Genomic DNA, 57,671 nt, shown 5'->3' on the forward strand with positions numbered 1-57,671 from the left:
GACATGTCCTCCATGCTCGCGTCGTTGCGCGGGCTGTTGGCGCGGAACTGGCCACCGTACAGCGTCAGACCGCTGATTTCGGTGGAGGTCACCTGGCCGCCACGGAAGGTTTGCGGCAGGGAACGGCCGTCGTCGGAGCGCAGGATCGGCAGCACCGGCATCCATTCACCGACCTTCAATTCGGTCTTCGACACCTTGGCCTTGAGGGCCACGCCCAGGCGACCGAAGTCATCGGCGGGGCGACCGTCGTCATGCACCGGCAGCAGTTGCGTACCTGCCGTGCCACGGCCGCCGTCGAGCTTGACTGAGTACGTGCCGAGCACGTCCACGCCAAAACCGACCACGCCCTGGGTGAAACCGGACTTGGCGTCGAGGATGAAGTTCTGGGTCCATTCCTCGGCCTTGCCCTGGGCGCTGTTCGGGTTGGTGAAGTTGCGGTTGATGTAAGCGTTGCGCAAATTGAGGGTGGCCGTAGCGCCATCGACAAAACCGCTATTTTGATCGGCTTGAACAACAGCTGACGAACCCGCGCATAACGCAAGAGTCAGACTGATGAGCGATGGATGTGCAGGCACGCCGCGGAGAGTAACCGGGTAGCGCATGATGTTTCCTCACAATGAATTATTATTGTTTTTTGTTGCGATTTTTAGCTCGTGGCAACGCATGCACAGACAGCCCGAAGAGCTAACTTCCGAGCGACCGAAGAAGTTATTTATCTAGCCCGTTATTGAGCAACTTGATAATTGTCTAATATCGCCGTAAGCAAAACCCGAGCGTGCGCAGACGCGAGCTAAACTCAATGCCTGTATTGGCACGCTCGTGAGGAATTGCATGAGAACAACGACTGAAAGTTAAAACGTACTCGAACGCTCGGCGATCAACCCGCACTCCCCGGCGTTTTGCAACGTGTGTATTCCAATTGATAAAGCGTGGTTTCCGGTCCCGTCGATTGCCCCTCCAACAGCCGTTGCAGCTCGGCCACAAAAGACTCGCCGGCGACGCGAACGTAGTCAGGCGCACAACCTTCGATCATGACGATCCAGGCCGGTATCTGGGTCCCTTCGGCGCGGGCCTTTTTCTCTGCGGTTTCAACCTTGCTCACGGCCTCATCAGCCACACACAAGTGCACGCCTGTAATACCCTGTTTATCCGCCAGGGGAGGCAGCACGCGCTGACGCAGTGCATCTGATACCGATTTATGTTGCCCTTCGACAACATCGAAACGGACCGTTAACAAATACGCGCCCTGCCCCACACCGCTGGAGTAAGTGACTTCGCAAATGGATCGCGCGACATTGCGATAGGATTTCACCGACTGCTGGGTCCACGCCGTCGGCGTGTTGAGACGCGATAAATAATCCTGCCCGCCCAACACCTGCACGGAATCAGCCTCATAGAGGTTGAAATAGGTCGGTCCGGCATCCAAGGCGATGTACCGGCGTCCGCGCAAAAAGCCCGGAATTCCAGCCCGCTCAGGCATGTGCTCACGGTTATGCCACTCATAGAACTCGTCCCGCGCTTCGGGCAAAAGATCATGCCAGATCGCGACTACACCTGTTCCTGCAAAGCTCATAGCGTTTTTCCTTTAGCGATAGTCAGTCAACATTGGGGTGGCGGCCCGCGCCCCATGCAGCCCCCATTTCAGCAACGTAAGGAACCACGGTCTGAAATTGTTCACCCAATCCCTGGCCACCGACACGCATGGTGTCCCCTGCCTTGAGGAATACCGGTGGTTTCTGCCCGAGCCCCACACCTGGCGGCGTACCGGTAATGATGACGTCACCCGGCATTAGCGGCATGAAGCGACTGAGGTACGCGACAATATGGGCAACGCTGAAGATCATCGTGCGGGTATTGCCGGTCTGGAGACGTTTGCCATTCACGTCGAGCCAGAGGTCAAGTGCCTGCGGATCGGCAATTTCGTCACGGGTGACCAGCCAAGGTCCCAGAGGCGCGAAAGAAAAACCGCTTTTGCCCTTGGTCCACTGGCCTTCGTACTCAAGCTGATAAGCCCGCTCGGAAACATCATTGGCCAGGCAATAACCGGCAATATGATCCAATGCCCGCGACTCATCGATCTGCCAGGCAGGGGTACCGATGACAATGGCCAATTCGACTTCCCAATCCAGCTTCTGAGCGCCCGTTGGCAAGATGACCGGGTCATTGGGTCCGCTGATGGATGCGGTGTGTTTATTGAAGACCACCGGTTGGCTCGGGATCGGCGTATTCGTTTCAGCCGCGTGATCGGAGTAGTTCAGACCAATGCAAATCAGGTTCGGTACGCTGCCCACGCACGGACCAAGACGCGTGCCAGGCGCCACCACGGGCAGCTTTTCAACGTCGACCGCGCGCAGCTTTTCAAGCACTGACGGGCTCAGGGCCGACGCATCGATGTCATCGACAATGCCCGAGAGGTCCCGAACGATCCCTTGCGAATCCAAGATTCCCGGCTGTTCCTGCCCCGGTAAACCAAAACGAACTAAGCGCATTTGTTACTCCTCCAGCGTTGAGAAATGGACAGACAATGAGCCTGCTTCGCCGAACTGAACCTGCAGTGGCTGGTTAACGGGCACATCGAGAACACCTGCATAGGACCCTGTGATAATCACCTGCCCTGCTTGCAGCCCTATCCCTTGTGTAGACAGAAAATTGGCCAGCCAGACGATCGGCAACAACGGATCCCCGTCCGGATGGCGGCCCTTGATACTCACGAGCGCCGACGTTGCATCGCTCAGGGTGATAGCCAGTTCAGAGGGCATGCTGGCAGTGTTCGACAGCGTGATTGGCGCCCCCAGTACCAGGCCATGATTGAATAGACCATCCGCGAGCAATTGCTCGAACGGCAGTGTGTGTGGATCGGTATAACGGCAGTCGATCACTTCCAATGCCAAGCGCACGTCGCTGATCGCAGCAGCGATCTGTTCAGCGGTATAAGGCTCGACACGTGCCGGCAAATCATGGGCCAGGACGCACGCCAGTTCGGGCTCGATGCGCGCCTTATCGGCGTCAGCGGCCAGTCGATAACGTTCACCTTCTACGATGCTGTCGCTGTAGATCGGGGCGACGATCCACTTGCCAGCCGGCGGTAACGCGCACTTCCAGCCTCCCACGGTTTTTCCAGCCAACAGGCCCACGTGTTGCTGAATGGCAAAACCTTCTGCGAGGCTGCTTGGCAGGTTCGGGCCAGGCAAGGATGCCAGCCGAACCCCCTCCAGCCGTGCACGGACCAAAGCGGCAGCGGCGACTTCCAGCCCTGCCCCCGACTCGGCCCCTAGAGGAGCGAGTTGGCTCATACGCTCTCCGAATGCACGTTGTTCTGGCGCGGCCAAACCGTACCCAGCTTGTTGGCGGCCTCTTCCAGCAGGGCATGCAATTCTTCATAGCGTTCGGGCTGCATGCGCAATACCGGGCCGGCGATACTCATCGTGCCGACCACAGTGCCGGACGGAACCAGCTTGACCGGTACGGCAATCGCCCAGACACCCGCCTCGGCTTCTTCAATGACCAAGCCATACCCGCGCTTTCGGGTCAGTGCCAGCTCGGCCAACAAGCCTTCGATGCTGTTGATCGCTTTCGGCCCCTGCCCAATCCCGGCATCAGCTTTCCCCAGCCCGCTGCGCAACGCATGCTCAATGGCCAGCTCATCAGACATCGTTGCCAGCCAGGCTTTGCCATTGGCGGTTGCATAGAGATTGATCGGTTTATCCATGGCCGGCGAATACATAAGCCCCGGCGCGGCGCCTTGGGCCGAAGACAACCAGGACAAGGTGCCCTCGTTGACCACCGTCAACCGCACCAACTCATGACATTGAACAGCCACTTGCTCGATGATCGGCTGGACCAATTCAGGCAAGCCAATGCCATGTAAATAGCGCTGCCCCAGCAGTGCCAGCTTCAGCGTCAAGCGGTACTGCGACGTGGCTTCATCCTGCTCCGCCCACCCTTGCTCGACTAACTGAGCAAGCACTCGATGAGCAGGCCCCTTCTCCAGGCCCAGCTCGGCTGCGATATCGGACATCCGCATCCAGCGAGCCTCACGGGCCAGCAGTTCAATCGCCTCCAGGCAACGGTCAACAGCACCTTTAACGACTCTCATATTTTTCTCGACTTATCTTTGACAATGAGGTGGATTCGAGCAACATTGTTCGTACTGGAACCGTGTTCCAATAGTATGCAGGCGCCCCCGGATAAGTCAAACCCGCTTATCCATAGACAAGCGCCTGTGCATGTTCAATCTTTGCGGAAGAACGCCCAATGCCTCTCATCACCCTGCTTTACCTACAGCAATCCGCGGGCAGCAAGATTGTGCATCATGGCTCGCAAGCCGAAAGTCCAGGGCGCAGCTTCATGGCTGTAGGTGACGGTGTTGCGCAGTGTGCCCAGCAACGGACTGCCGATGCTGACCTCATCACCCTGCTTATGAGTGAAGCCGCTTCCTGGCTCCTCACGGTCCTGGGTAGGTGCAAACAATGTCCCGAGAAAAAGCATGAAGCCATCCGGGTACTGGTGATCACCGCCGACCGTCTGGGCCACGAGATCCAACGGGTCACGGCTGATCAGGGCCATGGAACTGCTGCCTTCAAGCGTAAAGCCGTCGTCGCCCTGGACGTGCAAATCCACGACGCAATTGCGCACGTCATCGAGCGTAAACGCTTCATCGAACAGACGAATAAACGGGCCGATCGCACAGGACGCATTGTTGTCCTTGGCCTTGCTCAACAGCAGTGCGCTGCGGCCTTCGAAATCACGCAAATTGACGTCGTTGCCCAGGGTAACGCCATGCACTTGGCCTCGACTGTTCACCGCCAGCACGATTTCCGGTTCCGGGTTGTTCCATTCAGACTTGCGATGAATGCCGATTTCGCTGCCACTGCCCACCGCTGCCAGAACCGGTGCCTTCGTGAAAATCTCCGCATCCGGGCCGATACCGACCTCCAGGTATTGCGACCACATACCCTGCTTGATCAGCACCGCTTTAAGACGCATCGCTTCTGGCGAACCCGGTTTGATTGCCCGCAAGTTGTCGCCTATTGCTTCGTGCACCAAGCGGCGAACACTTTCGGCTTTGGCAGCATCGCCTCGGGCCTGCTCCTCGATGACCCGCTCAATCATGCTGGACGCGAACGTCACCCCGGCCGCCTTGATGACTTGCAGATCCGCCGGAGGCAGCAGCGATGCCTTGCCGGGATCGGCATGGCTGCCGGTGTTCCCAAGCAACGCCTCGACAGTCCCGATGTACCTGCCTGGCGCCTGACGAACCGCCAACAACGGCGAGGGGTGTTCCAGCAGTTCGCTGATTGTCGAAAAGGTTTCAGCAAGATCGAACACACCTTCATCGCGCAGCACCACCGGCGAGGGGCCGGCAATCGCACCCGGGATCCAGGCACGGCCGATCAGCGTTCCGGCCAGGCCATCCACTGGCAGTGTGTTTTCGCGCGTCAGTTTCAAATTCGCCATGGAGCTTCCAGATCAGTCGGCCATCAGAGCCGTAAAACTAATGGACTGCCCCCGTAAATCCCAATGAAAGAAACTCACTCATCAATGCTGTTTCGTTATCGACAGACAAGGCCTTATCCGATGGAAAACGATCTAATTACTTTTGGCAGTGTCAGCCGATGGCTGAAGATCAAACATTTGGTACTGGTTAATAGCTTGGCCAAGACCCGCAACATGCACGTAACCGCAGAGCACATGAATGTTACGCAGCCGGCCATCAGTAAATTGCTGCGTGACCTGGAAGTTCTCCTTGGTTTTCCGCTGTTTGAGCGTCAAACGCGCAGTCTGGTTCTTACCGAACTAGGGGAATTCGTAGCCCGTTATGCGCGTATTACCTTGGAAGACACAGAGTCGTTCGTCGACCAAGTCAATAAACTGCGCAAAGGCGGGCATGGTCATTTAAAAGTCGGCACTATTTTCGCCGCCACATCCGTGGTGCTGCCTGAAGCCATTGCCAGCATAAAACGGGAGCGCCCCCTCCTTTCTATCGAGGTGATCGAACAAACCAGTAACCATCTGCTGGAGATGCTCGAACAAAAGAAACTCGATTTGATCATCGCGCGCTTCACGGATGAGGATTGTCAGCCTTTCGAATTCACATCGCTGGGACCTGAACCCTTTTGCCTTGTCGCGAACAGCACACATCCTCTGTGCGGGCTTGAGGAGGTCCCCACTGAGGCACTCAGCGAATGGCCATGGGTCATGTACCCCTTCAATACGCCGATCCGACAACGCATGGAACGCGCTTTCAGGACGTTCAAGATCGCCCCGCCGACCAACACGGTGGAGACCATTTCGATGCAGACCTTCCTGCAGTTGCTTCAGTCCGGGCCAATGCTCGCCATGCTCCCCGAGTCCATGGTCCAGTCACAGCTACAAAACGGGCAGCTTCAAATCCTCAACACGCCCTTCAAAGTTGAATCCCAGGATTACGGAGTTATCACTCGCAAGGATGAGCCCCTGTCAGAGCCGACACGGACGTTTATTGCGACCTTGCTGGCGTTCGCCAAACAGCGGCAAACGGCTACAGAGAAGAGAGACCGCAGCCATTTCAAAAAAAGTCGATGAGGCAAAGTTATCGAGCAATCGAAAGCTCTCATTAGGCAGCCATTTCCATGAATCCTATAGTGCCGGCACAAAAGTGCGGCGCTATTAGCGACCGCCCACCACCCAGCAGCCCGTGAGGATGCGATGGAACTGATCACGAAAACCGGCGCAGCAGCTGTGCTGCGCTTGAACCCGCTGGACGATGTGCTGATTGCACGCCGACCGCTACTCGCTGGCGAAGTCCTCGATCAAGAAGGCGTGACTGTCCGGCAAGCGATTGTCCCAGGCCATAAAGTTGCCTCCCGCCGTATCGAAGCCGGTCAACCGGTGAGGCGCTATGGGCAAATCATTGGTTTTGCTGTTGTCGACATAGAAGCAGGCGAGCATATCCATGTGCACAACCTGGCGATGGGGGAATTCACTCGAGATTATGCTTTCAGCGTCGATGCGAAGCCCAACGTCAAGCCGAGTGAAGCCCCGTCGTTCATGGGTATCGTACGCCCGGATGGACGCGTCGCGACACGCAACTACATCGGCATTCTTACATCAGTGAATTGCTCTGCCACAGTCGCCCGGGCCATCGCCGACCATTTTCGTCGGGACATCAATCCCGCCGCACTGCAAGCGTTTCCAAACGTCGACGGTGTTGTCGCTCTCACGCATTCCGCCGGCTGCGCCGTTGATCCCGCAGGCGACGGCTTGAGCATGTTGCGCCGGACATTGGCCGGCTATGCGACCCACGCCAACTTTGCGGCCGTGCTGGTGATCGGGTTGGGCTGCGAGACGAACCAAATCGACTCATTACTCACAACGCAAGGACTCACCCGTAGCAATACCCTACGCACGTTCAACATCCAGGACAGTGGCGGTACATCCAAGGCCATCGCCAGTGGCATTGACCACGTGAAGCAATTGCTTGGCGAGGCCAATCAGATTCAGCGCGAACCGGTCAGCGCTCGCCATTTGACCGTCGGGCTTCAGTGCGGCGGCTCGGATGGCTACTCCGGCATTACTGCCAACCCAGCGCTGGGCAACGCGGTGGATCGCCTGGTCGCCTGCGGCGGTACCGCGATTCTCTCCGAAACCCCGGAAATTTACGGTGCCGAACATTTGCTGACACGACGGGCTGTGAGCCGTGAAGTCGGCGAAAAACTCATCGCTCGCATTCATTGGTGGGAACGGTACTGCGAGCGTATGGGAGCCGAACTGAACAATAACCCCTCTGCCGGCAACAAGGCAGGTGGCTTGACCACCATCCTGGAAAAATCACTGGGCGCGGTGGCAAAGGCGGGTTCGAGCAACCTGATGGATGTCTACGAATACGCCCAGGCCGTTACGGCCAACGGGCTGGTTTTCATGGACACCCCTGGCTATGACCCGGTCTCGGCAACCGGTCAGGTCGCCGGTGGTGCGAACCTGATTGCGTTTACCACCGGTCGTGGATCGGCCTATGGCTGTGCCCCTGCCCCATCAATCAAGCTGGCGACCAATAGCGCCTTATGGGCGCGTCAGCGAGAAGACATGGACATCAACTGCGGCGAAATAGCCGAAGACACGTTGACCATCGAGGCATGCGGTGCAGCGATCTTTGAAACCATGCTGCGCATTGCCTCGGGCGAACGCAGCATGAGCGAACAACACGGATACGGACAAAACGAGTTCGTGCCTTGGCAGATCGGCGCCGTCACCTGATTTTCAGTCCTGGGGACGCCTTGCCCTTCTATCACATGCACATTCAACCTGGAGACAACCATGTCCCTCATCACCGGCCAGAACTTTATCGGCGGTCAGCGTAGCGCCGCCGGCACCATCATCGTCAAGAGCGTGGATGCCAGCACAGGGGAAACCTTACCCTATGCGTTCCACCAGGCGACTGCGCAAGAAGTCGAGAACGCGGCTCATGCAGCCCACCATGCTTTTTCCAGCTACCGCACCCTGAGCGCGAGCAAACGGGCTGAATTTCTCGATGCCATTGCGCAAGAGCTAGAGGCTTTGGACGATGAGTTCATTGCGTTGGTTTGCCGTGAAACAGCACTGCCTGTCGCCCGCATCCAGGGCGAACGCGCACGTACCAGCGGTCAAATGCGCTTGTTTGCAAACGTGTTGCGGCGTGGTGACTTCTATGGGGCCCGCATCGACCAGGCACTACCCCTTCGCAAGCCGTTGCCACGTCCTGACCTTCGCCAGTACCGCACCGCAATCGGTCCGGTCGCTGTGTTTGGGGCAAGTAATTTCCCGTTGGCTTTCTCCACGGCCGGCGGCGATACCGCCTCCGCGCTCGCGGCGGGTTGTCCGGTGGTATTCAAAGCCCACAGCGGCCATATGGCCACTGCAGAACAAGTCGCCAACGCGATCATCCGCGCGGCCGAACGCAGCGGCATGCCCGCCGGTGTCTTCAACATGATTTATGGCAGTGGCGTAGGCGAAGCCCTGGTAAAACACCCGCTCATCAAGGGCGTTGGCTTTACCGGCTCGCTCAAGGGTGGTCGAGCGTTGTGCGATATGGCCGCCGCTCGCCCCGAGCCCATTCCAGTCTTCGCTGAGATGTCGAGCATCAACCCGGTCGTGATCCTGCCTCAAGCGCTCGCGCTTCGAGGCGACAGTATCGCTCACGATCTTGTCGCCTCGGTGGTTCAAGGTTGTGGGCAGTTTTGCACCAATCCCGGACTGGTGGTTGGCATTCGTTCGGATGCTTTCACTGCTTTTCAGGACCGAGTGGCAGCGTTGATCAACGACCAACCGCCACAGACAATGCTCAATGCGGGCACCCTGCGCAGCTACGCGGCTGGCTTGCAGAACCTGCACGCGCACCCCGGCATCGCGCACCTGGCTGGCAGCAACCAGCAGGGTCACCAGGCCCAGCCACAGCTGTTCAAGGCTGACGTTGCGTTGCTGCTTAACGGCGACAAGGTTCTTCAAGAAGAAATCTTCGGCCCCACGTCCATCTTCATCGAGGTCGCTGACCAGGTCCAACTCAACTCGGCAATCAATGCCCTTCACGGACAATTGACTGCAACCTTGATCGGCGAGCCAGAAGACCTTGCGCAGTTCATGGAGTTGACGGCTTTGCTGGAGATGAAGGTTGGCCGCATCCTCATCAATGGCTACCCAACAGGTGTCGAGGTCTGCGATTCAATGGTGCACGGTGGCCCTTATCCTGCCACTTCCGATAGCCGCGGCACCTCGGTCGGCACCTTGGCCATCGACCGCTTCCTGAGGCCCGTCTGCTTCCAGAACTACCCCGACGCGTTGCTTCCCGATGCGCTCAAGAACGCGAATCCGTTGAACATTTCGAGGCTCGTCGACGGCTGTCTTTCAAGAGATCGCTTGTAGTTCACCCTCCTAGCAACCATTCGTTCTATTGCATGGGCGGGCTCCAGCGTGCCCGCTCGGCGTGGCGACGCACCCCGCAGATAACCAGCGCCATGCCTTGATCGACCAAAGGAACTCCCTTGACAAGGCGGCGATTCTGGTAACAGAATTACTGATGGAACGACGTTACAATAACAACAATCGAGAATCCGGAGACATGTCATGAGCCAAAGCATTCAAGGCGATCCACACTCCAAGCGTCAGTCTAAAAAGGCCGCAGCGAGCGGCTGGATAGGCTCAGCGCTGGAGTACTACGACTTTTTTATCTATGCCACTGCGGCAGCGCTACTTTTCCCACAGCTGTTCTTCCCGTCAGACAACCCGACGGTTGGGATCATCATTTCGCTGGCCAGCTTCGGCGTTGGTTATATCGCCCGGCCACTAGGCGCTGTAGTCCTGGGGCACATGGGCGACCGCCATGGACGCAAGACGGTGCTCGTCTACTGCATGTTCCTGATGGGCGCGTCGACGATGTGCATCGGTCTGCTTCCTACCTATGCACAGATTGGTATCTGGGCACCTGCCCTATTGATACTGTTGCGCCTGATTCAAGGTTTTGCGGTCGCGGGTGAAATGTCTTGCGCCAGTTCCATGATCCTGGAACATGCGCCTGATGGGCGTCGCGGTTACTTCGCAAGTTTTACCCTTCAAGGCGTCCAAGCCGGGCAACTGCTAGCCGCTGCGGTTTTCCTGCCTCTTGCCCAGTTCATGCCAGCCGATCAGTTTGCTTCTTGGGGCTGGCGGATTCCATTCCTGCTCAGCGCAGGGGTGCTCGTCATGGGGTGGATCATCCGTCGTCAGGTTCATGAGGCTCCGATCTTCACTGAGGCGCAGACACAGACCAAACCCCGCAAGCTACCTGTGATCGAAGTGCTCACGCAGAGTTGGGGCGATCTGCTACGTGTCATCTGCATGGCGCTCTCTGCGGTACTTGCAATCGTCGCCTCTGTATTCGGTGCGACCTATGCCGTGCAACCCGCCTATGGCATTGGATTTCCTTCCGGCTTATTCATGTGGATACCGGTGCTAGGCAATATATGCGCAGTTATCCTTATCCCCTTCGTCGGTAAGCTCTCCGATAGAATTGGCCGCAAGCCTCCGGTGATCGTTGGCGTTCTGTGCGGCGGTATATTGTCATTTGGCTACCTCTATGCGATCAGCATTCACAATATGTGGCTTTCGCTGGTTCTATCGCTGCTCATGTGGGGTGTGGCTTACCAAGGCTTTAATGGTGTGTTCCCAAGTTTGTTCCCGGAACTGTTCCGTACACGGGTACGAGTTACCGGCATGGCCATTGGACAGAACATAGGCGTGGCATGCACAGCGTTTCTGCCGGCCCTTTTTGTATCCGTAGCGCCTCCCGGTAGCGACAATATCCCTCTGAAAATTGGGGCACTGACTTTTGGTATCTGTGTAATCTCCGCTATCGCCGCTATTACTACCCGGGAAACCTTCCGGATTCGTCTGAAAGACCTCGGTGACCCCAATGCTGTCCCGATGTCAAAGGAGGAATACGAAGAGGTGCGGGAAAAATCCAATACCAAGTTGAACGCCAAAGCCTCCGATCAAGCGTTCAAAAAAGCAGAGCCAGTGATGCGCTCCTGACGGCCGCCCTTTCACCACCGCCATGCTGCTCAATTTTTTGCACAGGATTTCGAGCAGCACGGCAGTGATACGCACGCCCGTCAGGGGTGGATTCCGATATCTACATACCGGCAACTGGCGTGCAATAGCCAATACAAGTAGGTTGACATGCATCCACGCATCACAGGCACCACGCGAATATATGGATTGATAGGCGATCCACTCAAGAGCGCCAGGTCTCCAATGCTGTTGAATAAGCTGTTTGCCGAAGCACAGGCTGACGCCGTCTGCATTCCTTTGGAAATCGGTGCGGGGGGTCTGGCTGAGTTTGTCAAAGGCGTGCGAGCCGTGCGCAACCTCGCTGGACTTCTGGTCACCATGCCGCACAAGCAGAGCATGCTGGACATCGTGGATGAGCTCCACCCTACTGCGCGCCAGATCGGCGCAATCAACGTCGTTCGTTGTGACAATGACGGGCGCTGGGTGGGCGCTGTGTTCGACGGACTTGGCTGCGTAGCTGGCATGCAGCGCCACGGAGTTTCCCTGGAGGGAAAATCTGTTCTGCTTATAGGCGCTGGCGGCTCGGGACGGGCAATCGCGTTTGCCGTTGCCGCTGCTGGCGCACGATCACTGGTCATTGCAGACCTGGATCCGCACCGCGCCTCGGACCTTGCGCACCGCGTTGCCAAAGAGGGTCCGTGTGCTGTGTATGCAGGCCCGGCAGCCCCCGCAGGTCACGACATCGTTATCAATGCTACCCCGCTCGGCATGAACCCTGATGATCCAATGCCTATAGACGCAACGCGACTGGCCCCAGCGACGGTGGTGGTCGATATCATCACCAGGTCAGAGCCGACTGCCTTGCTGCTCGAGGCGCAATCGCGCGGCTGTCAAACCCTCAATGGCGAGCCTATGCACGTAGGTCAAGCCCTGCTGGCATTGAGTTTTCTAGGTTTCGAAGATATCGAGCGTCGCTACTCGACCGGATTATAAGAGGTCCCGTACAACCTGCCCCGGCTCCCCTCTTCATAACCCGAACCGAAACGCTTAACAGCGTGGCTCGCGCGCTGTTATGTTCGGGCTTGATCGCACCCGAGGGCACCGGCAAGTTCGTCAAACATACTTATTTATAAGGAATGAGTGCTTGAAAGTCGTTCTTCTTGAAGTAAGCCACTGGCACACTCCGCTCTACCTTGATGCCCTTGAGCGCCTGCCTGATGTGAGCGTCACGGCGGTATCCGACGCCACCGGGTCCCGTGGTCCCGCCCTCGCCCAGCGCTTCGGAGCGCGACGCTACGATCACTGGAAAACCCTGCTCGATAACGAAGAGGCTGATTTCGCCTTCGCCTTTGGCCCGCACGACGAGTTGTATGCCATGGGCAAGGCACTGGTCGAGCGCAACATTCCGTTCGCGATGGAGAAGCCCTGCGGACTTACCCAGCATGAAGTACTGGACCTGCACCAACGCGCCGAAGCTGCCGGCGTGTTCGCGGCGGTGCCGTTGGTTTGGAGGCACAGTGAATTACTGAACCGCGTCAAGCATGCGGCGTTGCAGCGTGGTGCCAGATGGAGAACCCTGTCGTTTCGATTCAACGCCGGCCCGCCCGGACGCTACTTGACGAACAGTTGCTCCTGGATGCTTGACCCGAAACGCTCGGGTGGTGGATGCACGATCAACCTTGCCCCTCATTTCGTCGATCTGGCGCAGCAAATGTCCGGAGAGCGCATATGCAGCGTGTCCGCCGTCATGCATCGCGACCCGCAGCTGACCGCCGTAGAGATCGCCTCAATGATGACCCTGGTGACCGAGAGCGGCTGCATCTGCACCATCGAAACTGGCTACAATTACCCGGCTAACACACCCGAGCAACGGGAGTACTCGTTTTCATTGTCAACCGATCAGTTCTACGTGCGCTCGACCCCGGATGGCTTGCGGCTGATCGACACGGTTGGAGAGGCAAGTGACCTGACCATGAGCCTGAACTCTGACGTGTATTACGATAACTTCGTAACCGATGTCCTCACCCCTGGCCGTGACACAGCCTATACCGGTGCCGGACTTGCAACCATGCACCACGTCATGCGCATCATCGAGGCGGCCTATGAGTCAGACCGCCTCGGCGGCACTCCCATCACCCTCTAGCCCCCCTGACACGACGTTGGATGGCCATTGCTGGGCCCGGTGGCCACCCTGAGCGTCGCCGGTCCCATCGCGACGCGATGAGTAATCCGATCCTATCGACTATGTAGAAGAGTTCCTCATCATTCTCCTCTGATTGATCTGGAACTCCCTCTGGATATTTCTTTCACGACCTTGGTTCTATTTGCTACGTCAGAGGCGATTCCAATGATCAGGCCCGGGGCGGACATGATCTACCCCTATCTGATTCGATCAGTAGTGGTGCCCGCGGGGGGCTGCGCTAGAACACAAAGCTATGCCCTAACTCCACTTCCATCCAACCCAAGAACCGCCTGACCCTGGGGAAACTGGAGTGAGCCTTGGGGAACACCAAATGGTGGGCGGCGACCGCAGAGCTCAAGGCTTCGGGGGCGACTTCAACCAGCGAACCGTTGGCGAGGTATTTTTGCGCCAGCAGCGTGCTTTCAAGGGCGAAGCCCAAGCCGTGGCTAGCGGCTTCCAGGCTCATGTAGGACCGGTCAAAACTCAAGGCGTAGGGCTTTTCGGGGCGCGCCAGACCATGCTGGGCGAACCACTCAGGCCACTTGAGCAAGGTTGCTTCGGAAAGGATCAGCTCTTGCGCCAGAAGATCTGCTGCGTTTTTTACCGCGCAGCGCGCGATCAGCTTGGGCGAGGCCAGCACAGCGAAACTTTCGTTACGCACGGTGCGCACTTCATAGCTGGGCCAATTAGGCCGGCCGTGACGAATATCGACATCGATCTTGTCCTGACTGAAGTGCAGCGATTCATAAGAACAGGACAAATTGATCTGGATGTCCGGATTGCTCAAGCGAAACGACTCCAACCGCGGCATCAACCAGAGTAAGCCAAAGCTGGGGGAGGAATGCAGCCGCAGGCAATCCATGCTGACGTCACTCGCTGCCCGCTCGGTGGCGACCTCAAGGCTCTGCAACAGACCGGAAATGTCCTTCAAGTACTGCTCACCCACTGGCGTCAGGGTCACCCCACGCGCTGCCCGCACAAACAACTGTCGACCAATCATCACCTCTAGCTTGGCCAATTGGTGGCTGATCGCTGACGGCGTGAGGTCGAGCACTTCGGCGGCTCTTGCCAGGTTGCCAAAACGGGCAGTCTGCTCGAAGGCTTGAATGGCTCTCAGCGGTGGCAGATGGGATGAAGGGAGATCGTCCTGGCGCATCGGTATTCAGCCTATTGTTTTTGGGTCGCGAGCGGATCGTGCCATTCAAGCATTTGCGGTCCGCATTGACGAGTGCTGAATTTTATTCATGTAGCAGTGACGTTTGCGTTATTGCTCGGCCTGTCGACGGGGACCACTCTGAGCCATCGATCGTTGAATCGAACCATAAAAACAATCAGAGGTATCCCTCATGCTTCTTCAAGGCAAAGTCGCGATTATTACTGGCGCCGCATCCGCACGCGGCATCGGCCGCGCAACCGCGCTCACCTTCGCCCAACACGGCGCCCGCGTTGTAATCCTGGATCTCGACGAATCCGCCGCCCGTGACGCCGCAGCCACCCTCGGCGAAGGCCACCTGGGCCTGGCTGCCAACGTCGCCGATGAGACACAAGTCCAGGCTGCGGTCGCCAAGGTGGTGGAGCACTACGGCCGTATCGACATACTCGTCAACAATGCCGGCATCACCCAGCCCATCAAGACCCTGGATATTCGCCCGAGCGATTACGACAAGGTCCTGGATGTCAGCCTGCGCGGCACGCTGTTGATGTCCCAGGCAGTGATTCCGGTGATGCGCGCTCAGGCTTCGGGCAGCATCGTCTGTATGTCATCCGTATCGGCCCAGCGCGGCGGTGGTATTTTCGGCGGCCCGCACTACAGCGCCGCCAAGGCCGGCGTGCTCGGACTGGGCAAGGCCATGGCACGCGAATTTGGCGCGGACAACATTCGCGTCAACTCCATTACGCCAGGCCTGATCCATACCGACATCACCGGGGGCCTGATGCAGGATGAACGCCGCCACGCAATCATCGAAAGCATCCCGCTGGGTCGGCTTGGCGCAGCGCAGGATGTTGCCAATGCGGCACTGTTTCTCGCCAGCGACTTGTCCTCTTACCTCACCGGCATCACGTTGGATGTAAACGGCGGCATGTTGATCCACTGACCACAGGTGTCAGCCCCCGCAGTTCATTAAGTTCAGGATCGAGGATACGCCGGGCTTCAAGCGCGGCGTTCTATAAAAACAAGAGATCAGACCCTCATGATGACCACCATGACGCTCGACACTGTATCCACAGTGCGCGCAAGCGCGTATCACAAAACTGCCTGGCGACTGATGCCTTTCCTGATGTTGTGCTACCTGTGCGCCTATCTGGACCGGGTAAATGTCGGGTTTGCAAAGCTGCAGATGATGAACGACCTGTCCCTGAGCGAAACCGTCTACGGGCTCGGCGCGGGCGTGTTCTTTCTTGGCTATTTCCTCTGCGAAGTGCCGAGCAACCTCATTCTCCACAAGGTCGGTGCCCGTCGCTGGATCGCGCGCATCATGATTTCGTGGGGCATTATCTCCGCCCTCTTCGCCTTCGTGGAAACGGCTTGGCAGTTCTATGCGCTGCGCTTCCTGCTCGGCATCGCCGAAGCCGGTCTCGCACCGGGCCTGCTGCTCTACCTCACCTACTGGTTCCCCTCCTACCGCCGCGCCAAAATGACCGTGCTGTGGTTCATCGCCATCCCGCTCTCCGGCATGATCGGCGGGCCGCTCTCAGGCTATATCATGACCCAGTTCGCCGGCGTGCATGGCTGGGCGGGCTGGCAGTGGATGTTCGTGATCGAAGCCATTCCGACCGTCATCGTTGGCCTGATGGTGCTGGCCTACCTCAAGGACGGCGTGCACCAGGCGACCTGGCTCACCGATGAAGAAAAAGCGCTGGTCAGCAAAGAACTGGCCGAGGACAACAGCCGCAAAGTCACCCATGCATCGGTCGGCGCATTCCTGCGCGACCGCCGCCTGTGGATTCTCGCCTGCATCTACTTTTGCGTGGTCATGGGCCAATACGCGATCACCTTCTGGCTGCCGACACTTATCCGTAATGCCGGTGTTGCCGATCCGATGCTCATCGGCTTGCTCACCAGCCTCCCCTACCTGTGCGCCATCGTCGCGATGGTGCTGATGGGGCGCAGCGGCGACAAGCACCAGGAGCGCCGCTGGCATCTGGTGGCGCCGATGATTGCCGGTGCGCTGGGCCTCACGTTGGCGGCGGTGTTCGGAGCCAACCTGACGTTGTCGGTGTTGTGCCTCTGCCTTGCAGCAGCAGGGGTGCTGTCGGCGTCGTCACTGTTCTGGATGCTGCCGACCACCTTGCTCGGTGGTGTCTCCGCCGCTGCCGGGATCGCTGGAATCAACAGCTTTGCCAATCTGGCGGGTTTCTGCTCGCCCTACCTGATTGGTTGGATCACTACCACGACCGGTTCGAGCGCCATCGGCATGTACCTGATTACCGGTGTGCTGTGCATCGGTGCCTGTTTGGTGCTGCGTATTCCTGCCGCTTCGGTCAATCGTTGAGTTAACGGAGAATTTCCATGACTTCCACCTTATCGCGCGCGTCCTCCATCACACTGGTGCAGCGCGCCCATAACATTCGCCGCCATGCCTTGCGCATGGGCCAAGTCCAGGGCCAGGGCTATGTGGGCCAGGCGCTGGGCGCGGCAGACTTGCTGGCCGTGTCGTACTTCCACGCCTTGAACTACAAGCCCGAAGACCCTGAGTGGGAACAGCGTGATCGCTTCTACCTCTCCATCGGTCACTACGCGATTGCGCTGTATGCCGCGCTGATCGAGGCGCAAATCATTCCACTGGATGAGCTTGAAACCTACGGTTCGGATGACAGCCGCCTGCCCATGTCCGGCATGGCCGCCTATACCCCCGGCATGGAGATCACCGGCGGTTCGCTAGGCCAGGGACTGGGTATAGCAGTGGGTGCCTGCCTGGGTTTGAAGCGCAAACAGTCCACCTCATTCGTCTACAACCTGCTGTCGGACGGCGAGCTGAATGAGGGATCCACCTGGGAAGCGGTCATGTCCGCTTCGCACTGGAAACTCGACAACCTGATCGCCATCGTCGACGTGAATAACCAGCAAGCCGACGGACATTCCAGTGAAGTGCTGGCATTTGAACCCATCGTTGACCGATGGCAAGCCTTTGGCTGGTTCACCCAGCGGGTAGACGGCAATGACCTGGACGCCTTGGTCAAGGCGTTCGACGCTGCCCGCAGCCATCCTGGCGCACAACCGCGCGTCATCATCTGCGATACCAGGATGGGCAAAGGCGTGCCGTTCCTGGAAAACCGCGAAAAGACTCACTTCATCCGCGTCGACGAGCATGAATGGGATGTGGCCTTGAACAACCTGGAAGAAGGCAAAACAGTATGAGCAACGCAACCAACATGACGGCTCAGGCGCCTGTAGCGCCGAAGAAAAAGCTGACCACCTCGGCGATGATTGCCTCGATTGCCGCTGAAGGCCAGGCCACAAAACCAGCGCCATTCGGTCACGCACTGGCCGCACTCGCGGACCAGCGCCAGGACATCGTGGGTTTATCGGCTGACTTGTCCAAATACACCGACCTGCACATTTTTGCGAAGGCGCACCCAGAGCGCTTCTACCAGATGGGCATGGCTGAGCAGCTGTTGATGAGCGCGGCAGCCGGCATGGCTCGGGAGGGGTTCGTGCCCTTCGCCACCACTTACGCGGTGTTTGCGTCGCGCCGGGCCTATGACTTCATCTGCATGGCGATTGCTGAGGAAAACCTCAACGTTAAAATCGTCTGCGGTCTGCCGGGCCTGACCACCGGATACGGCCCCAGCCACCAGGCAACGGATGATCTGGCGATCTTCCGCGCCATGCCCAACCTGATGATCGTCGACCCTTGCGATGCCCTGGAAATCGAACAAGTCGTGCCCGCCATAGCCGCGCACCAAGGGCCAGTCTACATGCGGTTACTGCGCGGCAACGTACCGCTGGTGCTCGACGAATATGGCTATGAATTCGAGATCGGCAAAGCCAAGACCCTGCGCACGGGCAATGAGGTTTTAATCATTTCCACCGGTTTGATGACCATGCGCGCCCTGGAAGCCGCCAAGGAACTTCAGGCTGACGGCGTGGATGTCGCGGTGCTTCACGTTCCCACCATCAAACCTTTGGATGAGCAGACTATTCTGGCGGAAGCCAGAAAGCCGGGACGACTGGTAGTGACTGCCGAGAATCACTCCATCATCGGCGGATTGGGCGAAGCGGTGGCGACCGTGCTGTTGCGCAATGGCGTTACGCCGACGTTCCGGCAAATAGCGTTGCCGGACGCGTTTCTCGATGCTGGTGCGCTTCCGACGTTGCACGATCGCTATGGTATTTCCACCCAGGCTGTGTGCGCACAGATCAAGGGTTGGTTATAGGGTTTAAACCTGCAAGGGACTGAGTGAGTCCCTTGGTAGGAGGGCCTCCTCCGTTCACTGAAAATATTCCCTGAGAGTCTCTAAGCGTCTTCTGGCAGGCTGTTCATCTGATCATCCTGCCTTTCCTTAGCCCATATTGATGTGATAGCTCCGACCGGACTCTCTGCGAGTCGCTAGACCGATATGAGACTTTCAGCGCAACGGTGAACATGCAGCCGATGAGCGTCTGCTCCTCCGATCTTCAACGGCAACCGCCGACCGCATGACCACGGTGTAACCGAGCTACGTTCTGATCGATGCGGTCTTGGATCGTGCGCAAGGTGTCTCGAGTAATAACCTGTGGGTATAGATTCTCGGCAATGCTTGCAAACTGGCTCGCCACATCACAAATGCCGTCAATCATTCTGCCTGCGACGTCCGGGGGCACCTCGGCTTCCTCGGCAAGCCGAAGCATTTGCGTGCGGGAAATCGACAGGGCTTCCCCCATCACATCCATCTGGTGATATCCACTTGGCCCCTCGCAGAAGGTCACGTCGTAAGCCGGCGACAGTCTCCACTGACCGTCTTGCGACATGATGTAGGCAAAGTTCTTGGGATGATCGTCTCTGTTGTTGAACGCAACATTGAAGACGGCACGTTCGAAGGCCACCGCCATCTCTCGCACGTCGTTGGTACACATCTGTGTTGCCCGCAAAAAATTGACGTAGTCCAACACCCCCGGAGATTGGTAATTTGCCCCCGTAAAGGCCGCGAGGCTTTGCATGGGTACGCGCAGACCATCCCGGCGGTCAAATCGCTTACTGGCAAACGCTGCCAACCCGTCAGGCAGACTGAAATACTGCGTGTCAGGGGTTTCGATACCGCACATGCGCAGGCACTCGGCGTAGACCATTTCGATTGCGCAAACCTCGGCTTGTTCTTCTTTGGCCGGGAACTTGATCAACCAGGCTTCAAAACCCGGCGTGACGGCAGTGGTAAACCGGCCAGTTTCGGGATCGCGATAGACGAGGGCCTTAGGCCTTGCACCTTGAGGCGAGCCGCCCACCAACAGCAACGTCTGCAGGAACTCGCCACCGTCTCCATGGAGCACTTCCCGCACTTCGGCGGCAAGCTGCTCCAGCGGGATGTGGACATCAGATTCCTGCCCTTCGGGTGCCACGGGCTCAAACGTCATGGCCCCCATTGCATTGCTACCGATGTAGGCCAGCCGTTCCAGTGAGCCGATGCGCGCCGTGGTGAGCCCGCGGCGCCTGAACATACGGTCCATCAGCAACATGCCCCACCCATCCGGCAAGGAGTCGTAAACAGGCCCTGGCAGGTACAGTTGGTGGTCCGGAAAATCTCGGCGCAAGTGAGCCCCCTCCAACGGCAGCGTGTAGGAGGACAGTTCCAAGCCCCTTTGCCTGGCTTCATTGCTGTACTCGAACACGATCAGCGGGCGACCGGTCAGGGCAGTCGTGGAGACCAGCGTGCCCCATTGCCATCGCTCACCCCATCCCTCGTAGAAGACGTTGACCTGCTCAAGCATTGCCGGACTTCCTCTTTGTACGCAGACGATTGGCGCTGTTTTCGTAGCGCCGAATATCCTCGATGCTGTCCAGCTTTGGCAGGAACAGGCCTTCCAGTTCCTTGGTTCGGCCAAGAGCCATCGCCACCCGAACGACGTTCTCGAATCCGACATTGCGCCCGGCTTCAAGGTTGGACACTGTATTTGTGCCGATGCCGGCACGCCCGGCCAAGTCGGCTTGTGTCATATCCCGCGCCAAGCGCTCTGTGCGCAAGCGATCGCAGAGGCGCTTGACGACCTCGCTCGGCTTGCTGAAGCTTAAATCCAACATAACGTGTACCAAGCCCATTCTGTGCCAGTTAGTGCACAAAATTATAGAATTAACGCTCAGCCCCATCAAGCGACTTAATTCCCTAAAACTGTGTCTTATTGCTTAATTTCTGGTCTTAGGCACAATTTAATGGATTTATCTCATTGAAAGGTGTCAGTTACCCGGATCGTTATTCTTCTTGGGCCCCATCTTCTCCGTCAGCTTCTCGATCAGGTAGGCGTTGACTTTATCCTTGCTCTCAGCTGCTGCCTCAAGAGCTTTGGCGGTTGGCATCTTGTCAGGGCCCTCCGTGACCGTGAGTACAACGTCCTGAAATCGCTTAGTCTTCTCATCCTCGAACTGGGCGTAATTCCTGGAAAGCTGGAGAGCGCCGTACACCGCGCCACTCTTCAAGTGGTCCAATGTAATCGCAGGTTCGTGTTCAGCAAGATTGGTCTTGATAACCAGCTTACGTTCCAGGCCGTTAACCGTGCCCTTATGAAGCGGATAGGGATAAAAAAGATTGGTCGGTACGACTGTGTAAAGAATACTGTCGACTTTCTCAGTAGCGACAACATGCAATTCCAGCACCATTGATGGATCTTCAGTCAACTCGTCAAAGGGCCGGGGCGTGCCCGCATGGGCAACCAAGGGTAGTGGCGAAAAATAGTCAGTTATTCGCGAAGGGAACGCTTCGTTTTTAGTGGAAAACAGACTCAACAGCCTATCGGACTTTTCCTTGGCGACGCCAGGCTTGTAGTTTCCTGCGACCAAAAGGATACACAAGTCGCTCGCAGAGTTCTCCAACGTGATAGCTGGCGATTTCTCCAGAGATAACGCGACTTGATCAGCCTTATCGGTAGCGTATTTTCTTGCTCGATCCTGATAGTCGTTCTCGCTCTGCCCTTTCTTCTTTGGATGTGACGACAAGAATTCCTCATATGCATTCTGGAGCGCCTCTGACTTTGCCGAGTCATTTTTTCGAGACAGTGCTAGATTCCTGTCTGTCGGCCAATAGCTATCACCCCCAAGTACAATTAGGGATTTCCCGCTAAGACTAACGTCCCCCTTCAGATAATTGGCCTTGTCCGTCATGTACTGGGCGAAATATTCAGTAGCTTGCTTCAAGGCAAATGATGCAATAGCGAGTGCGATCACACCACCTTCAGGGTTCGTGCTCCGATAATCACATTGCGAGCCATTCTTCACGAAGACCCTGGTTTCAGCCCTGGCTTCCGAGGTTTTACTATTGACCGCGCCATAGTCAACCTTCCCCGTATTAAACACGTCGGTGGTGGTCGTACTTGAGCATCCCGCTAATATTGCCAGCGACATCATCATGGTCACTTCTTTCATTTCTTCGCTCCATCAGTGCTTATCAGCCTTGCATAGTTGACAGCAAGCTCTTGATTGTTATCGTCCTTCTGAAGTTCACACCCATTGAACGTACTTTTTGTTCCCGAGTGTATTCCGAGAAGCTTGACTTTGTCTGTCTTCACGTCATAGCTATACATAGGCGCACCCGAAAAGCCTATGACGCTATTGCACCCATGAATAATGCAGCCATTTGTGTATTGCTTTAAAACTTTACAATAGCCCGCGCCATAGGGGCTCCACACAACATGCCTGTTGTACCTTGCCCTTACCTCCTTGGCATCAGGCCTTTGGTAAGCGGTAGCGCCCTTCAATATATCTGCCAAGGGCTCTCCCATTGGCATTCCTAGTACAAGAATGCTCTCTGAGGCGCTGATTTGAGTATCTGCGGCTATCAGGAGCGGATAAACGGCGTCATCCGGTGTATCCATCTCAATGAGGACGATGTCGCACGCCGCTCCGCATCCGACAAATTTCTTCCCGCCAAGAGAAACCACCCTGTTGCCGATGATGACTCCGTTGGTATCGTTCTGGATCACTCCAGAAGCGGCAGTCACGTCATCGCTGATACAGTGACTGGCAGTAACCCACCAACCTTTTCGGTAGACTGATATGTCACAAACGTGACTCCTTGAGCCGTTGACAATTGAAGTGACATTACTGAGAGCGGCAAGATAAGTCATGGCCGGCAACGTTTCAGGGTAGAACCGCACGGTTTCTTGGTCCAGGCCAGCGAAACATTTCTTGGGATTACCATCATTAATACCCTGCTTGCAATCTACGGGGCCATTTTTAAATTCCGAACCCAGAAGCTGACCTCTGTAGGTGTGTTGGTATTTTTCATCCTCATAAGATGGGAACGTCATCATCTGATCTTCTTTTCGCTTGATGAAGCTTCCAAAGTTAGCGGACTGCAAGTTGGAGACAACCAGGTCGTCCGGCAGGATATAGTCTGCTCCCGGAGTGTAGTTATCCTGAAGAAACTTCCCTCTCAACGCCTCATAGGTCTCAGGTGGTGAGTTATTCTTATTATTTCTCAGCACCTCGACCTTGAACTCATTCTGCAGTTCGAGCAGCTTGTCAAAGTCTGGGCGCGCGCCAAAATAAGGCACATCCTTGCCCGGCTCGATATAGATAGGATTGGGTCGTTGCGCTGCCCCCTGATTCAGTATTACCTTCCACTGAGGTAGTTGTTCATTTTCATCTTCGGCGGCTAACAAGTCTCCGCCAACCATCAATATCAAAGCGGCAGCGACGGCTTTTTTCTCGTAATTGCGCATGAGTTCCTCAACATCCTATCGAGAGCTGGAGTTATCTCTGTAGCTCACGCCAAAGAAAACGTCCAGTTTTCTCAATTGTGAAACAGGGAAACTAAGACAACGCTGGCTTTATGGCGTCGGAAATATGTCAGACAACCGCGACATGTTCAGTTATTTAACAAAAACAATCCTAATTAAAATAAAACCTACTGACGCTCAGGAGACTCCAGAGTCGCCCAAGGTCAATTGACGTTTATAGCGATAGGTACAAAATCGACCAGCCACAGTCACACGCATGCGATGTTTTCTTGCGTTGTTGAAAATGAATCGTTCCGTGCCAACGTCGCGTAGGAAGTCGGACAGCTTCTGAAAGGACTGACCGCACGGTATTTTTGCCGGTTTGAATCGCCAGTGCCAATCCAGATAACGAAAACGCGCCTGCGCGCCAAGGGCCCGGTGACTTTGTCAATCAAGTATCAGGACACTCCTTCCTGCCACCACTCAAAGCTTCCCGCTGCCAGGCCTGGCGCATGAGCTCAATGACTTCTGCGTCCGACGTCTGGGCAAAATCCAAATACCAATAACCGATCGACATCATCCACTCGGGAATGAGTGGGCAAATCACTTCATTCACTTCGCTGCGCAAAGCCTCGACCGTTTCCAGCGGACCAACCGGCACCGCGACAACAATGCGCGCCGGGGACTGCACGCGCACCGCATGGACCGCGGCCATCATGGAGGAACCGGTTGCCAAGCCGTCGTCGACCAGGATCACGATCTGGTCCTTGAGCTGCAATGGCGGACGGTTTCCCCGATACACCTGTTCGCGCCGCGACAACTCCTGCGTTTCCCGCGCGACTACGGCCTCGAAACTGGCACGGTCGATCGGGTGTACCCGCAGTGCGTCGTCATTGAGGATTTGTATGCCGCCGCTGGCAATGGCGCCCATGGCAAACTCCGGATGCGAAGGGACGCCAAGCTTGCGCACCAGCATCAGGTCCAGGCGAACGTCCAGGGCCGTAGCGACTTCGTAAGCCACCGGGACACCACCACGAGGCAAGGCAAGGATGATGACGTCAGCTCTGTTGGTGTATTTGAGCAAGGGCTCGACCAATCGCCGACCGGCCTCGGTGCGGTTCGGCAACGTGGTTTGCAATGAGGGGCTCTGAATCATGGGGAACCTCCTGAGGCATTGATGTGATGGACGATCCTGGTCGCGCCAGATGGCTAGTACGCTGCGGCGGGTCGCCGTCGTTGCGTTACAACGGGCACCTCCGTTGCAGATTCACCATCCTCTGTCAGAGCAACCTTGGCGTTGATATATATCAAGTCCCTTCGTCAGCCAGACATCCGGCAACTCATGCACGCTGGAAAGGGCTGGTGGTGCACCATGGCGTCGCCCGGCGTTTGATCAGGTAGACAACGCCTGAAGCTTGCGATCCAGGTCAATGAAACCATCGGCCTGCCAATCCCAATCCTGGGCTTGGGCTGCATCGGGTGCGGGCGCTCCGCCATACTCCATGGGCCGGTCGATATAGGCCGTCATCAGGCCGCAATCCCTGGCTGCCGCAAGATCGCTGTGGTGGCAGGCCACCAGGCAGAGTTCAGCGGGTTTGATGGCCAATGCCCTGGCCGTGGACAGGTACGCCGCAGGATCCGGTTTGTAGGTTTGCGCGAACTCCGCTCCCAGTAGCGCGTCCCATTGCAAACCGTTGTAGCGGTTCATAGCGATCATCAAGGCCACATTGGCATTGGACAAAGTCACCACCGTAAAGCGCCGACGCAGCAGGGCCAGGCCCTCGGCTACGTCAGGCCAAGGGTCCAGGCGGCGCCAGGCATGGGCAAGCGTGTGCAATACCCCGGGGTCAACCTGGTCGACTTCCAGGCCGTAAGCCGTCAACAATTGGACCAGCGTCTCGTAGTGCAATGTGTCCAGGACAACAAAGCCTCCATGCCCCTTGATGCACTCGCGCAACGCTGGCGCATACAACCGGCGCCATTGCATGGCAAATTCCGCGGGGCTGACAGCGGGCAGGTAGGTCGACACGAATGGACTCGCCTCACGTGCGATGCCTGAATGCCAGTCAACCACCGTACCGAACACATCGAATGCCAACGCTCGTGCAAGCGCCATCGCAAGACTCCTCTGCTATTTAGGTCCAGCCTGGCACACCGGACGCCGAGGCTCTGGAACGCGGGAATCCAATGAGCTTAGCCTTATCCTTTTCATGCGTCATCGATACTGCGCCGCTCCTATAGCTTGTGACTACCCAGCACCAAATACCGCTGCGGCGCCGCCTTGCGCAGTCGCGCCGCGAGGAACACGCCAACCAGCAGCGCTGCGGGGATGAGACCTGAGTCAGGTGCGAGCCGACGACGTGTCGGACAGGCCCTAGATAAACGTCGTGGGATCCTGCTGGGCCTGGAGCGTGGAGACGATCTGGTCAGCCACGACACCGATCACCATCGACCAGACCGATAACGCATAGAAACCCGGACCTACGCGTGCTGTCGCTGGCCAATGAGTTCATCTAGCTGTGCGGCGAATTCGGCGCCTTTGTCGACGGCTGGTTCGTCCAACAGGACATCGACTGGAGCGACGCCGACCGCACTGTGCTGACCCGATACCTGCGCGAGCGTGACATCCACGTGGTGGTCCACAAGTGGTTGTTCATGCATTCACGTCCACGACAGTGCGCCCGCGCACCTTGCCTTCCAGTACCCGAGCGGCAACGGCCGGCACCTCTGCCAAGCCAACCATCTGGGTGGTGCGGGTCAGCTTGCTCAAATCAAGGTCCTGGGCGAGTCGCGACCATGCCTGCAGGCGCACCGCTTGCGGAGCGTTGACCGAATCGATACCGGCCAGGGTCACGTTGCGCAGGATGAAGGGCAGCACCGAGCCAGGCAGATCCGCGCCCTGAGCCAGGCCGAAGGCAGCGACAACACCGCGATATTGGGTCTGTGCCAAAGCATTGGCCAGGGTGTGACTGCCCACCGAATCAATGACGCCAGCCCAGCGTTCCTTGGCGATCGGTGCGCCCGGCTGCGACAAGGTGTTGCGGTCGATAACCTGCGTCGCACCAAGGTCGCGCAGGTAGTCACCCTCCTCTAGTCGTCCGGTCGAGGCGATCACTCGATAACCCAGGCCCGACAGCAGTGCGATAGCCACCGAGCCGGCGCCACCGCTGGCGCCGGTGACCAGGATATCGCCTCGATCAGGGGTCAGCCCGCCATGCTCCAATGCCAGGACGCTGAGCATCGCCGTATAGCCCGCGGTGCCGATGGCCATGGCCGCCTGGGTCGAGAATACTTCCGGAATCTTTACCAGCCAGTCACCGCTCACCCGCGCCTTCTGCGCAAAGCCCCCGTGGTGGGTCTGGCTCAGCCCCCAGCCGTTGACCAGCACACGGTCGCCGGCCTCGAACCCCGGGTGGCTGGACGTCTCGACGATGCCGGCGAAGTCGATGCCCGGAATCAGCGGAAACTGGCGAATGACGGGGGAGCGTCCGCTGAGGGCCATGGCGTCCTTGTAGTTCACGGTCGAGAACTCGATCGCGACAGTGACGTCACCGGGCATCAGGTCCTCGTCCTTGAAGTCAACCAGCTGGGTCGAGATCGCTTCACCGGTTTTGGTCGTGAGCAGCGCTTTGAAGGTCATGGTTTTTGTCCTGTTCGTTCAAACGGATCGTCATCGCTGCCCTGCAGATGCAACAGACACGGCAACGGGTATGGCCAGGCCGAGTCAGTGTGCCTGAGAAGGCCACTTGGTTTCGAGCGGCAGCGCCCTGCGGATGCCCATGTCCAGCAAGCGCGCCGGAGCAAAGCTGCGCATGAACTGCAACTGGCCGGCCGCTTTGCCAGCGGTATAGCGCAACTTCGGATGCTCGGCACGCGCGACCTGGAGTACCACTTCAGCCACCACGTCGGGGCCGTCGGCGGTCGCCATGGCCTGGTTCACCACGTTCGTCACTTTTATCCGAATGTCTTCGCAACTGAGGTCCTGGATCATCGACTGGCAGCCTTATGATGATGATCATAATCGTAACGGTCAATGTTTTTGATGCTGATCAACATCAATAATGCCGACGGCAACGCCGCTCCAGCACTTGAATGAGTCAGTGCGCATGAAATCAAGGAATCAATAAGGCAGTCGACGAACGCGTGGCGAGGACGTCTGTTCGCACTTGAACGGAAACGGTTCCGGGCCCTGAATTCTTTCCCTCAGGGCCCGAAACCGTTATATCAAGCGATCAGGTCATTAGCAGCGAGGGTATTGACACCCACCAGCTGGATTTCAAAATCCGCGCCCAGGTCGCCGTTGACGTTGCCGTACAGCACCTGATCGACGAAGCGCAGTTGTCCTGCAGCCGTGAAGTCATTCGAATCGATGAAGCTGAACGAGTCGGCAAACGCAGTCAGGAGATTTGCGTCCAGCTTCGACAGGTCCAACTTGTCGCCCTGCAGGCTGCTGAAGTCGGAAATGGAGTCACGGTTAAAACCTGTGCCCAGCTCACCCAGCGTATTGAAAACAAAACGGTCGCTTCCGGTTCCGCCGGTGAGATTGTCACTGCCCAGGCCGCCGATCAGTGTGTCATTGCCTGCCCCGCCATCCAACACGTTACGCCCGGCGTTGCCGATCAGCACGTTGCCCAGGTCGTTACCGATCCCCATGAAGGCAGTGCCCGTCAGCGTGAGATTCTCAAGATTAGCCCCCAGGATCCAGCCAACCGAGGAACGCACGGTATCGATTTCACTGCCCAGGACGGTGGTTTCGCTGATGACATCACTGAGGTTGTCAACCACGTAGGTGTCGTTGCCGGTACCGCCAATGAGGGTATCGATACCGCTGCCACCGTCCAGTGTGTCGTTGCCTGCCCCACCACCCAGTACGTTGTTGCCAGTGTTGCCGATCAGCACGTTGTTCAGGGCGTTGCCGTTGCCATTGAGGTTGGCGCTGCCGGTCAGCGTAAGGTTCTCCAGATTGGCTCCCAGGGTCCAATTCAGGGACGAGCGCACGGTATCGATTTCGCCAGCCAGGGTACTGGTTTCGCTGACGATATCCTTGAGGTTGTCGACCACGTAGGTGTCGTTGCCAATACCACCAATCAAGGTATCGGCACCCACGCCACCATCAAGGACATCGTTACCCGCCCCACCCTGGAGGTTATTCACGGAGGCGTTGCCCAGCAGGCTGTTATTCAGCTCGTTGCCAACCACCGTGAACGCCCCGATGCCGTTCAGGACAACGTTTTCGACGTTGCGCAGATTGCTCAGGTTCAGGTTGACGACGTTGCTCGACGAACTGGCGGCGTAAGTGACGATCAGGCCATCACTGCCCTGATTGACACTCTCTTGTACCAGGACCAATTCATCGGCCCGATCGAGCACATAGGTGTCATTCCCCGCGCCACCGATCAGGGTGTCCCGCCCGGCTCCACCATTGAGTACGTTGTTGCCGGCGTTGCCGGTCAGCACATTGTTCAGCGCGTTGCCGGTGCCATTGAGATGAGCGGAACCGGTCAGGGTGAGGTTTTCCAGGTTGGCACCCAGGGCCCAGTTCACCGAGGAACGCACGGTGTCGATTTCGCTGGCCAGGACGGTGGTTTCGCTGACGATATCCTTGAGGTTGTCGACCACGTAAGTGTCGTTGCCGGTGCCGCCAACCAGGGTATCGATGCCGCCGGCCCCATCCAGTGTGTCGCTGCCAGCACCACCACTCAGCACATTGTTGCCGGCGTTGCCGATCAGCACGTTGCCCAGGGCGTTGCCAGTACCGTTGAGCAGGGCGGACCCAGTCAGGATGAGGGTTTCCAGATTCGCGCCCAAGGTCCAGGTCACCGAGGAGCGCACAGTATCGATTTCGCCGGCCAGGGTGCTGGTTTCGCTGACGACATCCTTGAGGTTGTCGACCACGTAGGTGTCGTTGCCGGTACTGCCAACAAGGGTATCGATACCGCTGCTGCCGTCCAATGTGTCGTTGCCTGCTCCACCACTCAGTACGTTGTTGCCGGCGTTGCCGATCAGTACGTTGTTCAGGGCATTGCCGTTGCCATTGAGGTGGGCGCTGCCGATCAGCGTGAGGTTCTCCAGATTGGCTCCCAGGGTCCAATTCAGGGACGAGCGCACGGTATCGATTTCGCCAGCCAGGGTACTGGTTTCGCTGACGATATCCTTGAGGTTGTCGACCACGTAGGTGTCGTTGCCAATACCACCAATCAAGGTATCGGCACCCACACCACCATCAAGGGCGTCGTTGCCCGCCCCACCCTGGAGGTTGTTCACGGAGGCGTTGCCCAGCAGGCTGTTATTCAGCTCGTTGCCAACCACCGTGAACGCCCCGGTGCCGCTCAGGACCGCGTTTTCGACGTTGCGCAGATTGCTCAGGTTCAGGTTGACGACGCTGCTCGACGAACTGGCGGCGTAGGTCACGATCAGGCCATCACTGCCCTGATTGACACTCTCTTGTACCAGGACCAATTCATCAGCCCGATCGAGCACATAGGTGTCATTCCCCGCGCCACCGATCAAGGTGTCCCGCCCGGCGCCACCATTCAGCACGTTGTTGCCGGCGTTGCCGGTCAGCACATTGTTCAGGGCATTGCCAGTGCCATTGAGATGAGCGGAACCGGTCAGGGTGAGGTTTTCCAGGTTGGCGCCCAGGGCCCAGTTCACCGAGGAACGCACGGTGTCGATTTCGCTGGCAAGGGTACTGGTTTCGGTGACGACATCCTGGAGGTTGTCGACCACGTAAGTGTCGTTACCGGCACCGCCAGCCAAGGTATCGATACCGCCGCCGCCATCCAGGGTATTGGCGCCGGCGTTGCCATTGATGCGGTTGTTCAACGTGTTGCCCGTGCCATTGAGATTGGCAGTTGAGCTCAGCGTCAGGATCTCGATGTTGGCACCCAGGGTGTAATTGACGGACGAGGTGACAGTGTCAATTTCGCTGGCCAAGGTGCTGCTTTCCTGCACCTTGTCACCGATATTATCGACAATGTAAGTGTCGTTGCCCGCTCCACCGATCATCGTATCCTTGCCGGCACGACCGTTCAGAAAGTTGGCCAATGCATTGCCGATCAATGTGTCGTCATTGGCCGAGCCGACCGCGTTTTCAATTTTGGCCCCGTAGGCGATCGCCAATCCTTCATTGAAGGCCGTCTGGGTGTCGAGTTTCAGAAAGGTTTGGCCGATCTTGCTGAACTGGCCTTCATTCAGGTTGATGCGCACCGCTGCCAGCTGATTGCTGGCGTCGATCGTGTCATTGCCGCCCGCGTCCCAGATCGTCTCGAAAACCGATTGGCCGACGGCCCAACTGTAGGTGTTGTTACCTGTCTGCCACTGGGTGTTTGCGCCATAGAGACTCTGGATGGCAGCAATATCCAACAACATGGGCGTGGTTGGCTCATAGGAATAAGCGGTGTTGTAACTCATGATCGTGTAACGGACGTCGTCGAACGGTGCAGATAGCACCGTGGAGTTCGACGAGCTCGGGGAAAACGGATGTTTCAGGCCCAGGGCGTGACCGATCTCATGCATGAACACCAAGTAATCGTAGGTGCCCTTGGCAGGCGCTGGGTCGTTCGTGACAGGCCCCAACCAGACATCACCGGCGCTGGGGGTATTACCAGGAAAGTAGCCCCAGGCAGCGGTGTCGTCATCCATGTACAGGTAACCGCCAAATCGCAAGTCACCGACGTTGCTGGCCGTCTCGCTCACCTGTTGGAATTTGATGTTGGCAACCGAACTCCATGTGCCTAGCGCACTGACGATGCCATTCTTCTGTGCCGACGAGAGGACGTAACCGGCTTCATATTCATTTTCGCTGCTGTAGTTGCTGGCGAAATACGAACCCATGGTCATGAAGCTGTACGTCAAGGACGTGGTGAACACTCCCGTGCTCGTATTTCCAGCCCAATAAGTGCCGTAAAGCAAACTGTTGACCTGTGTGTTGCCGGTCAGTTTTGCGTACGAAATGGATGAGTAACCTAATGGACTGGGCATCTGTGCTTCCTGTGGGCTAGCTGCGGACCTTCCTGGGATGCGGCCGCTACATAGTGGGTATTTTGCATGAGAAACAAGGGGATTGATATCACTTAGCCACTGCTTTTTGAGCCGGAATCCGATGACGATGGTGCAACCAGCCATTCATTGGCCCGGCGAATATCCCCTTCTCCCAATCTTCCGCTCCAGCGATGCAGCACCAGCAAGCTGGTCACGAACTTGTATTGGGACTGATAGAAATCACGCCGCGCACGAAACTCGTCCTTGATACTGTCCAGCACATCGACTGCGTTCTTGACGCCATAGCCGAAGGCTTTTTCCGTGGCGACCCGAGACTTTTCAGCCGACTCCAGCGCCCGCCGTGTAGCCTTGATCCGGCTGAGCTCGGCCGTCATGCCGAGATAAGCAGTGCGGGTTTCCTTGATGACCTGGCGACGCAAGGCTTCCAGCTCCTGCTGGGCGGCTTCCTTGTCACTTTCGGAACTCGATACCCGTGCACGGGTGGAACCGCCGCTGTAGAGCGGCATCTGTAAATCCAGGGAGGCAACGAGGTTGTCCGAGCGAGGCGTCACGGCGCCTTCGTAGCCAATGTCACTGCGCTGCGCCGTCAAATTCAGGCCCAGCCGGGGAAGATGCCCTGCCTTGTTTTCAGCGATGGCCGCCTCGGCGGCGCGAACACTGTGCTCCCGGGCGTGCAGCGCCGGGTTGCTGTCGAGCGCCGTCTGCACCCAGTAGTCCTGCGCTTGCGCTGGCAGGATGAAGGCTGGATTGTCGCCGATGCGCTTGAACCGCTCGCTGACATCGCGCCCCACCAGTTCGGAAATCGCTTCACGACTGACCAGGACTTTGTTGCTGGCTTCGATCTCGTCAGCCTTGAGCGCATCCACTCGCGCCTCAAGGTCGAGTGTGTCGGTCACCATCGCCATCTGCCGCGCGTACAAGGCCTTGACTCGCTTGAGGTTACGCTCGGTCGCCTCCAGCTCGCTGCGCACCAGCGACAACTCGTCCTCCGCAGCAAGAACGGCGAAATAACGCTCGGACAAATCAATGCTGGCCTGCACCCGCGTATCGACCGACTCGTAGCCACTCTGCCGGGCCAACTCAAGGTACTTCTGGTAACTGCGCCAGACCTGGGGATCGTAGATCACCTGATTGAGCATCACGGCCATGCGTTTGCCGTTGTACTGGATACGGTCCAGGTCGTCGTCGCGCCGGCTGCGGTTGACACTGCCGCTGGCGTTGAGCTGTGGCAATAGTTGACCAAAGGCCGCGCGTTCCTTGCCCTCGCCGCTTCGAACCAGGGCTTGTGCCCGCAGGACACGCGGATCAGCCCCCTGCGCTTCCTGGTGCAGTTGCCACAGGTCGACATAAGTATCATCAGCGAGCGCTCCCAGCGGCATGAGGGCCAGGCACATCGTGATCAGGAACTTCATCTCAGTCCTCGATCAACGAACGGGCGAACACATTGCTCACCGGTTGTATCAAGTATTGCAACAGCGTCCGCGCGCCCGTATTGACCAGCACTTCGACCGGCATTCCCGGCACCAGGGTAAGGTTGCCCAATGTCTGGCGCCCTTTGTCCGTCAAGGCCACGCGTGCCAGGTAATAAGCCGTGCCTGTGTCCTTGTTGATCAGACGGTCGGCGGAAATCTGCACCAGCTGCCCCTCGATGACAGGCGTGGTGCTGCTCTTGAACGCGCTGAAGCGAATGTCCGCCAGCTTGCCCAACGCGATGCGGTCGATGTCCATCGGCGACACCTGCGCCTCGATGATCAGCTCTTCGTTGGCCGGGACGATGTCCAGTAGCGCAGTGCCTGGGCTGACCACGGCGCCGAGGGTATGGACCGTCATGCCCATGACCATTCCGGACTCGGGCGCGAGGATATCGGTACGTTGATCGCGGTCCCGCAGGGTGGCCAGTCGCTCGCGCAGTTCGTACACTTTGGTCCGTGCATCGCCCAACAGGCCGGCGACTTCACTGGCGAAGGTCTTTTTCAACTGCAGTATCTTCAATCTCGCCTCGTCGATATGGACATGCGCTTGCGCAATCTCGGACTGGCTTTCAGCTATTTCGGTTTGCAGGCGAGAGAGGCTGCGCTCCTGCTCGCGCAGTCGCTGTTTGTCCACGAAGCCTTCGGCAAGCAGTGCCCGCAAATCGACTATTTCTTCTTGATAGGAAGCCGCCAGCGCTTGCTTGCTGGCGATGATGGCCTTGAATCCGCGAATCTGTTCTTCGATTTGTCCGATGGTCTTCTCTTGCAAGCCGATTTCGCCCAGCAACGAGGTCCGTCGGGTCTGGAAGATCCGGGCTTCACTGTCGCGGGCTTCTTGCACCCGTGGGTCCGCGGGATCCAGGGCAGGCACCGCCAGAGGCTCGGGCAATGCGTCACGCTCAGCCTCCAACCGGGCCTGCAATTGAAGCGCGGCAATCAACTGGCTGCGCGTCGTTTCCATTTCCGAACGGGCCTGGGTGTTGTCGAGCACCAGCAACACATCGCCGGTTTTGACCAGGTCACCATCATGCACGCGCAGTTCGCGCACGATGCCGCCCTCAAGGTGCTGCACCGTCTTGCGGTAGCTTTTGACCGTGACCACGCCCGGCGCGAGTGCCGAGCTGTCGAGCGGGGCCAACGCAGCCCAGCCACCGAACAGGCCAAAGGTGACCAGCAGCATGACGTAGCCGACGCGCCTTACCGGCGTGTCATCGACAAGCAACGCGGTGGACGAGTGTTTGCTGTTTTGCATGAAATCGCTCATCCGCTTCCTACGGTTGAATCGCGGCAGCCTGGCGGGCCGCGGGCGTCGCATCGCGCAAGCGGGCCAGGACCTGGTCCCGCGGCCCGAACAGACTCAGTTCGCCATGATTGAGCACCAACAATTTATCCACCTGCGCCAATACCCCAGGTCGATGGGTAATGACAAACACCGTGGCCCTGCTCTGCCTGAGTTTTTGCAGCGCCTCGGCGAGCATTTTTTCGCCGGCCTCATCCAGGTTGGAGTTTGGTTCATCGAGCACCACCAGGCGCGGCTCACCGTACAAGGCGCGCGCCAGGCCGATACGTTGCCGCTGACCGCCGGACAATCCACCGCCATTGGCGCCGATCACCGTGTCGTAGCCATCGGGCAATTGCAGCACCAGTTCATGCACACCCGCCATGCGCGCGGCAGCGACCACGGCAGGTGCGTTCACCGGGCCGAAGCGGGAAATGTTCTGGCTGATAGTGCCCTCGAACAACTCGATGTCCTGCGGCAGATAGCCGATGTACGGGCCCAACTCCTCCCTACGCCATTGGCTGATGTCCGCGCCATCCAGGCGTACGGTGCCGGCCAGGCTTGGCCAGACGCCGAGCAGTGCCCTGGCCAGGGTCGACTTCCCAGCGCCACTGGGACCAATGATGCCCACTGCTTCACCCGCGGCGACCTGAAAGCCCACGCCGCGAATAATCGGCTTGCGAGCATCGGGGGATCCGGCCGAAAGGCCCTCGACGCGAATCGCCCCCTCAGGTGCCGGTAGCGACATGCGTTCAGGCTCGGCGGCAATCTTGAGCAGCAATTCGTGCAGCCGGGCATATTGCGAGCGGGCCCCCAGAAAGCCTTTCCATACGCCGATCAACTGATCGATGGGCGCCAGCGCGCGCCCTAGCAAAATCGAGCCGGCAATCATCAGCCCGGACGAAATCTCGTGATTGATCGTCAGATAGGCGCCCAGGCCCAGCACCAGCGACTGGACGATCTGCCGGAATGTCCTGGACACCGATGTCATGGTTGCGGCGCGGTCGCTGGCCAGGCTTTGCAGCGCAAGGACCTTGTGGGCTCGCCCGCTCCAGTGCTGGCGCAGGCTGGCAAGCATGCCCATGGATTGCACCACTTCAGCGTTGCGCAAGCTCTTGTTGGTGAAGGCGGTGGCCGCCACCTGTTCGCGGTTGGCGGCCTGCAGCGGTGAGTGGGTAAGCTTTTCGTTGGCAAAGGCCAGCGCGCCCAACAACGCTGCACTCACGACCCCCATCCAGCCGTACCAGGGATGAAACATGAACATGACAGCCAGGTAGATCGGGATCCACGGCGCGTCAAAAAATGCAAACAGGCCGTTGCCTGTCAGGAACTGGCGCAAACCATTCAAGTCGCTCAAAGGCTGGGCCGTGGCATTCATGCCACTGGTATTGAGCGCCTGCTTGAAACTGGCGTCGAACAGACGCTGGCTCAGCAGCGTGTCCAAGCGAGTGCTGATCCGCACCATGATTCGCGAACGGACCCACTCCAAACCACCCAGGGTGATCATCAACAGCAACATGATCAGCGTCAGCATCAACAGGGTCGACAGGCTGGCGCTGCCTACCGCGCGGTCATACACCTGCAGCATGTAGAACGAAGGAACCAGCATCAGCAAGTTGACGAAAAAACTGAAAAAACCAACGGCAAGAAAACTACCTTTGCAGACGGCAAGGGCGCCTTCCAGTTCGGTCCTGGCGTGGGCTGACATGGTTCATCACCTGAGGTCCGATTCTGGTCAAACCTGAAAAATCACAAGGGCACAGGCGCACGAACGCCTGGAATATCGTTCGGCGGGACACCACTGGAGCGCCCGCACAATCGGATCTACCGCGCTGTATCGGCACGGTTTTGCAGTTCTTAAGGAAAAATCGAAATTGGCGTGACGGGTGATACGCCGCGCGGGATGGCCCTTCGCGGCGGGCGACACCAGATCAAATACTCAAGCCTCAGCCTCCCAACGACGAAACAACACACTGGCATTGACGCCACCGAACCCGAACCCATTGGAAAGCGCATGGGTAATCGGCATCTTCCTGGCCTTCAGGCCAACCAGATCAAGCCCAGCGGCGGCCTCGTCAGGATTAACCAGGTTCAGGGTCGGCGGCACAATCTGGTCACGCAGCGCCAATACCGTGAAAACGGCTTCAATGCCCCCGGCCGCGCCCAGCAGGTGGCCGGTAGCCGATTTAGTCGAGGTAATCGCCACCCCGGAGTCCGTGCCGAACACCGAACGAATCGCCGCCAGCTCCCCGCTGTCGCCGACCTGGGTAGAGGTCGCGTGGGCATTGATATGCTGCACGTCGGCCGGGCTGACAGCAGCCTGGCGCAGCGCCTGTTCCATTGCGCGGCGGGCGCCGTTGCCGTCTTCCGGGCCAGCCGTCAGGTGGTAGGCATCGGCGCTGGTGCCATAGCCGACCAGTTCCGCCAGGGGCTTGGCCCCACGCGCCAACGCGTGTTCCAGCGACTCGATCACCAACAACCCCGCGCCTTCGGCCATGACAAAGCCGTCGCGATCACGGTCGAAGGGGCGCGACGCTTCCTGCGGGCGTTCGGCAAAACCGGTGGAGAGCGCCCTGGCCGCCGCGAAACAACCCAGGGTCACGCGATCGATCGCCGCCTCGGTACCGCCGCAAATAGCAATGTCCGCCTCCCCGCTCCGGATCAGCCGGGCTGCATCGCCGATGGCCTGGACGCCGGCGGCACAGGCGGTTACCGGTGCGCCGAGCGGGCCTTTGAGGCCATGCCGGATGGACACGTGGCCGGCCGCCATGTTGGCGAGAAACGCCGGTGCAGAGAACGGTGACAGCCGACGCGGCCCCCGCGAGTCGGTGGTGCGTACGGCATCGGCAATGGCGCCAAACCCACCCACGCCCGATGAAATGATCGTCGCGCTCCGCTCCTGGTCGACGGCTTCAGTCGGATGCCAGCCCGCCTGCTCCAGGGCCTCATGGGCGGCCACCAGCGCAAACTCGATGAAGCGATCCATTTTCTTGCGATCCTTGACCGGGATGACGCGTTCGGGGTCGTAACCCGCGCTGGCGTCTTCCTCCAACGACGGCACCTGACCGCCCACGGCCACACCGGTACCCTCGGTGATATCGCCAGGCAGGATACGAATGCCGGAGCGGCCGGCCAGCAACCGCTGCCATACCTCTTCTACACCGCAGCCCAGGGGGCCGACAATGCCGACACCCGTGACGACGATTCGCTTTTGACCTTCGGGAGTACTCATAAGAACCTCTTCATTTTTCGGTGGACGCTCACTGGCAGCCACGCGCGAACACTCGCTTATACCAGCCGTACTGTTTCCATTGGAGCAGGCTGGACTGGACGGATCTTGAACCAGATGGAATACATTGCCGGCAGGAACACCAGGGTCATGAGGGTGCCGACGAACGTACCGCCGATCAGCGTGTAGGCCAACGTACCCCAGAACACCGAGTGCGTCAGGGGAATGAACGCCAGGATCGCCGCCAGCGCCGTCAACAGCACGGGGCGGGCCCGCTGTACGGTGGCTTCGATGACAGCATTGAACGGATCCAGCCCTTCTTGGGCGTTGTGATGGATCTGCCCGATCAGGATCAGCGTGTTGCGCATCAGGATGCCCGACAGTGCGATCAGGCCGACCAGGGCATTGATGCCGAACGGCTGTTGGAATATCAGCAGCATAGGCACCACGCCAATCAGTCCCAAGGGCGCGGTTAAGAACACCATGAGCATCGCCGAGATCGAACGCACCTGGACAATGATGATCAGCAGCGTCAGCGCCACCATGATCGGCAGCAGGGGCAGGATTGCTTGGTTGGCCTTGCCCGACTCCTCGATAGCCCCTGCCTGCTCGATCCGGTAGCCGTCAGGAAGCGTGTCGAGGATCGGCTGCAATAGCACGAGCATCGCGCTCGATACGTCTGGTGGCTGCAAGCCTTCGGCGATGTCGCCGCGCACGGTGATGGTCGGCGTACGATCGCGCCGCCGAAGGATCGGATCCTCCATGCGTACATCCACCTCGCCGACCTGGGACAGCGGGATACGCTGCCCGGCGGCCCCTACCAGCGTAAAGCCTTCGATCCGGGCAGGGTCAAGACGGATGTCACCGGCGGCTCGACCAACGACCTGCACCGAACGGATGTCCTCACGAACCGCCGTGATCGGCACCCCGGCCAGCAGGAATTGCAGTTGCTCGGCGACGGCACTGGATGTCAGTCCGACCGCCTGCAGGCGATCCTGATCCAGGTTGAAATGCAGCGTCGGCACCAGCGGCCCCCAATCGGTGTTGACCGTCCTCATCATCGGGCCGGCTTGCATGACGTCCTGTACGCGTGCGGCAATCTCCCGCAGTTTCGTCGGATCAGGCCCCATCACCCGGTAGGCCACCGGAAACGGTGAATACGGACCGAACACAATCTGGGTCGCCCTGACACGGGCCTCTGGGGCAAGCCCTGCGGCAACCGCTTCGCGAAGACGGAACTTGAGGGTTTCCCGTGCCTCCTGGCTGTCCGTCAGCACGACGATCTTGGCGAACGACGGATCTGGGAGTTCTGGCGCCATTGCCAGGAAGAAACGCGGCGCGCCCTGTCCGATATAGGCGGTGACGATTTTCGCTTCCGCCTGTTTTTGCAGCCAGGCTTCGACCTTGGCCGTGGCGGCGCTGGTCTGCTCGATGGAAGTTCCATAGGGCATTTGCACCTCGACCATGACCTCGGGACGGTCAGAAGTCGGAAAGAACTGCTTTTTCACCAGGCCCATGCCCAGGACGGCCACGACAAACAGCGTGATCACCGTACCGGCCACCAGCCATTTGTGGCCGATGACCCGCGTCAGGACCTGGCGGAAGCGATTGTAGTGGCGGGTGTTGTAAATGGCGGCATGTCCGCCCTCGACCGGTTTGATGTCCGGCAACATTTTCACCCCCAGGTAAGGGGTAAAAGCCACCGCGACCACCCAGGAGGCGATCAGGGCGATGCCCACGATCCAGAACATGTTGCTGGTGTATTCGCCAGCGGTCGATTGGGCAAACCCGTTGGGCATGAAGCCAATCGCGGTCACCAGCGTACCGGACAGCATCGGTGCGGCCGTGTGACTCCAGGCATAGGCCGAGGCTTTGATCCGGTCGTAGCCCTCCTCCATTTTCACCACCATCATTTCGATCGCGATGATCGCGTCGTCCACCAGCAGCCCGAGCGCCAGGATCAGCGAACCCAAGGTGATCCGGTCAAAGTTCTTTCCGGTAGCCGCCATCACCACAAACACGATGGCCAGTGTCAACGGTACGGCCGCTGCGACCACAACGCCTACACGCCAGCCCATGCTGAGAAAGCACACGAGCATCACAACCAGCAGCGCGACAAAAAACTTGACCATGAACTCGCCGACGGCCGAATCGATGTTCACGGCTTGATCGGTCACCTTGGTCAGCGTCATGCCCAGCGGCATGTCTTCATTGATCTTGCTCGTCTCGGCATCGAGCGCCTTGCCCAGATCGAGGCCGTTCCAACCCTCGCGCATGATCACGCCCAGCAACAACGCCTCTTCGCCATTGTTGCGCACCAGGAAGGTGGCCGGATCTTCGTAGCCACGTTCAACCGTCGCCACGTCCGAGAGCTTCAACGTGCGCCCCTGGATTGTCAGCGGCGTGTCGCGGATTTTCTCCAAGGTATCGAAGGCCCCCTCCACCCGCAGGAAAACCTGTGGCCCTTTGGTTTCGATGGAGCCGGCGGGCGTCAGTACGTTCTGGCTGTTCAGTGCGGCGAAGATGTCCTGGGGGGAGACCCCCAAGGTCGCCAGCCGGTCATGGGAAAAGGAAATGAAAATGCGCTCGGCCTGTTCGCCGATGATGTTGACCTTCTTCACCCCCGCCACATGCAACAGGCGCTGGCGCAACACCTCGGCATCGCGCACCAGCAGGCGCTGCGGCTCACCCTTGGCCTTGAGGGCAAACAGCGCAAACGTCACGTCCGAGTACTCGTCGTTGACCAGTGGCCCGATCACCCCCGCCGGCAACTTGGTGGCTTCGTCGTCGAGCTTCTTGCGCGCCTGGTAGAACTCTTCCTGCACCTGTGAAGGCGGCGTGCGGTCCAGTAGCGAAACCATGGTGAAAGCCAGGCCGGGACGAGTGTAGGTTTCCGAGCGGTCGTACCATTTCAACTCCTGCAGGCGTTTTTCCAGGGGCTCGGCGACCTGGTCCTGCATCTCCCGCGCCGTCGCCCCCGGCCATGCAGTAATGACGGTCAGTTGCTTGACCGTGAACGGCGGATCCTCCGCGCGGCCAAGCTTGAAGAACGCCAAGGTCCCGGCGACGGCGATCAGGAAAATCAGAAATACCGTGATGGCGCGCTCGCGCACGGCGAGCGCCGAAAGATTGAAGCTCATTGGCGGGTCCCCGCGATGTTCACATCGCCCGGTGCAAGCAGCCGGACGGGCTCGCCTTCACGCAACAGATGTGCACCCAGGCCGACAATCCGCTCACCGACGTTGAGACGGCCTGCAACGCGCGCCGCGTCGTCGCTCAAGCCCAAGACCTGGACGGGACGCCAAGTCACTTTTGCCGGCTCGCCGTCGATGACCCACACGCCAGTGCCATTGCCGGGGTCGTACAGCGCCGCAATCGGCACTTGCAGCACCGGCCCCTGGGCCACGCCCTCGGCGATACGCAGTGTGACGGTCGAGCCCAGCGGTGCATTAGCCAGGGCGCCCTCCAGGACATAGCGCGCTTCAAAGGTACGGGTCACCCGGTCAGCCGAATCGGAAAGCAGCCTGAGCCTGGCGGTGACCGCCCCGCTGGTGCTGCCATACAGCGTCGCCTGGGCGCTGGACCCGACGGCTGGTCGCAGGGTCTCGGGCAGTTGCACGACGGCTTCGCGCTGCCCGGCTCGCGCCAGTCGGACCACCGGTTGACCCGGACTGACGACTTGCCCCGGCTCGGCGAGCGTTTCCATCACCACACCATCGGCGTCGGCGAGGAGCACTGCATAGCCGGACGCATTGCGGGCCACGTCGGCTTGCGCCTCGGCGGCGCTGAGCTGCGCCTTCGCGGTATCGGCGGCGGCTTTGATCTGGTCATAGCCCGACGCCGAAATCGCCCCGGCGGCCACCAGTTCGCGATATCGAGCTTCATCGTCCGCGGTCTGCTTGGCCCGGGCGCGCGCGGCCGTGACAGCCTCTTGCTGGGCTCGCGCCTGCAAGCCCAGGTCGATGGGGTCCAGACGCATCAGCGGCTGGCCTTTCTTGACCGCCTGACCGGCATCCACCAACCGCTCCAGGACCTTGCCTGACACACGAAAACCCAGGTCGCTCTGGACGCGGGCCGCCACGACGCCAGTGAAAGAGCGAGCGCCGACGGAGGAACCCTGCACCTGCGCAACCCTCACCAGAGGAGCAAGCGTGCGCGGATCGGTGGCAGTGGATGAGTCGCCGCACGCCGTGAGGACAAGAGGCAACAAGCAAGCGGCAAGGGTGACAGGTCGGAGCCGGAGCATAGGTTCCCTTTACTGGACAGAGGATGGGGAACCCATTCTTGCGCTCGTGACCAATACTGTCAATGGTCACCAATTGAAGTTTTGTTTTTGGCCCTGTTGGCTCGCGGATAATCCCCGGTAAACAAAGGGCCTTGGATCCACGAAGCGGACTTCATAACCAATTGACAGACTGTGACCATTCTATAATATGGTCACAAATGTCGATCCCGAGGAAACCGCAATGCCTCCCCTCCGCCCCCTTGCTTTATTAGTAAGCGTCAGCTTGATGGCCGGCTGCGCGGTCGGTCCGGACTATCAGCGTCCCAACGCTGTCCTGTCGGATCGTTTCCTGGGCCAGCCTTCTGTCGAGCAAAGGAGCGGTACAACACAGGCCAGCCTCACCACCTGGTGGGAGGGGTTTGGCGACCCGGTGCTGAGCGACTTTATCGCCAAAGCCCTGGAGCAGAACCTTGAGCTCGCCCAGGCGTCGGCGCGCGTTGCTCAGGCGCGGGCCGGCCTTGGTGCAGCCAACGCCGCCTTGTTGCCCTCGGGAAATATCAGTGGCCAGGCCGCACGCGCCTATCAATCCGTCGAGACGCCGCAGGGCCAATTGCTCAACTCGAACCCTGGTTTTGATCGGTACGGGAACAGCTACGAGCTGGACCTCGGCGCGAGCTGGGAACTGGATGTCTTTGGCGGCCTGCGACGCGGACGCGAAGCTGCATTGGCCGAATACCAGGCCTCCGAGGCCGGAGCCGCGGCGACAAGGCTGGCCGTGGCCGCGCAGACCGCTGACATCTACATCACCCTGCGCGGCTTGCAAGCGCGGCTGGATATTGCGAACCACCAGGTCAAGACCCAGCAGGACCTGCTGGAAAAAGTCCAGTTGCTCTACAGCAAAGGGCTCGCCGCCAGCTATCAGGTCCGCCAGACCGAAGGCGCGCTTGCCCAGGTCCAGGCAACGGTACCGGTCCTGCAAACCGGGCTGGACGCCGCCATGAATGCGCTGGATGTCATGCTCGGCACGCCGCCAGGCACTCACCGCCCGCAACTGACCGAGACGGGTAGCATCCCCCTGCCCCCACAAATCAGCGAGATGGGTACGCCGGCTGATCTACTGCGCCGCCGGCCAGACCTCATCGTCGCCGAGCGCCGTCTCGCCGCCTCCAATGCCCGTATCGGCGAAGCCGTCGCCGAGTACTATCCGAAATTTTCCCTCAGCGCGTTGCTCGGCAGCGCCACTGCGGTCTCTGCCGGGCACCTTTTCTCCGGCGGCGCCAGCCAGGCGTCGGGCGCGCTGGGACTGCGCTGGAGGCTGTTCGATTTTGGCCGGATCAACGCCCAGATCGACCAGGCCAAGGGACAGGAAGCCGAAGCGCTGGCTGCTTATCGCCAGTCCGCGTTGCGCGCCACCGAGGATGTCGAGAATGCCTTCTCCGCCTTGGTCAACCGAGAAGCCCAGGCCACGACACTCACCACAGGCGAAGCGTCATTGAGCGAGGCGCGTCGATCATCCTTTATTGCCTATCAGAAAGGCACGGCCAGCCTGATCGATGTCCTCAACGCCGACCAGACACTGCTCCAGGCATCCGATGCCCGGGCACAAGCACGGACGGAATCGGCACGGGCGGCGGTCGCAGCATTCAGAGCCCTCGGTGGCGGCTGGCAAGCGCCACAGCCACCGCAGCCGGTAGCGAGCCGATGATCAGGCAATCACCACTATTTTCAATCTTTACAACCGGAGTCCAGCCACATGAAAACCAACGAGAATTCCTGGGTGCTCATCACGGGTGCTTCAAGCGGCTTTGGCGAGGAGTTCGCCCGGCAATACGCAGCACAGGGAAAATCCCTCGTCCTGGTAGCCCGCAGGCTGGACAAACTGGAAGCGCTGTCAAAAGAACTGCGCGAGCGTTTCGGCACCGAGGTGATCACCGAACAAGTCGACCTGTCGTCGATTCCGGCAGTCATCGACCTGCACAAGCGACTGGTTCAACAGGGTATTGCAGTCGATGTGCTCATCAACAACGCCGGCCATGGATTGCAGGGCCCGTTCCTGGACCACGCCATTGACCAATCCCTGGCAATGATCGATCTGGACATCGCCAGCCTGACCACCATGACTCGCCTCTTTGCCCAGGACATGCGCATCCGCCGCCGCGGCCACATCTTGCAGGTCGCCAGCTTGCTTTCCTATCAAGGCGTGAAAAATTTCGCGGTCTATTCAGCGGCCAAGGCCTACGTGCTTCGCTTCTCCGAGGCGCTGCACCAGGAACTCAAGGGCGACGGTGTCGTCGTGACCGCGCTGTGCCCAGGTATGTCGGATACCGGGTTTGCGCAGAGTGCCAACCAGACCCTCACCCCAGCGCTGAAGATGGTGATGATGCAACCCCAACCAGTGGTTCGCGCAGGCATCCGCGCTCTGCAAGCCGGGCGCATGAGTGTGGTGCCCGGCTTCGGCAACAAGGCGCTCACGGTGTTGACCTGGGCCACACCACGCCGATTTCACCAGCGTCTCATGGCGAATGTCATGGGGGTATGAATGCGATGCGGCGAAGGACCGGGAGCTGCAAGGGCTCCCGGCACACGCCCTATTGCGCTAGAAGCGATAGCTGACTGAAGTACCAAAACCGCTGGCACTGTTCCGGTATTTGGAACTGTATGCGCCACGGGTCGACGAGGTTTCGTTGATGCGCACGCTCTCTTCCTGCAAGTAGGAGTAAGCCACGTCGATCGTCACCTCTTCCACAGGCGTCCAGCCGGCACCGAAGCTGAGCACCGTGCGGTCGCCGGTTGGTATCCGAGGCCCACGGTTGGTGTTGTTGGCGGGCGACTGGTCGACCGACAAGCCCGCGCGCAAGACCCATTGATCGTTGAGTTTATACGCGGCACCGATGGCATGGGCCCAAGTGTCATGCCAGTCCTGTTCTTCGCTGACGGTGCCCAGCGCGCCGCTCAGCAGCGCAGGCAAGCCGGAGTTCTCGATGGTCAGCTCCTTGAAGCGGCTCCAGCGCGTCCAGGTACTTCCCAGGTACATCGTCCAGTCGTCATTGAGCTGATGAGTGAGCGAGATGTCCACTGACTCCGGAGTATCCACGTCCAACGACGCGTCATAGCTGCGGCCACTTACCCCCAACACACTGAAAATGCCACCCGTGAGCTTGGACTTGGCATCCAGGTGGTAACTGACCTTGGAGTGGTAAGTCAGCCCCAGGCGAGTCTGGTCCGTCGCCTGCACCAGGATGCCGGCGTTGAAGCCGAGCGCCGTATCGTCGCCGTTGCTTTTCAGCTTCCCATCGTTGCTGCCGGGACTGAGGGGATTGGGCACCATCCCGGAGATCTCACCGCTGATCCGGTTGATGGTCGGACCAAACCCGATCGACACCTTGTCGTTGAAGGCATAGCTGACGGTAGGCTGGAAAGTCAGCGTCGTCACTTCGCTTTTATTGCCGTAATAACGCCCGGCAAAGTCGCTGCCATAATCGGTGATCAAACCAAATGGCACATAAAAGCCAACGCCGACAGCCCAATGCTCATCCACCGGCTTGACGTAGTAACCCATCGGCACCGTGGTGGTCGGCACCATGTCACCGTCCTCTCGGCCACCGAAAGTGCTGCGGGTCTGGCTGATATCGCTCTGGGTAAACAGTGTCGCAGCGCCCAGGCTGACCTGCTCTTTCTTCAAGCGAGACATGCCCGCCGGGTTGCCGAAGACAGTACTGGCATCTTCAGCGGAAGAGGAACGCCCGGCAAAACCCGCGCCCATCCCACTGATACTTTGTTCGTTCAGCGCGAAGCCGCTGGCAAACACTTGGGACGTTGCAAGCGCAACGGCGAGACTCATGGGGGTCTTGAGCAAGATTCTTTTCATTATTAGGACTCTAGGAACAATTGCTGGGGGATGGAACGGTTTGTTTTTCTATTAGGTGAAAATCGCCACGGTCTGGCGCGCCCAAAGCACTCGCCGACCGCTTTCGTCCCAGATTTCCATATCTTGCAAGGAGTAACCCTCCGAGGCCTGCTGGCTGAAGGCGCTGATGAGAAACCATTCGCCGGCCACGGCGGGCTGCGGCAGATCGATAGTCCAGGAAGCCGAGCTGATGGCTGCCGGCTCTGTGAAGCAGGTCATCGCGGCGGGCGGCAGACTGTCAGCGAGGGCGATCAAAGCCACCGCCGGGTCTACCCCCTGGGCATCCAGGTGACGAACCCACATCAGTAACTCGGGATCTGTAGCCCCGGACACCGGCAATGACCCACCCGCAGGGCGCATTTCGAAGTTGAAGGCGCAGGCAGGCGCAATGGTGTTGTCCAGCGCCAGCGTGGCGTACCGCGACGCCTGCTCCACCAACGGGCATCCCCATGCCTCATGGGTAATCCTGCTGGCGCGTGGCTGAGCGAACAGCAAGGTCGTGCGCAACGCCAGCTCATCGCCCGACTTGCAGTCGACAGACACCGAAGTCACGGATCGCCCTTCGCGCAACACGCTTGTATCGAATGTCTGGGCTTGCGTGACCGGACCTATGAATGAAACCTGCGCAGACTTGAACGGAGGAAAGCCCTGTGGGCGCTCGCGCAGAACCGTTTCCAACGACAACGCCGCCGAAAGACCACCGAAGATCGTCCGGCCCTGCTGCCAATTGGCTGGAGCAACGAACGGCACGCTCGGATCAAACTGCGCCAGCACCTGAGCAAAACTGGTCATTTAGACGTCCTCCGACGGCCTGAACGTGAACCCGCAGAAGCATCGCAAGAAGGATCACTTGAAAGTCGACGCCATACTCATTCACGTGACCATTATTGTCAACAGTCACTAAATAGGCAAAAAGAGACCGCTCGGTCAGGTACAACCCGAAGGCAAGGAAGTCGTTTCTGAATCGGGGCGGCCGCTCGTCGCAGCCGTCCCTCAGGGCATCAGGCTACGCAGGATGAGGTTGGCGGTCAGCGTCGGCGCCACCTCGACATGATCGAGGCTGTACTGCAGCAATAGAGGATTGACGAAAGGTCGAAGGGTCAGGTGTATCGCTTCGACGGTTTCATCCAAGGGCGTCTTGCGTTCGAACTCACCGCTTTCGCGCCCTTCCCGTACGACCTGCACCACGAATTGCTTGATCCGTGCGTCATACACCAGGGAGCTGGGCCAGTGCTCCGACGCGGAGAATGCGGCAATGTCGTAGAGCTTGCGATCATTGAAGAACAGGTCGACCCCCGTGGTAATCAGGGTCTTGACCAGGCGGCGAAAGCGCTCGGTCGAAGAGAGCCCTTCCTCGCCGATGGCCTCCTCCACGGCCGCAACGATCTTCGCAAGACAGCCGGAGCAAATGGCTTCGCCAATCGCCTGCTTGGAATCGAAGAACTTGTAGATGTACGCCTTGGAAAAGCCGATGGCCTTGGCCAGGTCAGACACGGTGGTCTTGGCGTAGCCGTATTGACTGAAATGCTCGTTGGCCGCCGCGACAATCTGGTCGCGAATGTCATGATCGGCTGGGCCGCGAGTGCTGGGCGAAGGTGATGTTGGCTGATTCATGGGAGCAGCTTACGCATCCCTGCGAGGGATGACAACTTGTGACCACCCATGAATATAGTCACAAAACAGCCGTTCGTCCGTTACACACACCTTGCTCCCTCGTCACGAGGGCTCCGATTTGTCCGTGTCATTTGGCAAAAAGCTGACTCATATCCTTGAACGCCTTGAATTCAAGGGCATTGCCACAAGGATCGAACAGGAACATCGTGGCTTGCTCGCCAACCTGCCCTTTGAAACGGACGTAGGGTTCAATCACAAACTCCGTGCCGAAAGATCTCAATCGTTCAGCCAGTGCCTCCCACGCCTCCCAAGCCAAAACAACACCAAAGTGCGGGACCGGCACATCATGCCCGTCCACCGGATTGCTCTGGGCGCTTTCCTGGAAAGCGGTCTTGGGTTGCTCATGAATCACCAGTTGGTGACCGTAGAAATTGAAGTCGACCCACTGACTGCTGGAACGGCCTTCTTCCAAGCCAAACACTTCACGGTAGAACGTACGGGCGGCGGCAAGATCGTAGACCGGAATCGCCAGGTGGAATGGAGAAAGGCTCATCGAGAATCCTCTTAACGTGTGAGGTTGGGCCATCGTAGCGCCGCGCTTGCGGCAAGAAAACCCTACAGACCGTGTCCAAGCGACACCAGGAGCGACGGGTTTTTCGCGGCAGGATCATGCACCGCAGGCCCGTCGTGCAGGTACACATCCAAATTAGCCGCTTTAGCCGAGCAAATGAACTATACCTTCAGAAGCACACAGTCAGACCAAGGCGGCACTGACATGATGGGATGGAACGGTTCTGGCGAATCCTGCCGGATCGCTGCATCATGCGCCGCATCATAAAAAAAGCTGGCCTGTAGACGTTGTTTCCGGCGCCTCGTACGCCGGAATTGGCGCCCCCCTTTCAATGCCTGAAGTATCGTCCATGAGCCCGACTACACGCGTTTTGAACGCATCAACCAAAGCGCTTTACCGGCTTTGTCTGTTACTGCCGCTGCTGGCTAGCCATGGAGCGAGCGCCGAATCTCCGGTCATTGAACTGCACTTTCCCGACGCACCGCCGCTGACGTTCGTCAACGACCCCAGGGGTCACGGAATCGTGGGCGATGTCGCCGTGGCGGCGATGACCAGGGCCGGGTACACCGTAAAGGTCCATGTACTTCCCTGGGCCCGGGCACAAAAGCATGTCAGTGAAGAACATGACCACTTGATCACCCCCCTGTCGCGCATCCCAACTCGTGAAGATCGCTTCACCTGGATTGCCTCGATCATGCCCATGGAACGTGCCTTTTTCAGCCTCGAACGACGGGTGAGCAGCTTCGCCCAAGCGAAAGAGACCTACCGCAAGATCGGCGTCGGCCTGGGCAGCGCACAAGAAGATATCCTGCGCAGCGAAGGCTTCAGCGATGAACAGATCTATCCGTTGGCCATCGGCGACAATCCCGCCCAGATGCTGTTGATGGGGCGTATCGATGCCTGGTTCAACGGAGTGCCGGAGAGTCGATACATCTGGCCGAAGGTGTCTAAACGCAAACTGCTCATGAGCTCGGTCGGCAGCAGCGCCGATCTCTACCTGGCCTGCTCGAAGCAATGCTCACCAAAAATGGTCGAGGATTTGCGCGAGGCGGTTGAAGCGCTTCGCGCGGATGGGACGGTCAAGCATATCCATGACCTCTATTTGCCGCAGTAGGCTGTGGCGAGGGGATTTATCCCCGCTGGGCTGTGCAGCAGCCCCAAAGGCAGGGTGCAACCAACCTGAGATGACGCGGTGGCTGGATTCAGGGTTGCTTCGCAACCCAGCGGGGATAAATCCCCTCGCCACATGCAGTTCAACATCGAATGAATAGCATCGCTGAACTAGAGCCCTCATCGATGGCTTATATCATTCCGAATGATAGTTACCTTTGCTTCATTCGATTCGTTCCTCTGCCTTGCGCCACGCATCATCCGCCCATTCTCAATACATTGGCGGATGCTATCCATGGAACATTCACTTTCAAAACTGCGTTTTCCCCTCGCGCTGCTGGCGATGCTGGTGATGAGCGCCTGCGGCAAGACTCCCGACACGGCAGCGTCCATGCCGCCGGCCAAAGTCAGTGTGGCCAAGGTATTGGAGCAACCTGTCAACGAATGGGATGAGTTCACCGGCCGCCTCGAGGCGCCGGAAACCGTCGAGATCCGCCCACGGGTTTCCGGGCAGATCGACGAAGTGGCCTTCACCGAAGGCGCGCTGGTCAAGAAAGGCGACCTGTTGTTCCAGATCGACCCGCGCCCTTTCCAGGCTGAAGTACGTCGTCTCGAAGCCCAACTGGCCCAGGCCCGCGCCACTGCCACCCGCAGCGAAAACGAAGCCCAGCGTGGCGAACGCCTGCGCTTGAGCAACGCCATTTCCGCCGAACTGGCAGACTCGCGCACCAGCGCCGCCCAGGAAGCCCGCGCCGCCGCCGCGGCCATCCAGGCGCAACTGGACCTGGCCAAGCTGAACCTGAGCTTCACCCGGGTGACCTCGCCCATCAGCGGTCGCGTCAGCCGGGCGGCCATCACCGCCGGCAACCTGGTGACCGCCGACGTCACCCCGCTCACCAGCGTGGTCTCCACGGACAAGGTCTACGCCTACTTCGACGCCGACGAACGTGTCTTCCTCAAGTACACCCAACTCGCCCGCCAGGGCCAGCGCGGCCAGGCCACGCCGGTCTACATGGGCCTGTCCAACGAGGACGGCAACCCGCACCAGGGCCAGATGAACTTCGTCGACAACCAGGTCAATCCGCAGACCGGCACCATCCGTGGTCGTGCCGTGTTCGACAACAAGGACGGCGCCTACACCCCAGGCCTCTATGCCCGTCTGAAGCTGGTGGGCAGCGGTACTTACGCCGCCGTGCTGATCAACGACGAAGCCGTCGGCACCGACCTGGGCAAGAAATTCGTGCTGGTGATGGACGCCGAGAACAAGCCGGCCTACCGCGCCGTTGAGCTGGGTCCGAAAATCGAAGGCCTGCGTATCGTGCGCAGCGGCCTGAGCAAGAACGACACCATCATCGTCAAGGGGCTGCAACGGGCTCGTCCGGGGGCACCGGTCACGCCTGAAACCGTGCCGATGGCCAGCGACGAAACCATTGCCGCCCTGGCACAACAACGTAAAGCGCTCGAAGCCAGCAACCTGCCCCAAGTCGCGCCATCCAAGGACGCGTCAGGGGCGGCTGGCAAATTGGCCGCTGCGACCCCACGCGGTTAAGGGACTGAATCCAAGATGAAATTTTCCCAGTTCTTCATTTCGCGGCCGATCTTCGCAGCAGTGCTTTCGCTGCTGATCCTGATCGCCGGCGCCATCTCGCTGTTCCAATTGCCGATCAGCGAATACCCGGAAGTCGTGCCGCCGACCGTGGTCGTGCGCGCCAACTTCCCGGGCGCCAACCCCAAGGTCATCGGCGAAACCGTGGCCGCCCCCCTGGAGCAGGCCATCACCGGTGTCGAGAACATGCTGTACATGTCCTCGCAATCCACCGCTGACGGCAAGATCACCCTGACCATCACCTTCGCCCTGGGCACCGACCTGGACAACGCCCAGGTGCAGGTGCAGAACCGCGTCACCCGAACCGAGCCCAAGCTGCCGGAAGAAGTGACCCGGATCGGCATCACGGTGGACAAGGCGTCGCCCGACCTGACCATGGTCGTGCACTTGACCTCGCCGGACAAACGCTACGACATGCTCTACCTGTCCAACTACGCCCTGCTCAACATCAAGGATGAGCTGGCGCGCCTGGGCGGCGTGGGTGATGTGCAGCTGTTCGGCATGGGTGACTACTCCCTGCGGGTCTGGCTGGATCCGAACAAGACCGCTTCACGCAACCTGACCGCCACCGACGTGGTCACCGCGATCCGTGAACAGAACCGCCAGGTGGCTGCCGGCGCCCTGGGCGCACCGCCAGCGCCCAATGCCCAGGCTTTCCAGCTGTCTATCAACACCCAGGGGCGCCTGGTAAATGAGGAAGAGTTCGAGAACATCATCATTCGTTCCGGTGCCAACGGTGAGATCACTCGTCTGAAGGACATCGCCCGGGTCGAACTGGGTTCCAGCCAATACGCCCTGCGTTCGCTGCTGGACAACCAGCCGGCAGTGGCGATCCCGATCTTCCAGCGCCCGGGTTCCAACGCTATCCAGATCTCCAACGACGTTCGCGCCAAGATGGAAGAACTGAAGAAAGGCTTCCCGGCGGGAATGGACTACAGCATCGTCTATGACCCGACGATCTTCGTCCGCGGTTCCATCGAGGCGGTGGTACATACCCTGTTCGAAGCACTGATTCTCGTGGTGCTGGTGGTGATCCTGTTCCTGCAGACCTGGCGCGCCTCGATCATTCCATTGGTGGCGGTGCCGGTATCGCTGATCGGTACGTTCGCCGTGATGCATCTATTCGGCTTCTCGTTGAACGCCCTCTCGCTGTTCGGCCTGGTACTGGCGATCGGTATCGTGGTGGACGACGCGATCGTGGTGGTGGAGAACGTCGAGCGAAACATCGAACTGGGGCTTACCCCGGTGGAAGCGACCAAGCGCGCCATGGGCGAAGTGACCGGCCCGATCATCGCCACCGCCCTGGTGCTGTGCGCGGTGTTCGTTCCGGCGGCATTCATCAGCGGCCTGACCGGGCAGTTCTATAAACAGTTCGCCCTGACCATTGCCATCTCCACGGTGATTTCGGCGATCAACTCCCTGACCCTGTCGCCAGCCTTGGCCGCGGTGTTGCTCAAGGGCCATGACGCGCCCAAGGACCGTTTCTCCAAGTTCCTGGACAAGGTCTTCGGTGGCTGGCTGTTCCGTCCGTTCAACCGTTTCTTCGAGCGCGCCAGTCATGGTTATGTGGGCACCGTCGCTCGAGTGATTCGCAGCAGCGGCATCGCCCTGGTGCTCTATGCAGGCCTGATGGTGTTGACCTTCTTCGGTTTCTCCACCACCCCGACCGGTTTCGTGCCCGGCCAGGACAAACAGTACCTGGTGGCCTTCGCCCAACTGCCGGACGCCGCGAGCCTGGACCGTACCGAAGACGTGATCAAGCGCATGTCCGACCTGGCCCTCAAGCAACCGGGCGTGGAAAGCGCCGTGGCCTTCCCGGGCCTGTCGATCAACGGTTTCACCAACAGCCCGAACGCCGGCATCGTGTTCGTGACCCTCAAGCCTTTCGATGAGCGCAAGGACCCGAGCATGTCGGCCGGTGCCATCGCCGGCGCCTTGAACGGCCAGTACGCCGGGATCCAGGAAGCCTACATGGCGATCTTCCCGCCACCGCCGGTACAGGGCCTGGGCACGATCGGTGGTTTCCGCCTGCAAATCGAAGACCGGGGCAACCTGGGCTACGACGAGCTGTACAAAGAAACCATGAACATCATCACCAAGAGCCGCAGCGTGCCGGAACTGGCCGGGTTGTTCACCAGCTACACCGTGAACGTGCCCCAGGTCGATGCCGCCATCGACCGTGAAAAAGCCAAGACCCACGGCGTGGCCGTCAGCGACATCTTCGACACCCTGCAGATCTACCTGGGTTCGCTGTATGCCAACGACTTCAACCGCTTCGGTCGCACCTACCAGGTCAACGTCCAGGCCGAGCAGCAATTCCGTCTCGAGTCGGACCAGATCGGCCAGCTCAAGGTGCGCAACAACCGTGGCGAAATGATCCCGCTGGCGACCTTCATCAAGGTCAGCGACACCTCGGGGCCAGATCGCGTGATGCACTACAACGGCTTCATCACCGCTGAAATCAACGGTGCCGCCGCCCCGGGCTACAGCTCCGGCCAGGCTGAAAAAGCCATCGAGAAGCTGCTCAAGGACGAATTGCCCAACGGCATGACGTACGAGTGGACCGACCTGACGTACCAGCAGATCCTCTCGGGCAACACCGCGCTGTTCGTGTTCCCGCTCTGCGTACTGCTGGCGTTCCTGGTGCTCGCGGCACAGTACGAAAGCTGGAGCCTGCCATTGGCGGTGATCCTGATCGTACCGATGACCCTGCTGTCGGCCATTACCGGGGTGATTCTCTCCGGCGGCGACAACAACATCTTTACCCAGATCGGCTTGATCGTACTGGTGGGGCTTGCCTGCAAGAACGCGATCCTGATCGTCGAGTTCGCCAAGGATAAACAGCTCGAAGGCATGAACCCGCTGGCGGCGGTCCTCGAAGCGTGCCGCCTGCGTCTGCGGCCGATCCTGATGACCTCCTTCGCCTTCATCATGGGCGTGGTGCCCCTGGTGTTCTCCAGCGGCGCAGGTGCGGAAATGCGCCATGCCATGGGTGTGGCGGTGTTCTCCGGGATGCTCGGCGTGACCTTCTTCGGCCTGCTGCTCACCCCTGTGTTCTATGTACTGATCCGCAACTTCGTCGAGCGCAGCGAGGCCCGCAAGGCGGCCCGGGCTTTGAAACTGGAGGCGCAACAATGAGTTTGAAAGCGTTCGTGCCGAGCTTGCTGGTATTGGCCTTGAGTGCCTGCGCCGTGGGCCCGGACTACAAGGCCCCGCAAACGGAGGCGGCGAATATCACCACCGCCACCGACGGCGCCGCCGGCCAGAAGAATTTCGACCGTGCCCGGTTCGAAGGCATCTGGTGGCAGCAGTTCGACGACCCGACCCTTAACGCGTTGGTGACCCGCTCCCTGGAAGGCAACCGCGAGTTGCGCGTGGCCTTCGCCCGTTTGCGGGCCGCCCGGGCGATTCGCGATGACGCCAGCAATGACGCCATGCCGACCATCACCAGCCGTGCCAGCAGCAACCTGGGCAAAGGCCAGATCCCAACGGGGCAGACAGACGAACGAGTCAACACCGAGCGTTACGACCTTGGCCTGGACATGGCCTGGGAGCTGGACTTGTTCGGGCGCATCCAGCGCAACCTGGAAGCCAGCGACGCCGATCAGCAGGCGGCCGAAGCCGATCTCTATCAGTTGCAGGTGACGATGATCGCCGAGCTGGTGGATGCCTACGGTCAACTGCGCGGCGCCCAACTACGGGAAAAAATCGCCCTGGCGAACCTGAAGAACCAGCAGGATTCGCGCAAGATCACCGAAAGCCTGCGCGATGCCGGCGTCGGTGATCAGCTCGACGTGGTTCGCGCCGATGCGCGCCTGGCCTCGGTGGAAGCCAGCGTGCCGCAGTTGCAGGCCGAACAGGTGCGCCAACGCAATCGCATCGCCACGTTGCTGGGCGAGCGCCCGGACAAACTCAGCGTGGACCTGAGCCCGAAACAGTTGCCAGCCATCGCCAAGGCCCTGCCCATCGGCGACCCGGGTGAACTGCTGCAACGACGCCCGGACATTCTCAGTGCCGAACGCCAACTGGCCGCTGCCACGGCGCGCATCGGCGTGGCCAAGGCCGACCTGTTCCCACGGGTCAGCCTGAGCGGTTTCCTCGGTTTCACGGCTGGACGCGGTTCGCAGATCGGCTCCTCGGCGGCCAACGCCTGGGCGCTGGGCCCGAGCATTACCTGGGCCGCTTTCGACCTGGGCAGCGTGCGGGCTCGCTTGCGCGGTGCCGACGCCGAGGCGGACGGTGCCTTGGCGACCTACGAACAGCAAGTACTGCTGGCCCTGGAAGAATCGGAGAACGCCTTCAGTGACTACGGCAAGCGTCAACAACGGCTGATCTCGCTGATCCGCCAGAGTGAATCGAGCCGTGCCGCCGCCGACCTGGCCGAGATTCGCTACCGCGAAGGCACTGTGGACTTCCTCGTGCTGCTCGACGCCCAGCGCGAACGCCTGGCCGCCGAAGACACCCAGGCCCAGGCCGAAGTGGACCTGTACCGCGGTATCGTCGCGATCTACAAGGCCCTGGGCGGCGGCTGGAAACCGGAAACCGTTGCCAGCAACTGACCCGCCCTGCTCAACCGAGCTCCTTTGGTTGGCCGCAACCAACCAATTCTTTGCCCCGCGTTCATTTGGACGCGGGGCTTTTTTTGCCTATCGCCCACGACCCAGCGTGAAAGAGCCCATTGTGGGGAATGAGCTTGCTCGCGATGGCGGTGGGTCAGTCGATATCGATATCGCTGAACCGACGCCATCACCAGCAAGCTCGACCCCACAACTCCGCTACCGCTGTGACAAGGTTTGACTCAAGCCGCCACCTGACCGAAGCTTGCGGCATTTCACGCTTCTGGTAATGGATTCCCTGCATGCCCTCGCCTCGCCGCCGCTATCTGCTCCTCAGCCTCTGTGTCCTGTTGTTGATCGGTCTTGTCGCGCTATGGCTACGCAGCACCACGCCGCAAATCCCCGAAGCGATCAAGCGTGGTTACAGTGAAGCCCTGGAAAGCGCCCGCAACGGACAGCCGGGAGCGGCGCGCATGCTTTACCAGCAACTGGGGCGCCCAGACCTCTCGCCCAAGCGCCGCGTGTGGCTGCACGCCGAACTGCCCAACTACCCCAGCCCCCAAGCCCTGAAGCTGGCGGACGCGGACCTGCACAACGAATCGCCGGACGTGCGTCGAGCCGCCATCGGCAGCGTCGTCGGGCTGGTACCGACAGGCCAGCGCAGCCTGTTGCTCGGCCCGCTCCTGGATGATGATGACCAGAACGTCCGGTTCGCCGCCGTGAACGCGCTGCTGGGCTTGTCGCCGGATGATCTCGGCCTGTATTTCGGGGCGATGCAGTTAGCCATCGACACCTGGGAACAGGTGCTCGAGGACGGTCCGAAAACCGCTGAGACCCACTGCCAGCTCGCCCGACTGCACCTGCACAACGCCGAACTGAAGAAAGCCCAACGGGCCCTTGAACAGGCCCTGCGCCTGCAACCGGACAACCTGCCAGCACTGGTCATGCAGATCGAAGTACTGGACAAACAGGGCCAAAGCGAAGCTGCGCGATTATTGCTCGCCCGACAGTTGCAAACCCAGCCAGCGTCGGCTTATCTGCAACATGCGCTGGGCATGTGGCTGCTGCAACACGGCCAGAACGAGTATGCGGTGCTCGGCTTGGCAAAAGCGGTGGAGCTGGAGCCCGAGAACCGCCATTACCGTTATGACCTGGCGACCACCCTGCATGCCGAGCAGGAAGTGGAAGCCGCGCAGAAACAGCTGCAGGAAATCGTCCAGCGCTATCCCGCCGACCGCAAGGCACGGGTGCTGCTGATCAACTATTGGAAGGAGACCGGCCAATTGCAGAATGTTCAAATCCTGCTGGCGCAACTTGAACAGCTGAACCCCGATGACCCGGCGCTGCAGCAAGGCCTGTAGGCCTAATGCCTAACTTTTGTCAGCTGGAACCTTGGGCAAACACACAAACCGTGGCGAGGGAGCTTGCTCCCGCTGGGTCGCGAAGCGGCCCTGTTTTGGGGCTGCTGCGCAGCCCAGCGGGAGCAAGCTCCCTCGCCACGGGGTTACTGCTCGGCTTCATTTCGCTTAGCTGACTGGCATTGGTCTGTAGGCCCTCATTGCACGCCGAAAGTTGTGCAATACACCGCGTTTTATCGATGTAAGCGGAACCGCCATCACCGCCAAAGGTCAAGTGTTCAGGCAGTTGAATTCAGGCGTTACCCCGCCTGCTGCCCACTTCCCTAGTCATGAGAGGGCTATTTTTGTCTACATCTAACGAGTTGATCAGTGCAAAAGCCGCCACCGGCATCGAAGGACTGGACGATGTCCTTTCCGGTGGATTGTCCCGCGGCCACGTGTTCCTGCTCGAGGGGGAACCAGGGACTGGTAAGACCACGGTCGCGCTGCATTTTCTGTTGGCCGGCGCCAAGGCTGGCGAGCGCTCGTTGTACATCACGCTATCGGAAACCGAGCGTGAACTGCGTCAGGGCGCAACCTCCCACGGGTGGACGCTGGACGACAACATTCATATTTTCGAACTGACCCCGCCCGAAAGCCTGCTCAATGCCGAGCACCAGCAGAGCCTGCTGTACTCCTCAGACCTGGAGCTGGGCGAAGCGACGCGGCAGATCTTCGAAGTGGTCGAACGGGTCAAGCCGACCCGGGTGGTGCTCGACAGCCTGTCGGAGATCCGCCTGCTGGCGCAAAGCTCCTTGCGCTATCGTCGCCAGATCCTCGCGATCAAGCACTACTTCGTGCGCTACGACGCCACGGTCCTGCTGCTCGACGACCTGACCACCGAGTCCCTCGACAAGACCGTCCACAGTGTCGCCCACGGGGTGATTCGCCTGGAAGAACTGACGCCCAACTATGGCGCCGAACGGCGGCGGATCCGGGTGGTCAAGTATCGCGGGCAGAAATACCGCGGCGGTTACCATGACTTCACCATCATGGGCGACGGGGTACATGTCTTCCCACGCCTGGTGGCCGCCGAGCACCGAGGCCAATACCTGCGCCAGCAACTCTCCAGCGGCATCGGCGAAATGGACGCCCTGCTGGGTGGCGGTATCGAGACCGGCTCCAGCACGTTGATTCTCGGCCCGGCGGGGACCGGCAAGTCGCTGATAGCGC

At 59.4% G+C, this 57,671-nt stretch carries 44 protein-coding genes (1 of these 44 running past the window's edge); 18 read left to right on the forward strand and 26 right to left on the reverse strand.

Going from position 1 to position 57,671, the window contains the following annotated elements; translation table 11 throughout:
• The 6 genes from BLO97_RS27525 to BLO97_RS27550 form a co-directional block, all read right to left on the reverse strand.
• On the reverse strand, positions 1-602 hold a 602-nt coding region (locus BLO97_RS27525; RefSeq protein ID WP_139197735.1), incomplete at its 3' end, for an OprD family outer membrane porin.
• A 275-nt stretch (positions 603-877) separates the two neighbouring features.
• Positions 878-1,573, reverse strand: coding sequence for a DUF4286 family protein (locus BLO97_RS27530; protein ID WP_057400013.1), 696 nt, complete (start codon positions 1,571-1,573; stop codon positions 878-880).
• A gap of 22 nt (positions 1,574-1,595) precedes the next feature.
• On the reverse strand, positions 1,596-2,489 hold the full coding sequence (locus BLO97_RS27535) for a fumarylacetoacetate hydrolase family protein (RefSeq protein ID WP_092143025.1): 894 nt from the start codon (positions 2,487-2,489) through the stop codon (positions 1,596-1,598).
• 3 nt (positions 2,490-2,492) lie between these two features.
• Positions 2,493-3,293 (reverse strand): 2-keto-4-pentenoate hydratase, encoded by an 801-nt coding sequence (locus BLO97_RS27540; RefSeq protein WP_092349138.1) that lies wholly within the window; start codon positions 3,291-3,293, stop codon positions 2,493-2,495.
• A complete protein-coding gene (locus tag BLO97_RS27545) occupies positions 3,290-4,096 on the reverse strand; it encodes an IclR family transcriptional regulator (protein ID WP_063320977.1) in 807 nt (268 codons plus the stop codon). Before BLO97_RS27545 ends, BLO97_RS27540 begins: the two co-directional genes overlap by 4 nt.
• Positions 4,097-4,278: 182 nt before the next feature.
• A complete protein-coding gene (locus BLO97_RS27550) occupies positions 4,279-5,457 on the reverse strand; it encodes a fumarylacetoacetate hydrolase family protein (RefSeq protein WP_092349141.1) in 1,179 nt (392 codons plus the stop codon).
• Between the two features lie 120 nt (positions 5,458-5,577).
• On the opposite strand from BLO97_RS27550, the gene BLO97_RS27555 reads away from it, so the two are divergent.
• The 6 genes from BLO97_RS27555 to BLO97_RS27580 all read left to right on the forward strand — a co-directional run bounded on the left by BLO97_RS27555 (position 5,578) and on the right by BLO97_RS27580 (position 13,642).
• Positions 5,578-6,564, forward strand: a complete 987-nt coding sequence (locus BLO97_RS27555; RefSeq protein WP_092349144.1) for a LysR family transcriptional regulator — start codon at positions 5,578-5,580, stop codon at positions 6,562-6,564.
• 123 nt (positions 6,565-6,687) lie between these two features.
• Positions 6,688-8,235, forward strand: a complete 1,548-nt coding sequence (locus BLO97_RS27560) for a UxaA family hydrolase (RefSeq protein ID WP_092349147.1) — start codon at positions 6,688-6,690, stop codon at positions 8,233-8,235.
• 60 nt (positions 8,236-8,295) lie between these two features.
• Positions 8,296-9,876: an aldehyde dehydrogenase (NADP(+)) gene (locus BLO97_RS27565; protein WP_092224102.1), complete on the forward strand. Its 1,581-nt coding sequence runs from the start codon at positions 8,296-8,298 to the stop codon at positions 9,874-9,876.
• A 201-nt stretch (positions 9,877-10,077) separates the two neighbouring features.
• Positions 10,078-11,520, forward strand: coding sequence for an MFS transporter (locus BLO97_RS27570; RefSeq protein WP_092143004.1), 1,443 nt, complete (start codon positions 10,078-10,080; stop codon positions 11,518-11,520).
• A 147-nt stretch (positions 11,521-11,667) separates the two neighbouring features.
• Entirely contained in the window at positions 11,668-12,492 is an 825-nt protein-coding gene (locus BLO97_RS27575) for a shikimate dehydrogenase family protein (protein ID WP_092349150.1), read from the forward strand.
• A gap of 151 nt (positions 12,493-12,643) precedes the next feature.
• The gene (locus tag BLO97_RS27580) at positions 12,644-13,642 is read left to right on the forward strand and encodes a Gfo/Idh/MocA family protein (RefSeq protein WP_092349153.1); all 999 of its coding nucleotides are present in this window, start codon (positions 12,644-12,646) and stop codon (positions 13,640-13,642) included.
• A 277-nt stretch (positions 13,643-13,919) separates the two neighbouring features.
• Here the strand turns inward: BLO97_RS27580 and BLO97_RS27585 are convergent, their stop codons facing one another.
• Positions 13,920-14,837: a LysR substrate-binding domain-containing protein gene (locus BLO97_RS27585; protein ID WP_092142995.1), complete on the reverse strand. Its 918-nt coding sequence runs from the start codon at positions 14,835-14,837 to the stop codon at positions 13,920-13,922.
• A gap of 190 nt (positions 14,838-15,027) precedes the next feature.
• Here BLO97_RS27585 and BLO97_RS27590 point away from each other — a divergent pair, with 190 nt between their 5' ends.
• From BLO97_RS27590 to BLO97_RS27605, 4 genes are all read left to right on the forward strand, one after another.
• Positions 15,028-15,777: an SDR family NAD(P)-dependent oxidoreductase gene (locus BLO97_RS27590; protein ID WP_072346036.1), complete on the forward strand. Its 750-nt coding sequence runs from the start codon at positions 15,028-15,030 to the stop codon at positions 15,775-15,777.
• 96 nt (positions 15,778-15,873) lie between these two features.
• Positions 15,874-17,175 (forward strand): MFS transporter, encoded by a 1,302-nt coding sequence (locus BLO97_RS27595; RefSeq protein WP_092142989.1) that lies wholly within the window; start codon positions 15,874-15,876, stop codon positions 17,173-17,175.
• Positions 17,176-17,192: 17 nt separating this feature from the next.
• A complete protein-coding gene (locus BLO97_RS27600) occupies positions 17,193-18,041 on the forward strand; it encodes a transketolase (RefSeq protein ID WP_092349156.1) in 849 nt (282 codons plus the stop codon).
• A complete protein-coding gene (locus tag BLO97_RS27605) occupies positions 18,038-19,060 on the forward strand; it encodes a transketolase family protein (protein WP_092349159.1) in 1,023 nt (340 codons plus the stop codon). Before BLO97_RS27600 ends, BLO97_RS27605 begins: the two co-directional genes overlap by 4 nt.
• A 241-nt stretch (positions 19,061-19,301) precedes the next feature.
• On the opposite strand, the gene BLO97_RS27610 is transcribed toward BLO97_RS27605, so the two are convergent.
• From BLO97_RS27610 to BLO97_RS27685, 15 genes are all read right to left on the reverse strand, one after another.
• The gene (locus BLO97_RS27610) at positions 19,302-20,588 is read right to left on the reverse strand and encodes a type II toxin-antitoxin system HipA family toxin (protein WP_092349162.1); all 1,287 of its coding nucleotides are present in this window, start codon (positions 20,586-20,588) and stop codon (positions 19,302-19,304) included.
• The gene (locus tag BLO97_RS27615; protein WP_072346046.1) at positions 20,581-20,898 is read right to left on the reverse strand and encodes a helix-turn-helix domain-containing protein; all 318 of its coding nucleotides are present in this window, start codon (positions 20,896-20,898) and stop codon (positions 20,581-20,583) included. Before BLO97_RS27615 ends, BLO97_RS27610 begins: the two co-directional genes overlap by 8 nt.
• Before the next feature lie 153 nt (positions 20,899-21,051).
• Positions 21,052-22,233 carry a hypothetical protein gene (locus BLO97_RS27620; protein WP_092349165.1) on the reverse strand — a complete coding sequence of 394 codons (1,182 nt, stop codon included), beginning with the start codon at positions 22,231-22,233 and terminating at the stop codon, positions 21,052-21,054.
• On the reverse strand, positions 22,230-23,531 hold the full coding sequence (locus tag BLO97_RS27625) for a trypsin-like serine protease (protein WP_092349168.1): 1,302 nt from the start codon (positions 23,529-23,531) through the stop codon (positions 22,230-22,232). Before BLO97_RS27625 ends, BLO97_RS27620 begins: the two co-directional genes overlap by 4 nt.
• A 448-nt stretch (positions 23,532-23,979) precedes the next feature.
• Positions 23,980-24,684 (reverse strand): phosphoribosyltransferase, encoded by a 705-nt coding sequence (locus BLO97_RS27630; protein ID WP_092349171.1) that lies wholly within the window; start codon positions 24,682-24,684, stop codon positions 23,980-23,982.
• A gap of 237 nt (positions 24,685-24,921) precedes the next feature.
• Positions 24,922-25,644: a haloacid dehalogenase type II gene (locus tag BLO97_RS27635; protein ID WP_092349174.1), complete on the reverse strand. Its 723-nt coding sequence runs from the start codon at positions 25,642-25,644 to the stop codon at positions 24,922-24,924.
• 537 nt (positions 25,645-26,181) lie between these two features.
• The gene (locus BLO97_RS27645) at positions 26,182-27,168 is read right to left on the reverse strand and encodes an acrylyl-CoA reductase (NADPH) (protein WP_092142968.1); all 987 of its coding nucleotides are present in this window, start codon (positions 27,166-27,168) and stop codon (positions 26,182-26,184) included.
• An 84-nt stretch (positions 27,169-27,252) separates the two neighbouring features.
• A complete protein-coding gene (locus BLO97_RS27650; RefSeq protein WP_256572404.1) occupies positions 27,253-27,519 on the reverse strand; it encodes a Rossmann-fold NAD(P)-binding domain-containing protein in 267 nt (88 codons plus the stop codon).
• A 233-nt stretch (positions 27,520-27,752) separates the two neighbouring features.
• Entirely contained in the window at positions 27,753-31,511 is a 3,759-nt protein-coding gene (locus tag BLO97_RS27655) for a M10 family metallopeptidase (protein ID WP_092349177.1), read from the reverse strand.
• 92 nt (positions 31,512-31,603) lie between these two features.
• Positions 31,604-32,944 (reverse strand): TolC family protein, encoded by a 1,341-nt coding sequence (locus BLO97_RS27660; RefSeq protein ID WP_092349180.1) that lies wholly within the window; start codon positions 32,942-32,944, stop codon positions 31,604-31,606.
• A 1-nt stretch (position 32,945) separates the two neighbouring features.
• A complete protein-coding gene (locus tag BLO97_RS27665) occupies positions 32,946-34,256 on the reverse strand; it encodes an HlyD family type I secretion periplasmic adaptor subunit (protein WP_256572405.1) in 1,311 nt (436 codons plus the stop codon).
• 19 nt (positions 34,257-34,275) lie between these two features.
• Positions 34,276-35,991 carry a type I secretion system permease/ATPase gene (locus BLO97_RS27670; RefSeq protein WP_092224084.1) on the reverse strand — a complete coding sequence of 572 codons (1,716 nt, stop codon included), beginning with the start codon at positions 35,989-35,991 and terminating at the stop codon, positions 34,276-34,278.
• 231 nt (positions 35,992-36,222) lie between these two features.
• Positions 36,223-37,515 carry a beta-ketoacyl-ACP synthase II gene (fabF, locus tag BLO97_RS27675; protein ID WP_092224082.1) on the reverse strand — a complete coding sequence of 431 codons (1,293 nt, stop codon included), beginning with the start codon at positions 37,513-37,515 and terminating at the stop codon, positions 36,223-36,225.
• Between the two features lie 56 nt (positions 37,516-37,571).
• Positions 37,572-40,652 carry an efflux RND transporter permease subunit gene (locus tag BLO97_RS27680; protein ID WP_092224080.1) on the reverse strand — a complete coding sequence of 1,027 codons (3,081 nt, stop codon included), beginning with the start codon at positions 40,650-40,652 and terminating at the stop codon, positions 37,572-37,574.
• Entirely contained in the window at positions 40,649-41,758 is a 1,110-nt protein-coding gene (locus BLO97_RS27685; protein ID WP_092349185.1) for an efflux RND transporter periplasmic adaptor subunit, read from the reverse strand. The genes BLO97_RS27680 and BLO97_RS27685 overlap by 4 nt, the downstream gene beginning before the upstream one ends.
• 220 nt (positions 41,759-41,978) lie before the next feature.
• Here BLO97_RS27685 and BLO97_RS27690 point away from each other — a divergent pair, with 220 nt between their 5' ends.
• Both BLO97_RS27690 and BLO97_RS27695 read left to right on the forward strand, forming a co-directional pair.
• The gene (locus BLO97_RS27690; RefSeq protein ID WP_092142947.1) at positions 41,979-43,442 is read left to right on the forward strand and encodes an efflux transporter outer membrane subunit; all 1,464 of its coding nucleotides are present in this window, start codon (positions 41,979-41,981) and stop codon (positions 43,440-43,442) included.
• A 48-nt stretch (positions 43,443-43,490) separates the two neighbouring features.
• Complete coding sequence (locus BLO97_RS27695; protein WP_092142944.1) at positions 43,491-44,276, forward strand: SDR family NAD(P)-dependent oxidoreductase; 786 nt, start codon at positions 43,491-43,493, stop codon at positions 44,274-44,276.
• Positions 44,277-44,333: 57 nt separating this feature from the next.
• Here BLO97_RS27695 and BLO97_RS27700 read toward each other — a convergent pair whose 3' ends face one another.
• From BLO97_RS27700 to BLO97_RS27715, 4 genes are all read right to left on the reverse strand, one after another.
• Positions 44,334-45,605, reverse strand: a complete 1,272-nt coding sequence (locus BLO97_RS27700) for an OmpP1/FadL family transporter (RefSeq protein ID WP_092142941.1) — start codon at positions 45,603-45,605, stop codon at positions 44,334-44,336.
• A 51-nt stretch (positions 45,606-45,656) separates the two neighbouring features.
• Positions 45,657-46,436 (reverse strand): thioesterase family protein, encoded by a 780-nt coding sequence (locus tag BLO97_RS27705; protein ID WP_063320944.1) that lies wholly within the window; start codon positions 46,434-46,436, stop codon positions 45,657-45,659.
• 201 nt (positions 46,437-46,637) lie between these two features.
• Complete coding sequence (locus BLO97_RS27710) at positions 46,638-47,258, reverse strand: TetR/AcrR family transcriptional regulator (RefSeq protein WP_092349187.1); 621 nt, start codon at positions 47,256-47,258, stop codon at positions 46,638-46,640.
• 127 nt (positions 47,259-47,385) lie between these two features.
• Positions 47,386-47,811: a VOC family protein gene (locus BLO97_RS27715; RefSeq protein WP_063320942.1), complete on the reverse strand. Its 426-nt coding sequence runs from the start codon at positions 47,809-47,811 to the stop codon at positions 47,386-47,388.
• Between the two features lie 367 nt (positions 47,812-48,178).
• Between BLO97_RS27715 and BLO97_RS27720 the strand changes: the two genes are divergently transcribed.
• From BLO97_RS27720 to BLO97_RS27745, 6 genes are all read left to right on the forward strand, one after another.
• Entirely contained in the window at positions 48,179-48,943 is a 765-nt protein-coding gene (locus BLO97_RS27720) for a substrate-binding periplasmic protein (RefSeq protein WP_092142934.1), read from the forward strand.
• A 291-nt stretch (positions 48,944-49,234) separates the two neighbouring features.
• The gene (gene mexE, locus BLO97_RS27725; RefSeq protein WP_063320940.1) at positions 49,235-50,488 is read left to right on the forward strand and encodes a multidrug efflux RND transporter periplasmic adaptor subunit MexE; all 1,254 of its coding nucleotides are present in this window, start codon (positions 49,235-49,237) and stop codon (positions 50,486-50,488) included.
• Between the two features lie 15 nt (positions 50,489-50,503).
• Positions 50,504-53,683, forward strand: coding sequence for an efflux RND transporter permease subunit (locus BLO97_RS27730; protein WP_092142928.1), 3,180 nt, complete (start codon positions 50,504-50,506; stop codon positions 53,681-53,683).
• Entirely contained in the window at positions 53,680-55,104 is a 1,425-nt protein-coding gene (locus BLO97_RS27735) for an efflux transporter outer membrane subunit (RefSeq protein WP_092142925.1), read from the forward strand. Before BLO97_RS27730 ends, BLO97_RS27735 begins: the two co-directional genes overlap by 4 nt.
• Before the next feature lie 299 nt (positions 55,105-55,403).
• Entirely contained in the window at positions 55,404-56,462 is a 1,059-nt protein-coding gene (locus BLO97_RS27740; RefSeq protein ID WP_063320937.1) for a tetratricopeptide repeat protein, read from the forward strand.
• Between the two features lie 341 nt (positions 56,463-56,803).
• Positions 56,804-57,671, forward strand: the 5' portion of a protein-coding gene (locus BLO97_RS27745; RefSeq protein ID WP_092142919.1) for an ATPase domain-containing protein. Its footprint extends 635 nt past the window's final position; 868 of the gene's 1,503 nt are visible here — the first part of the coding sequence; the start codon lies at positions 56,804-56,806; its stop codon lies beyond the right edge, outside the window.

The organism is Pseudomonas sp. NFACC05-1, from assembly GCF_900100135.1.
GTDB lineage: Bacteria > Pseudomonadota > Gammaproteobacteria > Pseudomonadales > Pseudomonadaceae > Aquipseudomonas > Aquipseudomonas fluorescens_Q.

What these genes read in the sequence shown, in the direction of transcription:
- BLO97_RS27530 (WP_057400013.1), bottom strand. Translation starts at nt 1,573, where the DNA reads ATGAGCTTTGCAGGAACAGGTGTAGTCGCGATCTGGCATGATCTTTTG.
- BLO97_RS27535 (WP_092143025.1), bottom strand. Translation starts at nt 2,489, where the DNA reads ATGCGCTTAGTTCGTTTTGGTTTACCGGGGCAGGAACAGCCGGGAATC.
- BLO97_RS27540 (WP_092349138.1), bottom strand. Translation starts at nt 3,293, where the DNA reads ATGAGCCAACTCGCTCCTCTAGGGGCCGAGTCGGGGGCAGGGCTGGAA.
- BLO97_RS27545 (WP_063320977.1), bottom strand. Translation starts at nt 4,096, where the DNA reads ATGAGAGTCGTTAAAGGTGCTGTTGACCGTTGCCTGGAGGCGATTGAA.
- BLO97_RS27550 (WP_092349141.1), bottom strand. Translation starts at nt 5,457, where the DNA reads ATGGCGAATTTGAAACTGACGCGCGAAAACACACTGCCAGTGGATGGC.
- BLO97_RS27555 (WP_092349144.1), top strand. Translation starts at nt 5,578, where the DNA reads ATGGAAAACGATCTAATTACTTTTGGCAGTGTCAGCCGATGGCTGAAG.
- BLO97_RS27560 (WP_092349147.1), top strand. Translation starts at nt 6,688, where the DNA reads ATGGAACTGATCACGAAAACCGGCGCAGCAGCTGTGCTGCGCTTGAAC.
- BLO97_RS27565 (WP_092224102.1), top strand. Translation starts at nt 8,296, where the DNA reads ATGTCCCTCATCACCGGCCAGAACTTTATCGGCGGTCAGCGTAGCGCC.
- BLO97_RS27570 (WP_092143004.1), top strand. Translation starts at nt 10,078, where the DNA reads ATGAGCCAAAGCATTCAAGGCGATCCACACTCCAAGCGTCAGTCTAAA.
- BLO97_RS27575 (WP_092349150.1), top strand. Translation starts at nt 11,668, where the DNA reads ATGCATCCACGCATCACAGGCACCACGCGAATATATGGATTGATAGGC.
- BLO97_RS27585 (WP_092142995.1), bottom strand. Translation starts at nt 14,837, where the DNA reads ATGCGCCAGGACGATCTCCCTTCATCCCATCTGCCACCGCTGAGAGCC.
- BLO97_RS27590 (WP_072346036.1), top strand. Translation starts at nt 15,028, where the DNA reads ATGCTTCTTCAAGGCAAAGTCGCGATTATTACTGGCGCCGCATCCGCA.
- BLO97_RS27595 (WP_092142989.1), top strand. Translation starts at nt 15,874, where the DNA reads ATGATGACCACCATGACGCTCGACACTGTATCCACAGTGCGCGCAAGC.
- BLO97_RS27600 (WP_092349156.1), top strand. Translation starts at nt 17,193, where the DNA reads ATGACTTCCACCTTATCGCGCGCGTCCTCCATCACACTGGTGCAGCGC.
- BLO97_RS27605 (WP_092349159.1), top strand. Translation starts at nt 18,038, where the DNA reads ATGAGCAACGCAACCAACATGACGGCTCAGGCGCCTGTAGCGCCGAAG.
- BLO97_RS27610 (WP_092349162.1), bottom strand. Translation starts at nt 20,588, where the DNA reads ATGCTTGAGCAGGTCAACGTCTTCTACGAGGGATGGGGTGAGCGATGG.
- BLO97_RS27615 (WP_072346046.1), bottom strand. Translation starts at nt 20,898, where the DNA reads ATGTTGGATTTAAGCTTCAGCAAGCCGAGCGAGGTCGTCAAGCGCCTC.
- BLO97_RS27620 (WP_092349165.1), bottom strand. Translation starts at nt 22,233, where the DNA reads ATGAAAGAAGTGACCATGATGATGTCGCTGGCAATATTAGCGGGATGC.
- BLO97_RS27625 (WP_092349168.1), bottom strand. Translation starts at nt 23,531, where the DNA reads ATGCGCAATTACGAGAAAAAAGCCGTCGCTGCCGCTTTGATATTGATG.
- BLO97_RS27630 (WP_092349171.1), bottom strand. Translation starts at nt 24,684, where the DNA reads ATGATTCAGAGCCCCTCATTGCAAACCACGTTGCCGAACCGCACCGAG.
- BLO97_RS27635 (WP_092349174.1), bottom strand. Translation starts at nt 25,644, where the DNA reads ATGGCGCTTGCACGAGCGTTGGCATTCGATGTGTTCGGTACGGTGGTT.
- BLO97_RS27645 (WP_092142968.1), bottom strand. Translation starts at nt 27,168, where the DNA reads ATGACCTTCAAAGCGCTGCTCACGACCAAAACCGGTGAAGCGATCTCG.
- BLO97_RS27650 (WP_256572404.1), bottom strand. Translation starts at nt 27,519, where the DNA reads ATGATCCAGGACCTCAGTTGCGAAGACATTCGGATAAAAGTGACGAAC.
- BLO97_RS27655 (WP_092349177.1), bottom strand. Translation starts at nt 31,511, where the DNA reads ATGCCCAGTCCATTAGGTTACTCATCCATTTCGTACGCAAAACTGACC.
- BLO97_RS27660 (WP_092349180.1), bottom strand. Translation starts at nt 32,944, where the DNA reads ATGAAGTTCCTGATCACGATGTGCCTGGCCCTCATGCCGCTGGGAGCG.
- BLO97_RS27665 (WP_256572405.1), bottom strand. Translation starts at nt 34,256, where the DNA reads ATGCAAAACAGCAAACACTCGTCCACCGCGTTGCTTGTCGATGACACG.
- BLO97_RS27670 (WP_092224084.1), bottom strand. Translation starts at nt 35,991, where the DNA reads ATGTCAGCCCACGCCAGGACCGAACTGGAAGGCGCCCTTGCCGTCTGC.
- fabF (WP_092224082.1), bottom strand. Translation starts at nt 37,515, where the DNA reads ATGAGTACTCCCGAAGGTCAAAAGCGAATCGTCGTCACGGGTGTCGGC.
- BLO97_RS27680 (WP_092224080.1), bottom strand. Translation starts at nt 40,652, where the DNA reads ATGAGCTTCAATCTTTCGGCGCTCGCCGTGCGCGAGCGCGCCATCACG.
- BLO97_RS27685 (WP_092349185.1), bottom strand. Translation starts at nt 41,758, where the DNA reads ATGCTCCGGCTCCGACCTGTCACCCTTGCCGCTTGCTTGTTGCCTCTT.
- BLO97_RS27690 (WP_092142947.1), top strand. Translation starts at nt 41,979, where the DNA reads ATGCCTCCCCTCCGCCCCCTTGCTTTATTAGTAAGCGTCAGCTTGATG.
- BLO97_RS27695 (WP_092142944.1), top strand. Translation starts at nt 43,491, where the DNA reads ATGAAAACCAACGAGAATTCCTGGGTGCTCATCACGGGTGCTTCAAGC.
- BLO97_RS27700 (WP_092142941.1), bottom strand. Translation starts at nt 45,605, where the DNA reads ATGAAAAGAATCTTGCTCAAGACCCCCATGAGTCTCGCCGTTGCGCTT.
- BLO97_RS27705 (WP_063320944.1), bottom strand. Translation starts at nt 46,436, where the DNA reads ATGACCAGTTTTGCTCAGGTGCTGGCGCAGTTTGATCCGAGCGTGCCG.
- BLO97_RS27710 (WP_092349187.1), bottom strand. Translation starts at nt 47,258, where the DNA reads ATGAATCAGCCAACATCACCTTCGCCCAGCACTCGCGGCCCAGCCGAT.
- BLO97_RS27715 (WP_063320942.1), bottom strand. Translation starts at nt 47,811, where the DNA reads ATGAGCCTTTCTCCATTCCACCTGGCGATTCCGGTCTACGATCTTGCC.
- BLO97_RS27720 (WP_092142934.1), top strand. Translation starts at nt 48,179, where the DNA reads ATGAGCCCGACTACACGCGTTTTGAACGCATCAACCAAAGCGCTTTAC.
- mexE (WP_063320940.1), top strand. Translation starts at nt 49,235, where the DNA reads ATGGAACATTCACTTTCAAAACTGCGTTTTCCCCTCGCGCTGCTGGCG.
- BLO97_RS27730 (WP_092142928.1), top strand. Translation starts at nt 50,504, where the DNA reads ATGAAATTTTCCCAGTTCTTCATTTCGCGGCCGATCTTCGCAGCAGTG.
- BLO97_RS27735 (WP_092142925.1), top strand. Translation starts at nt 53,680, where the DNA reads ATGAGTTTGAAAGCGTTCGTGCCGAGCTTGCTGGTATTGGCCTTGAGT.
- BLO97_RS27740 (WP_063320937.1), top strand. Translation starts at nt 55,404, where the DNA reads ATGCCCTCGCCTCGCCGCCGCTATCTGCTCCTCAGCCTCTGTGTCCTG.